This is a genomic window from Dethiosulfovibrio salsuginis, from assembly GCF_900177735.1.
Classification (GTDB): Bacteria; Synergistota; Synergistia; order Synergistales; family Dethiosulfovibrionaceae; genus Dethiosulfovibrio; species Dethiosulfovibrio salsuginis.
In genome coordinates this window covers 1-57,671 of record NZ_FXBB01000012.1, presented here as the reverse complement: position 1 = coordinate 57,671, position 57,671 = coordinate 1, and the positions used below count along the sequence as shown (strand labels likewise).

The 57,671-nt window shown below is 54.7% G+C and carries 53 protein-coding genes, 1 tRNA gene and 1 other RNA gene (1 of these 55 running past the window's edge); 23 read left to right on the top strand and 32 right to left on the bottom strand.

The features are described from left to right. From B9Y55_RS05975 to B9Y55_RS05960, 4 genes are all read left to right on the top strand, one after another. On the top strand, window positions 1-645 hold the 3' portion of the coding sequence (locus B9Y55_RS05975) for an SWIM zinc finger family protein (protein ID WP_085544457.1). The gene continues 15 nt to the left of window position 1, outside the view; only the last 645 of its 660 coding nucleotides appear in the window; its start codon lies beyond the left edge, outside the window; the stop codon is at window positions 643-645. A gap of 100 nt (window positions 646-745) precedes the next feature. Further along, window positions 746-1,105 carry an ImmA/IrrE family metallo-endopeptidase gene (locus tag B9Y55_RS05970; RefSeq protein ID WP_234986152.1) on the top strand — a complete coding sequence of 120 codons (360 nt, stop codon included), beginning with the start codon at window positions 746-748 and terminating at the stop codon, window positions 1,103-1,105. A 47-nt stretch (window positions 1,106-1,152) separates the two neighbouring features. Then, window positions 1,153-1,794, top strand: a complete 642-nt coding sequence (locus tag B9Y55_RS05965; protein WP_085544455.1) for a hypothetical protein — start codon at window positions 1,153-1,155, stop codon at window positions 1,792-1,794. Continuing rightward, the gene (locus tag B9Y55_RS05960; protein ID WP_234986151.1) at window positions 1,769-2,413 is read left to right on the top strand and encodes a hypothetical protein; all 645 of its coding nucleotides are present in this window, start codon (window positions 1,769-1,771) and stop codon (window positions 2,411-2,413) included. Before B9Y55_RS05965 ends, B9Y55_RS05960 begins: the two co-directional genes overlap by 26 nt. A 41-nt stretch (window positions 2,414-2,454) precedes the next feature. On the opposite strand, the gene B9Y55_RS05955 is transcribed toward B9Y55_RS05960, so the two are convergent. From B9Y55_RS05955 to B9Y55_RS05935, 5 genes are all read right to left on the bottom strand, one after another. After that, entirely contained in the window at window positions 2,455-3,600 is a 1,146-nt protein-coding gene (locus B9Y55_RS05955; protein ID WP_085544453.1) for a tyrosine-type recombinase/integrase, read from the bottom strand. Between the two features lie 162 nt (window positions 3,601-3,762). After that, window positions 3,763-4,080: a transfer-messenger RNA gene (gene ssrA, locus B9Y55_RS05950) on the bottom strand. Between the two features lie 3 nt (window positions 4,081-4,083). Continuing rightward, window positions 4,084-4,545: an SsrA-binding protein SmpB gene (smpB, locus tag B9Y55_RS05945; RefSeq protein ID WP_085544452.1), complete on the bottom strand. Its 462-nt coding sequence runs from the start codon at window positions 4,543-4,545 to the stop codon at window positions 4,084-4,086. 150 nt (window positions 4,546-4,695) lie between these two features. Beyond that, window positions 4,696-4,773, bottom strand: a tRNA-Pro gene (locus tag B9Y55_RS05940). A 30-nt stretch (window positions 4,774-4,803) separates the two neighbouring features. Beyond that, window positions 4,804-5,400, bottom strand: coding sequence for a hypothetical protein (locus B9Y55_RS05935; protein ID WP_085544451.1), 597 nt, complete (start codon window positions 5,398-5,400; stop codon window positions 4,804-4,806). A 122-nt stretch (window positions 5,401-5,522) separates the two neighbouring features. Here B9Y55_RS05935 and B9Y55_RS05930 point away from each other — a divergent pair, with 122 nt between their 5' ends. Genes B9Y55_RS05930 through B9Y55_RS05920 form a run of 3 tightly spaced genes read left to right on the top strand, consistent with a single transcriptional unit; the run spans window position 5,523 to window position 8,120 of the window. After that, window positions 5,523-6,074, top strand: a complete 552-nt coding sequence (locus B9Y55_RS05930; protein WP_085544450.1) for an isochorismatase family protein — start codon at window positions 5,523-5,525, stop codon at window positions 6,072-6,074. Then, window positions 6,071-6,871, top strand: coding sequence for an MBL fold metallo-hydrolase (locus tag B9Y55_RS05925; RefSeq protein WP_085544449.1), 801 nt, complete (start codon window positions 6,071-6,073; stop codon window positions 6,869-6,871). The genes B9Y55_RS05930 and B9Y55_RS05925 overlap by 4 nt, the downstream gene beginning before the upstream one ends. A 1-nt stretch (window position 6,872) precedes the next feature. Then, window positions 6,873-8,120, top strand: coding sequence for an NAD(P)-dependent malic enzyme (locus B9Y55_RS05920; RefSeq protein WP_085544448.1), 1,248 nt, complete (start codon window positions 6,873-6,875; stop codon window positions 8,118-8,120). Between the two features lie 32 nt (window positions 8,121-8,152). On the opposite strand, the gene B9Y55_RS05915 is transcribed toward B9Y55_RS05920, so the two are convergent. From B9Y55_RS05915 to B9Y55_RS05905, 3 genes are read right to left on the bottom strand one after another with little or no spacing between them, the layout of a single operon-like run. Next, complete coding sequence (locus B9Y55_RS05915; RefSeq protein WP_085544447.1) at window positions 8,153-8,740, bottom strand: methyltransferase family protein; 588 nt, start codon at window positions 8,738-8,740, stop codon at window positions 8,153-8,155. Further along, on the bottom strand, window positions 8,718-9,779 hold the full coding sequence (locus B9Y55_RS05910; RefSeq protein WP_085544446.1) for a lysylphosphatidylglycerol synthase transmembrane domain-containing protein: 1,062 nt from the start codon (window positions 9,777-9,779) through the stop codon (window positions 8,718-8,720). Before B9Y55_RS05910 ends, B9Y55_RS05915 begins: the two co-directional genes overlap by 23 nt. Window position 9,780: 1 nt before the next feature. Continuing rightward, entirely contained in the window at window positions 9,781-10,305 is a 525-nt protein-coding gene (locus B9Y55_RS05905) for a hypothetical protein (RefSeq protein ID WP_085544445.1), read from the bottom strand. Window positions 10,306-10,523: 218 nt separating this feature from the next. Here B9Y55_RS05905 and fliD point away from each other — a divergent pair, with 218 nt between their 5' ends. After that, window positions 10,524-12,893: a flagellar filament capping protein FliD gene (gene fliD / locus B9Y55_RS05900; RefSeq protein WP_085544444.1), complete on the top strand. Its 2,370-nt coding sequence runs from the start codon at window positions 10,524-10,526 to the stop codon at window positions 12,891-12,893. A 32-nt stretch (window positions 12,894-12,925) separates the two neighbouring features. Here fliD and B9Y55_RS05895 read toward each other — a convergent pair whose 3' ends face one another. Then, complete coding sequence (locus B9Y55_RS05895; RefSeq protein WP_085544443.1) at window positions 12,926-13,591, bottom strand: response regulator; 666 nt, start codon at window positions 13,589-13,591, stop codon at window positions 12,926-12,928. A gap of 86 nt (window positions 13,592-13,677) precedes the next feature. Between B9Y55_RS05895 and B9Y55_RS05890 the strand changes: the two genes are divergently transcribed. Then, entirely contained in the window at window positions 13,678-14,418 is a 741-nt protein-coding gene (locus tag B9Y55_RS05890) for a tRNA 2-thiocytidine biosynthesis TtcA family protein (protein WP_234986150.1), read from the top strand. Here B9Y55_RS05890 and B9Y55_RS05885 read toward each other — a convergent pair. Further along, complete coding sequence (locus B9Y55_RS05885; protein ID WP_234986153.1) at window positions 14,415-15,737, bottom strand: glucose-6-phosphate isomerase; 1,323 nt, start codon at window positions 15,735-15,737, stop codon at window positions 14,415-14,417. The two genes, B9Y55_RS05890 and B9Y55_RS05885, sit on opposite strands and share 4 nt — an antisense overlap. A gap of 267 nt (window positions 15,738-16,004) precedes the next feature. On the opposite strand from B9Y55_RS05885, the gene nuoE reads away from it, so the two are divergent. Genes nuoE through B9Y55_RS05865 form a run of 4 tightly spaced genes read left to right on the top strand, consistent with a single transcriptional unit; the run spans window position 16,005 to window position 22,818 of the window. Next, window positions 16,005-16,496: an NADH-quinone oxidoreductase subunit NuoE gene (nuoE, locus tag B9Y55_RS05880; protein ID WP_085544441.1), complete on the top strand. Its 492-nt coding sequence runs from the start codon at window positions 16,005-16,007 to the stop codon at window positions 16,494-16,496. Between the two features lie 12 nt (window positions 16,497-16,508). Further along, complete coding sequence (locus B9Y55_RS05875; RefSeq protein WP_085544440.1) at window positions 16,509-18,278, top strand: NADH-quinone oxidoreductase subunit NuoF; 1,770 nt, start codon at window positions 16,509-16,511, stop codon at window positions 18,276-18,278. Between the two features lie 13 nt (window positions 18,279-18,291). After that, window positions 18,292-21,522 (top strand): FAD-dependent oxidoreductase, encoded by a 3,231-nt coding sequence (locus tag B9Y55_RS05870; protein ID WP_085544439.1) that lies wholly within the window; start codon window positions 18,292-18,294, stop codon window positions 21,520-21,522. A gap of 60 nt (window positions 21,523-21,582) precedes the next feature. Continuing rightward, entirely contained in the window at window positions 21,583-22,818 is a 1,236-nt protein-coding gene (locus B9Y55_RS05865; protein WP_085544438.1) for a glycerate kinase type-2 family protein, read from the top strand. A 36-nt stretch (window positions 22,819-22,854) separates the two neighbouring features. Here B9Y55_RS05865 and fusA read toward each other — a convergent pair whose 3' ends face one another. The 20 genes from fusA to B9Y55_RS05765 all read right to left on the bottom strand — a co-directional run bounded on the left by fusA (window position 22,855) and on the right by B9Y55_RS05765 (window position 44,502). Then, window positions 22,855-24,933, bottom strand: a complete 2,079-nt coding sequence (gene fusA, locus B9Y55_RS05860) for an elongation factor G (RefSeq protein WP_085544437.1) — start codon at window positions 24,931-24,933, stop codon at window positions 22,855-22,857. 134 nt (window positions 24,934-25,067) lie between these two features. Next, a complete protein-coding gene (gene gatB, locus B9Y55_RS05855; RefSeq protein ID WP_085544436.1) occupies window positions 25,068-26,534 on the bottom strand; it encodes an Asp-tRNA(Asn)/Glu-tRNA(Gln) amidotransferase subunit GatB in 1,467 nt (488 codons plus the stop codon). Then, window positions 26,534-28,003 carry an Asp-tRNA(Asn)/Glu-tRNA(Gln) amidotransferase subunit GatA gene (gene gatA, locus B9Y55_RS05850; protein ID WP_200806635.1) on the bottom strand — a complete coding sequence of 490 codons (1,470 nt, stop codon included), beginning with the start codon at window positions 28,001-28,003 and terminating at the stop codon, window positions 26,534-26,536. Before gatA ends, gatB begins: the two co-directional genes overlap by 1 nt. Beyond that, window positions 28,000-28,293, bottom strand: a complete 294-nt coding sequence (gene gatC, locus B9Y55_RS05845; protein ID WP_085544434.1) for an Asp-tRNA(Asn)/Glu-tRNA(Gln) amidotransferase subunit GatC — start codon at window positions 28,291-28,293, stop codon at window positions 28,000-28,002. The genes gatA and gatC overlap by 4 nt, the downstream gene beginning before the upstream one ends. 260 nt (window positions 28,294-28,553) lie before the next feature. Beyond that, window positions 28,554-30,572, bottom strand: a complete 2,019-nt coding sequence (ligA, locus tag B9Y55_RS05840) for an NAD-dependent DNA ligase LigA (RefSeq protein ID WP_085544479.1) — start codon at window positions 30,570-30,572, stop codon at window positions 28,554-28,556. Between the two features lie 5 nt (window positions 30,573-30,577). Then, entirely contained in the window at window positions 30,578-32,089 is a 1,512-nt protein-coding gene (gene lysS / locus B9Y55_RS05835) for a lysine--tRNA ligase (RefSeq protein WP_085544433.1), read from the bottom strand. After that, window positions 32,025-33,086 carry a tRNA dihydrouridine synthase gene (locus B9Y55_RS05830; RefSeq protein WP_085544432.1) on the bottom strand — a complete coding sequence of 354 codons (1,062 nt, stop codon included), beginning with the start codon at window positions 33,084-33,086 and terminating at the stop codon, window positions 32,025-32,027. Before B9Y55_RS05830 ends, lysS begins: the two co-directional genes overlap by 65 nt. 3 nt (window positions 33,087-33,089) lie before the next feature. After that, entirely contained in the window at window positions 33,090-33,860 is a 771-nt protein-coding gene (locus tag B9Y55_RS05825) for a type III pantothenate kinase (RefSeq protein ID WP_085544431.1), read from the bottom strand. Between the two features lie 19 nt (window positions 33,861-33,879). After that, complete coding sequence (locus tag B9Y55_RS05820; protein WP_085544430.1) at window positions 33,880-35,280, bottom strand: ComEC/Rec2 family competence protein; 1,401 nt, start codon at window positions 35,278-35,280, stop codon at window positions 33,880-33,882. Continuing rightward, the gene (locus B9Y55_RS05815; RefSeq protein ID WP_085544429.1) at window positions 35,281-35,946 is read right to left on the bottom strand and encodes a ComEA family DNA-binding protein; all 666 of its coding nucleotides are present in this window, start codon (window positions 35,944-35,946) and stop codon (window positions 35,281-35,283) included. Window positions 35,947-35,970: 24 nt separating this feature from the next. After that, window positions 35,971-37,293, bottom strand: a complete 1,323-nt coding sequence (gene miaB, locus B9Y55_RS05810; RefSeq protein WP_143340830.1) for a tRNA (N6-isopentenyl adenosine(37)-C2)-methylthiotransferase MiaB — start codon at window positions 37,291-37,293, stop codon at window positions 35,971-35,973. Window positions 37,294-37,655: 362 nt separating this feature from the next. Then, entirely contained in the window at window positions 37,656-38,414 is a 759-nt protein-coding gene (locus tag B9Y55_RS05805) for a transporter substrate-binding domain-containing protein (RefSeq protein WP_085544427.1), read from the bottom strand. Between the two features lie 156 nt (window positions 38,415-38,570). Next, a complete protein-coding gene (gene rd / locus B9Y55_RS05800) occupies window positions 38,571-38,729 on the bottom strand; it encodes a rubredoxin (protein ID WP_085544426.1) in 159 nt (52 codons plus the stop codon). A 342-nt stretch (window positions 38,730-39,071) separates the two neighbouring features. Further along, complete coding sequence (locus tag B9Y55_RS05795) at window positions 39,072-40,184, bottom strand: M24 family metallopeptidase (protein WP_085544478.1); 1,113 nt, start codon at window positions 40,182-40,184, stop codon at window positions 39,072-39,074. Continuing rightward, window positions 40,184-41,173, bottom strand: coding sequence for an AIR synthase-related protein (locus B9Y55_RS05790; RefSeq protein WP_327078431.1), 990 nt, complete (start codon window positions 41,171-41,173; stop codon window positions 40,184-40,186). The genes B9Y55_RS05795 and B9Y55_RS05790 overlap by 1 nt, the downstream gene beginning before the upstream one ends. Next, window positions 41,100-41,717 carry an epoxyqueuosine reductase QueH gene (locus B9Y55_RS05785; RefSeq protein WP_234986149.1) on the bottom strand — a complete coding sequence of 206 codons (618 nt, stop codon included), beginning with the start codon at window positions 41,715-41,717 and terminating at the stop codon, window positions 41,100-41,102. Before B9Y55_RS05785 ends, B9Y55_RS05790 begins: the two co-directional genes overlap by 74 nt. 33 nt (window positions 41,718-41,750) lie before the next feature. Continuing rightward, the gene (locus B9Y55_RS05780) at window positions 41,751-43,652 is read right to left on the bottom strand and encodes a transketolase (protein ID WP_268753285.1); all 1,902 of its coding nucleotides are present in this window, start codon (window positions 43,650-43,652) and stop codon (window positions 41,751-41,753) included. Window positions 43,653-43,678: 26 nt separating this feature from the next. After that, complete coding sequence (locus B9Y55_RS05775; RefSeq protein ID WP_085544423.1) at window positions 43,679-44,074, bottom strand: translation initiation factor; 396 nt, start codon at window positions 44,072-44,074, stop codon at window positions 43,679-43,681. Then, entirely contained in the window at window positions 44,074-44,265 is a 192-nt protein-coding gene (locus B9Y55_RS05770; RefSeq protein WP_085544422.1) for a hypothetical protein, read from the bottom strand. The genes B9Y55_RS05775 and B9Y55_RS05770 overlap by 1 nt, the downstream gene beginning before the upstream one ends. 21 nt (window positions 44,266-44,286) lie before the next feature. Then, window positions 44,287-44,502, bottom strand: coding sequence for a putative Se/S carrier protein (locus B9Y55_RS05765; protein ID WP_085544421.1), 216 nt, complete (start codon window positions 44,500-44,502; stop codon window positions 44,287-44,289). Between the two features lie 206 nt (window positions 44,503-44,708). Between B9Y55_RS05765 and yedE the strand changes: the two genes are divergently transcribed. Together yedE and B9Y55_RS05755 are read left to right on the top strand one after the other, a co-directional pair. Beyond that, window positions 44,709-45,803: a YedE family putative selenium transporter gene (gene yedE / locus B9Y55_RS05760; RefSeq protein ID WP_200806633.1), complete on the top strand. Its 1,095-nt coding sequence runs from the start codon at window positions 44,709-44,711 to the stop codon at window positions 45,801-45,803. Window positions 45,804-45,814: 11 nt separating this feature from the next. Then, window positions 45,815-46,030, top strand: coding sequence for a sulfurtransferase TusA family protein (locus B9Y55_RS05755; protein ID WP_085544419.1), 216 nt, complete (start codon window positions 45,815-45,817; stop codon window positions 46,028-46,030). Between the two features lie 16 nt (window positions 46,031-46,046). Here the strand turns inward: B9Y55_RS05755 and thrC are convergent, their stop codons facing one another. Then, on the bottom strand, window positions 46,047-47,237 hold the full coding sequence (thrC, locus tag B9Y55_RS05750; RefSeq protein WP_085544418.1) for a threonine synthase: 1,191 nt from the start codon (window positions 47,235-47,237) through the stop codon (window positions 46,047-46,049). 110 nt (window positions 47,238-47,347) lie between these two features. On the opposite strand from thrC, the gene B9Y55_RS05745 reads away from it, so the two are divergent. From B9Y55_RS05745 to grdD, 8 genes are all read left to right on the top strand, one after another. Then, complete coding sequence (locus B9Y55_RS05745) at window positions 47,348-48,433, top strand: sensor histidine kinase (protein ID WP_085544417.1); 1,086 nt, start codon at window positions 47,348-47,350, stop codon at window positions 48,431-48,433. Beyond that, window positions 48,430-49,077 carry a response regulator gene (locus B9Y55_RS05740; RefSeq protein WP_085544416.1) on the top strand — a complete coding sequence of 216 codons (648 nt, stop codon included), beginning with the start codon at window positions 48,430-48,432 and terminating at the stop codon, window positions 49,075-49,077. Before B9Y55_RS05745 ends, B9Y55_RS05740 begins: the two co-directional genes overlap by 4 nt. Window positions 49,078-49,490: 413 nt before the next feature. Next, window positions 49,491-49,967: a glycine/sarcosine/betaine reductase complex selenoprotein A gene (gene grdA, locus B9Y55_RS05735; protein ID WP_085544415.1), complete on the top strand. Its 477-nt coding sequence runs from the start codon at window positions 49,491-49,493 to the stop codon at window positions 49,965-49,967. Between the two features lie 24 nt (window positions 49,968-49,991). Then, entirely contained in the window at window positions 49,992-51,305 is a 1,314-nt protein-coding gene (locus B9Y55_RS05730) for a glycine/sarcosine/betaine reductase component B subunit (RefSeq protein ID WP_085544414.1), read from the top strand. Window positions 51,306-51,316: 11 nt separating this feature from the next. Continuing rightward, window positions 51,317-52,633 carry a glycine/betaine/sarcosine/D-proline family reductase selenoprotein B gene (locus tag B9Y55_RS05725; protein ID WP_085544413.1) on the top strand — a complete coding sequence of 439 codons (1,317 nt, stop codon included), beginning with the start codon at window positions 51,317-51,319 and terminating at the stop codon, window positions 52,631-52,633. Window positions 52,634-52,704: 71 nt separating this feature from the next. Continuing rightward, window positions 52,705-54,210 carry a BCCT family transporter gene (locus tag B9Y55_RS05720; protein WP_085544412.1) on the top strand — a complete coding sequence of 502 codons (1,506 nt, stop codon included), beginning with the start codon at window positions 52,705-52,707 and terminating at the stop codon, window positions 54,208-54,210. A 225-nt stretch (window positions 54,211-54,435) separates the two neighbouring features. Beyond that, a complete protein-coding gene (gene grdC, locus B9Y55_RS05715) occupies window positions 54,436-55,965 on the top strand; it encodes a glycine/sarcosine/betaine reductase complex component C subunit beta (protein ID WP_085544411.1) in 1,530 nt (509 codons plus the stop codon). 13 nt (window positions 55,966-55,978) lie between these two features. Then, window positions 55,979-57,127 carry a glycine/sarcosine/betaine reductase complex component C subunit alpha gene (gene grdD / locus B9Y55_RS05710; protein WP_085544410.1) on the top strand — a complete coding sequence of 383 codons (1,149 nt, stop codon included), beginning with the start codon at window positions 55,979-55,981 and terminating at the stop codon, window positions 57,125-57,127. A 188-nt stretch (window positions 57,128-57,315) separates the two neighbouring features. On the opposite strand, the gene B9Y55_RS05700 is transcribed toward grdD, so the two are convergent. Continuing rightward, on the bottom strand, window positions 57,316-57,671 hold a 356-nt coding region (locus B9Y55_RS05700), incomplete at its 5' end, for an IS66 family transposase (protein ID WP_143340828.1).

The following is a 57,671-nucleotide window of genomic DNA, read 5'->3' as shown; positions in this document are numbered from 1 at the left end:
ATGTTAACGTTTTTTGGGTGTAGTTTTTTATTTATACTAGGCTTAATAAAACCTGATTTTTCTCTTTGGTGGAGTCAGAAAAAGACCAGGAAGGTGGCTATCCTTTTTTACGGAGCTGGCGCTTTTACCGGCCTAATGAGCGGAGTTGTTCTTAAAGGAGAGACTTCATGGATTGATTACGCCCTTATCTCTGCATTGTATCTTACATGGATAGCTCAGATCTCAAGGCTAAAGAATAAGCCCCAAGAAGACCTCGCCAAATCAAACACAGCAGGGAACAAGCAAGAGGACACAAAAAAAACTAAAAAAAGCTGGAAACCCAAAAAAGAACTTCCCCAAACGATGGGAGCTGATCCTAAAGCAACATGGGAGAAATGGGCCTCCAATATTCATGATGAAGAGGCCCAACTCACGAGGCAGAAGCGAGCATGGGGATGCTACGTAAAGAAAGTAGATCGCAACCAAGGAATAGCCCAAATGTCAGGTTCTGGCACTTTTTATACAACCACACTAGAAGCTTGCACCTGTCCCGATTTTGCAAAAAGAGACTTGCCTTGCAAGCATATGTATCGATTAGCCATGGAAATGGGGCTAATCGAATTATCTCAATTTTTAGATGGCGATAGCGATTATACGTTATCCTAAAACCAAGAGTATGCGAATTCGAGTGTTAGCCCGAGCACTACTAGATAAATATGACTTAGATCATATATTACCTATTCGTATCGGTGATCTTTGCAGAAAAATGGGAATTGATATCTACCACAGCAAAGCCAGACACATCGACGGCACACTACTCACTCACGGAGACCGAAAGATTATCCTTGTCTCCACCGCCCTTCCTTACGAACGCCGTCGCTTCACAGTGGCCCACGAACTAGGACATTACGTCCTCGGCCACCGAAAGGTCGCCTTCTCCCTCGACAGCCCTGAATCCTGGGTCGTCAGGGAAGAACAGGCCGCCAACGCTTTTGCGGCGGAACTACTCATGCCCAAGACGGCCCTTCAAGCAATCCACTATAAGCACGACACAAAGCAACTGGCCCAGATCTTCGGCGTCAGCCCTCTAGCCATGGAAATCAGGCTGGAGGAGTTTAGGGGATAACACCGCCAGGGGTGGCGGATGGAGAAAATCAATAAGGAGGTATTGTCATGGCCGTTATGCTTTTGGACGAAAGGCTCGTCCTTGTAATGAACCCAATCCCAACGGAGGTAAATGATATCCGCCTTGTCAAACAGGGAATCCTAAAAGAGGAAGAAATTGAATCTGGAAAGAGTATTACTGGGCCTGTCTGTCAAATAAGAAACGACCTAATAGAGTTTGATCAACTTCCAGACCGATTTATATTAAAACTAAAAAAAGATGCAGCGGATGAATATGCCACTAGGACACGCAACATCATAAAAGCTGAGTTTATCATAACAGCAATAGGAATAAATTTTTCATATTTTATAAGCGCAGAACACCCCATAGATAAGCTCAATTCTATTCTCATAAAAGAGGACAACGAGCTAGGTAGTTTTTTTAAAGACAGTTACCAGGCAACTTTTTTCTCAAGAAAGTTGATAAAGGGAGAATACTCTTGTGGAGTAACTGTTGATCAATGGATACAAGATCAGCAAGGGAAAGCGGAGGATGGCATAAAATTCGCTCTAAATTATGACAAAAGAGATTTCACCACGCAAGAAGAAGTGGCACTGTTTGTGGATAAATTTAACTCTCTAAGACTTGAATCCAGAGATTTAATTAATAAAATAGCAAAGGATATTGACCATGCTCGGGACCAATCCTGAGAAGGATAATTTACATTATAGGGCAGGTAAAGATGGCTCGGTAAGTACAGCGCTAACAGCCGATTCTCTTCCTCAGAATATCGACTATCTCCTCACTCTCGGAGAACAAAATGGATTATATAAAGCTGATATATTGGCAGAAATATTTAGGTTTGTGCTTCTTCGTGCTGAACGCCTCCCTCAACACAACCCTGGGGCAGACACAACGTACCCCATCCATGGTAGAATAGGATCATTAGGAGGGGAGGAGAAAGGCATGTCTAACTACGTTTCTACTGATACTTGTGCCGTTCATAAAGAGAGCCTAGAGAAACAAATGTCTTCAATGAAAGAAAATTTGGGGACTAAACTGGACTATATCTCAAAAAACATAGAGACTCTCCTTCAATCTTCAAACGAACAAACAGAAAAAATCAACGATATAAACATAAAAGTGACCCAACACGATGGCAAATTTGATCTCTTGACGGAAAAAATAAATGTAAACGAAAAACACCTTGACCGACAAGACACGACCTCTAAATGGATTTTAGGGCTTAGCGTAACAATAGCCGCTACAATGATAGCTCCTATCGCGATTCCATTAATATCGAGCGTTGTCGAAAAGTTAAAATCTTAGAGGAGCTATAATAGCTCCTCTTTTTTTAGTTTTTACCAAGCCTATCTTTTCTCCTTTTCTTGCTCATCCAGCCAGTCCCCCCACCACTGCAAGAGCTCTCTCCGCTTGTCCAATAGCTCTGCGTGGTTATACGCCGCACGGACGGAGTTCTTGTCCACGTGGGCAAGCTGTAGCTCGATGACGTCCGACGGCCACTGGTGCTCGTTCGCTATCGTTGAAAACATGGCCCTGAAGCCGTGTCCTGTCAATTCGCTCTGGGCATACCCCATACGCCTCAGAGCAGCGTTGACGGTGGCATCGCTGATGGGCCTTGTTTTTGACCTTATGGAGGGGAATATAAACTGGCTATCCCCTGTAAAGGGCCTCAGCTCGTCCAGGACGGCCATGCTTTGCTTCGACAGGGGCACAAGGTGGTTGCGGCGTTTCTTCATCCTCTCAGCCGGTATTTTCCAAAGATCTCCCTCGATCTCCTTCCACTCCCCTTTTCTCATCTCTCCAGGACGAACAGCTGTATAGATCTGAAACAGCATAGCGCAACGGACTATTATCGATCCAGAGAAGGAGTGTATTGCCCTCATCAGCTCGCCGATTTTATCGGGGTCGGTTAGGGTTGGGAAATGTTCGGGCTGGCGGGGGATCAGAGCCCCCCGAAGGTCTGCCGTTATGTCGTGTGGGGCCTGCCCTGTGGCAATGCCGTAGCGCAACACCTGCCCGACTATCTGGGAGACCCTATGGGCCGTTTCGATGTGCCCCTGGTCCTCTATGCGCCTCAGGAGGGCTAAAAGCTCCGGTGCGGTAATATCCCCTGGGTCTTTGTCTCCCAGGGAAGGGAGGATCAGCCTGTCCAGCCTGGACCTTATCGTCCTGGCGTGGCCATCGGTGCGCACCGGGACGACCTGACGCTCAAACCATTCTTCGGCCAGAGCGTTGAAGGTTCCCTTGGATGGGTCCACCGCTTTGCCATGTACAAGGGCAATCCTGATTTCATCCCTTCTGAGCCTGGCCTCTTTAAGGGAGATGTCTGGATAGCGCCCCAGGGTTTTCCTGATGGTCGTCCCGTTGACGGTAAACCTTACCTTCCATGACTTAGTGCCGGAAGGAAGGATCTCCAGATAAAGCCCGTCCGAGTCCTGGACCATATATCGCTTCTCTTTAGCGCTTAACTTCTTAACCGAAGAATCATTCATCGTTTAATCACCCCTTTTGTCTCCAAACTCGTCGGAGACAACATGGAGACAAAAAATCACTCCGTTATAGGCAAAATATACGACGAATACGAAACGGGGTCAACCCACAAACACAGTAGCCGCCTGGATCTGCGACGATCCCGACGGCTACGAAAAGGCTTATGGTGGAGGCGCGGGGAGTTGAACCCCGGTCCTGACATACTGTGTATGAATGGGCGACTACAGGCTTAGTACGTCTCTTTAACTACGGGAGAAGTGCGGTGTGACGGACAAAACACCGAAACTTCCCATCCGATACGGACCCTATACGATGCTCGCGTTGATAGCCCTTCCGGTTCTGCGAGCGCTCCCGACCGGTTGGGCGGCAGCTTAACTAAGCCGCCAGTGCGTAGTTGTTGTCAATTCTTTTGGTGATGGCTTACGCCCATCGCTCGGCCTGCTCCCAGACTTGCAGCATACCAGTCGAAACCGGTCGCCCCCAGATCAATCTCTGAGTCTGTTTTTCATCTCTCTATCTATCGTCCGCTTGGCATCCTTCTCCGCCAGGGCGTCCCTTTTGTCGTAAAGGGCCTTACCTTTGGCGAGACCAAGCTCGACCTTTGCCCACCGCCCATCTTTGATGTATATGGACAGAGGCACCAAGGTAAAACCTCGCTCTTTTACCTTTATGGCTATTTTGAGGATCTCCCGTCGATGCATCAGGAGCTTTCGCCTCTGAGTCGGCTCGTGTTGCCCCCAGCTAGCGTTCTCGTAAGGGGATATATGGACGTTCATGAGCCAGAGCTCCCCTTTTTCTAGCTTGGCGTAACCGTCTTTAAGGTTAACCTTGCCAGATCTGACCGACTTGATCTCCGTTCCAGATAGGACTATTCCGCACTCGTAGGTGTCCAGTATAAAATAGTCGTGTCTTGCCTTGCGGTTCTGGGCAACCCTCTCGAGCGACATAGCCTCACCTCTTCACGTCCTCCGTCGATTTGACAACCCTTGCCTTACGGTTGCATAATAGCACATTCGTTGGAAAAGGCAAGTAAAAACGGCAAAATAGGCTCCACAAAAGAAGGTCCTAGCCTAGGCTAGGACCTAATTCTTTTAGTCTGGTCGGGGTGAGAGGATTCGAACCTCCGACCTCCTCGTCCCGAACGAGGCACGCTAACCAGACTGCGCTACACCCCGAACGATGGGATTATACATTCTGAGAGGAGGTTAGTCAAATCGGTTATTCAGATCCTGGTCGTGATCTCCGGAGGACAGCCCTTTAGCGTAGTCGTTAAACCCCAGATTTCTCCTCGATCTTCCGTCGTCGAAAAGAGGTATCTCCGTCCATCCTCCGGGAGTCACCAGGATAAAGCGGAAGGACACTCCCCTCTCCTCCAGGGCCTTTATATGTCTTCCGTAACGAAACACCTCACCGGGAACCCAGGAATCGCTTATCATCCATATCCTCCTGCATCGCCCGGGGTTAAAGATAGCGGCGTGGTCTATGGCCATTCTGACCGCCTCTTCCTGTATGCCTACGTCGAGGGATATGACCACCGCCTCGGAGGCGAGACCGGCCCTTTCCTCTTCGTCTTCCCCTAAAAAGTCCACATGATCCTTCATCCATTCCAGCTGACCGTAAAGCTTATCGTAGTCAGCCCTAAAATCCTCCTCCGAACGGTCGGAACTGACGAGACACTCTCTCATCCAGTTTCCTACCTGCTCCACCGATCTAAGGATGTATTCAGGATAATGGGGTTTTGACATCGCCTTTAGAACATCCCCTACGGTAAAATTGCGGGAATCATCGCTTTTGTCTTTCATTTAAATCCACCCCCTAGTTTTCGATAACGGTGGTAAGGATAGCATAAAAAACCCTATTACGATACCGACGAGGCACATGATGTGGCATAATATACCTAGAATTTAGACCGGAGGTGGATAAATTGAAACCCTACACTCTAGACCCTAGCAAGACGCTGTTCCTGGCCATAGACCTACAGGAAAAACTTCTTCCCGCCATTCAAGGCTGGGAGGAGGTCTTAAGTAGCTCAAAGAAGCTGATAACCGCCGCACATACTCTGGAGATACCTCTAAAGGTGACCGAGCAGTATCCCAAAGGCCTAGGACCTACAGAGGGACAGATCCTCTCCATGCTCTCGGAGGAGGTTTTTGAAAAGACCGGTTTTGGGTGCTTCGACCAGGAGGGTTTTGAGGAGTTTTTCTCCATTCCCAGAAGGGATCAGGTGGTCCTTTTCGGGATAGAAACCCACATATGCGTCCACACTACCGCCATGCAGCTTTTGACAAAGGGATACGACGTCACGGTGGTCTCCGATGGATGCGGGAGCAGAAAAGAGGAAAACCACCGCATAGGCATGGCCAACATGGGATCTTGCGGTGCCCACGTCCTTCCCCTGGAGTCGGTGATATACCAACTCCTGAGGAGGTCGGGGACCGCCGAATTCAAGGCTCTTCTGCCCCTCTTCAAGGAGTGAACGCCCTGACCGATCTACCGGAAAAAGGTCTTGTATTTTTAGGAACCGCTGGAACCAGGTTTAACGTCATAAACCAAAGAAGGGCTTCCGGCGGGATGATAGCTTCTATAAAGGGAGTTCACATCGCTATCGATCCCGGTCCTGGCGCTCTGGTGGCCATGTGCTCTTTAAGGCCTATGGTCGACCCTAACGTAATCCAGGCCATTTTGCTGACCCACCGTCACATAGATCACAGCGGCGACGCAAATATCTTAGCCGAGGCCATGACCGGAGGAGGGAGGAGGCCTGGTGGGGTCCTGGCCCTTCCCTCCGACGCCATAGACTATGAACCGGTGGTCTACGGCTACCTCCAGAGGAGAATAGAGACCATCCATCGATGGGAAACCGGCCAGCCTATATCCATAGGAGGCACCCAGATTACCCCTTTAAGGCTGAGGCACCACGGAGTAGAGTGCTACGGACTTAGGTTTCACGACCCCGATGACGACGATCAGGACTGGGGAATAATAAGCGACACCGCCTTTATCCCGGAAATAATACCTTTCTTCACAGGGTGTAAAACCATGGTGGTCAACACCACCCTCCTCGAAAAGGTCGACCACATAGAGCATCTCTCAGTTCCCGACGTCGCTAAGCTAATCGAGGAGCTGTCGCCGGAGAGGCTTTTTATGACCCACCTCGGAAGCAGGATATTGGAGGGATCGCCGGAAGACCTGGCGCAGGAGCTATCAAAAGGGGATACGGAGGTAAAAGCCGCCACCGATGGAATGGTGGTCAACCTGAGAGGAGTGAAATAGCTTGACAGTAGATCGCACAGAAGCACTGGAGATGCACCGAAAAGCTCAAGGGAAGATAAAGCTATCGCCAAGCGTAGCGATAAGGACGAAAAGGGATATCTCTCTGGCCTACCTTCAAGGTGGAGCCATAGCAGCGGGGGAGATCTTTAAAGAGAGGGATCTGGCCTACGAATACACCGGCAAAGACAACCGACTTGCCATAGTCTCCAACGGGACCTCCGTTCTAGGGCTCGGAAACTACGGCCCCGAGGCCGCTCTCCCTATGATAGAGGGCAAGTGTCTCCTGTACAAAAAATTCGGCGATATAGACGCTATTCCTCTCTGTATAAACCCGTCGGAGCCGGAGAGAATCATGGATTTCTGCCGGATGCTGTCGCCCACTTTCGGAGCCATAAACGTGGAGGACATAAAAAGCCCTATGGACTTCAACATAGTCAAGACCCTCCGAAAGGAGCTGGATATCCCTATATTTGGGGACGATATGCACTGTTCGTCGGTGGTCATCCTAGGCTCTCTGATAAACGCCCTCAAGGTCGTCGAGAAGGAGCTATCCACCGTTAAGATAGTTATCGTCGGGGCAGGGACATCGGCTATCGCCACGGCGGAGCTGATGCTCTACGGTGGAGCGACCAACATAGTCATGCTCAACAGAAAAGGCATAGTCAGCTCCGACATGGAGGAACTGAGCGGAGTTCAAAGACATATACTGGATCAGCTTAACCCAGAAGGGCTAAGAGGAGGGTTGAAGGAAGCGGTCAAAGGGGCGGATGTCCTCATAGGACTTACCGGCCAGATAGGGGCCTTCGGAGTCGACGAGGTCAGATCGATGAAATCGCGAGCTATAGTGTTTCCCCTCGGCCGTCCAGAGCCGGAGATGGATCCCCTGGAGGCCAAAGAGGCAGGTGCTGAGGTGGTTGGATGCGGAATAGTCGAAGGGATAAACACCATGCCTAACCTAAAGGTTTTTCCGGGGATAACCAGAGGCCTTCTCGACGTCCGAGCCACAGGGCTTAACTTCAACGTGTTGATGAAAGCGGCTAAGGAATACGCCGACAACGTCGATCCACGAAGGCTATCGGCGGACCATATAACCCCTCACATGTTCTCCGACGAACTAACCCCGAGAATAGCCGAGGCGGTGGCCCAGTCCTGTATATCCGAGGGACTTGCCAGGCTTACACCGGCACCTCACGAGGTACTGGAGAGAACCTGGAACAGGCTCTTTGGAGGATATTCGGCCAGATACTAAAAAAAGAGCGGTCCCTTAAGGGACCGCTCTTTCTACCACCAAAGACGGGACCAGATCAGAACGGTCCCTAATAGGGTGACTATGACGCTATGGACCTCGCTCCTCCATATGACCGATGAATCAAAAGGTCCAGAGCGTACTTTAGGAGGCCATTTCAGAGGATAGAAAGGGCCTACCGATCGGCAATAGGACAGATAACTTTTGCCGAATTTTTTACGCAAAAAACCCTCTTCCCATGGAACGATCAAGATCCCGTAGAGCCCTACAAAGATGACGGCAAAGAGAAGTAGCCCCCAAAAACCGGACATTAATCCCCAACCGAGACCGATAAGTCCGTTTGCGACATAAAGGGGGTTCCTAGCGAGAGAGTAAGGACCCCAGGTTACCAGCCTGTCGGCCTTCACCTTTTCCCCTCGATAAAGGACGATACAGCCTACCGCCCAAAATCTAAGGGCCTGGCCCAAAAGAACGGGAAAGAGGCCTATAAGAATTCTCCCAGGGGAGGGGGAGCTAACGAAAAGTATCGCCAGGAAAAGCGCTGTCCACACTCCACCTCTAAGGCGAAAAGCCTTGCGCTGTAGTTCATCGAACCTCAACTTAACCATCCCCTTCCAGATCATCGCATTTGGAGCCTCTGTTTTGGATTATCATCTCCGCCGTGCCCCATCCTATGATCCTTATGGCCACCACCGCCCCCATGAATATAGCTAGATACTCGGTGAAGAATCGCCACGCTATAGCCATGACCCCCGCCATATTCCAGGGAACTAAAAGTCCGAAGATAGCCGCTCCACCGCCCTCGGCCACTCCACTGGCTCCAGGAGTGGGGACAAAGTAAAGCATAAACATAAACACCGCCTGTGCCAGAAGGGACTCCATATAATGGACCTCTAACCCGACGGACCAGATCAAGCAGGGCAATACGGAGAACAGAAACAGCAGGTGGCCTACCGACAGAAGAAAAGCCAGCAGGAACCACAAAAAGCCCTGGGAGAACAGTTGCTTAAGGTTTTTGGAGTAGCCATCCACCTCGGAATTTATCCTCTTTATCGTACACAGGATCCTGCCGCTACCGAGGATTTTGAACCTCTTCAGCCAAAGCACCAAGACGGAACCTATTTTTTTTATCAGGTCTGGCCTGAAAATACTGAGGGAAAAGGCCAACCAGATGATCACCGAGAATATCAGCACATAAATAAATATCCCTGTGATAAAGGCATGGCCCTCTAGAAGCCTGGGGTCGAGAAAAAAGGCAGCAGGGGCGACGACACTCAGCAGAAAAGTGGTCAAAAGTGTCCTGATAAGGGTTATCGCTATACCTTTACCTATAGGGACACCGGACCGGTAAAGCACGTAAACCTGAAATGGACCTCCCCCTACCTGCATAGGGGTAACGGCACAGCCAAAGTAATGGAGCCATGTTAAGACTATACCCTCGGAGAAAGGCACTTTCTGAGACATAGCCTTGGATAGACAGCAAAATCTCAAGGCATCGCAACTCCAGGCGGCAAAAACCAGCCCTAAGGCGATAAACAAAGGGCCTTTTCTGGCGGATAGAATGGTCCTCCAGGTTCCACCGTCGACGCTGAACAGGAGAACCGTTCCGCTAACGCAAAAAGACAGAAACACAAAAATGGCCAGTCCTTTTCGGAGAGTCACTTTAGCATTCGTCTCCCTTCTCTTCTGGACTAATCCCATTGGAATCGGACGGGCTAAAGGCCTCATCATCTTTCAAAAAACGGGTTTTAAGGTGCTCTAAAAGGGAACGCATTACCCTGGGATCGTCGGAGCTATTTTCTATGCTCTGGGATATAGAGGCAAGATCAAGATCCTCCACAAAGGGATCGAGCTCGTTAAGGGCTTTACAGATCCACTCTATTTGGTCGCTCCATGCTTCGTCCTCGTCTTTGTCCATCTGCGATAGAGCCAGGGCCGCAGATTCGCCTATTTCGGCCATAACCTCGTCCAGAATATCGGACCTATCGCCGGAGATAAAATCCACATCGACCTCGTCGAAGATAGACAAAAAGGCCTCTTCGCTCATTGCCTCGCCGTGACAGACTATCTCCTTTAGGACCTGCCCCCTCGCCATCAGCTCTTCCATAACCACCTCAAGTATTTCTTCTTTGGAAAAGCACTCCCCATGTCTCACGTGGAAAGGAATGCCGTCTATAAAAAGATCCATAGGTCACCTCTCAATTCTCCTGTAAAAAAGACTGTACGACGGAGCTATTTCGGAGTATTTTAGCATGTAGAGAGGTATCTGGCTGGACGCTCAACAAAATAAAGCTATTATCCGATAATACAATATAGGGAGCAGGATCTTTAGGAGCATAGAAAACCCGATGTCCAAAAAAACAACGGCGAAAAACCCGTTCGCCTTAGAGAAAGCAGGTGTCTTATATGGCAATCGACTCTTCGTCTCCTCTTTTTCAGATGACAGGACTATCCTCCGGCATGGACTGGGGAGCCATGATAGATAAGCAGATGGCCCAATCGAGAAAGGTCCAGACAAAGTGGGAGGATCAGATCCAGACGTTGGAGGACAAGATATACCTCTACAACGAGTTCTCCTCCAACCTAAAAACCTTGCGGAGCTCTCTTACCTCTATGAAGCTACAGTCAACCTACACCGCAAAACAGGCGGAATACTCGGTGTTGGCCGCTCCTGCGGGAAGCTCGGTGTTGCCTCAGCCTCAGTCTATCCTCACCGCCGACGTCACCCCTGACGCCGACATCGGTCGTTGGGATATCGAGGTCACCAACGTAGGTGTAGCGGAGAGGAGAATGTCCAACAGGCAGGACAGCTCCACGGAAAAACTATCCGCTTTAGGATACTCGGGTAGCGGATCTTTCTCCATAAGGTCTGGGGTTCACGCCGCCATAGTGGAGTACGACACAGCCACCGACTCACTTAACGACATAGCCCAGAAGATAAACGATACCGGCGTAGGGGTAGCCGCAAAGGTTATAGACAACAGACTTGTAATGGAGAGCGTAGATACAGGATTTAACGTCCAGACCACCACAGATACCATAACCAGACAGAAGGCCACCGACCCCGGTTACGATCCCGCCTACGACGACCTAGCGGGGATAAACATAACCGACGCATCCTCCATAACCACCATAAAGGACAGCAAGAACATAACCTACACCGCTGGCACCGACTTCGAGGTGGTTCAGGGGAGCAACGGCTGGCAGATACACTGGCTGGCCTCCGGCACCCGTCCCGCGGACAGCACCGACACCGAGGACATAACCTACGACGTAGAATACAGCTACGAGGCCAATCCATTCCAGGTTTACGGTCTGGACGACAAGGTCGACCTGGTCAAAAGGGAGGACGAGGGCGGCACCACCGCCGATTACGACGTTCTCAGTGCCTCCGCTGCGTCAGCATCAGGAACCATACAGACCATAGTCGGCCAGGACAACACGACCTACTATCTGGGAACCGACTTCGAGATAGCCAACGATCCCTTGACGGGAGATCCATCTATACACTGGCTGTCCGGCGGAGACGCAAAAAGGCCGACCTCGGGAACGACCTATTCGGTTCAGTACAGAGACACAGCACAAAACAACATCCTGAGGGAAATAGGCTTTTTCAACGAGACATCCAGCCAGCACGTTAAGCCCGAGGACACGACCCTCACCTTAAACGGTATCGAGGTAACCAGATCTACCAACGAGATAGACGATCTGATCGACGGGGTTACCTTGGACATAATAGGAGAGGGCAAGATAAGGGTCGACGTAACTCAAGACGCTGAAAACGCGGTCACCGCAATCCAAGAGTTCGTCACAGCCTATAACAACGCAATAGACTGGATCAATATCAAATCGGAGGAAAAACCTTTCAACTACTCGGACACCAACAAAAACAGAGACCTGACGGAGGCAACCCCTACCACCGACATAGAGCGACGAAGAGGGCTCTTAAGAGGGGATTCAAACCTCCGCCAGACAAAAGGCACCTTGAGAGGATTGAGCTCCAACCCTATGCCTCTCATCTATAACACGACGACAGGCAGTAGGGCATCTGGCACCATGGCGGAGAGAGGCCTGACGGACGCCAGCGGAGACTACAACCTTTACATAACTATCGACGGAATCAGAGGGGAGATCCCGATAACGTCGACGGACACAATCCAGGACGTATCCGCAAAGATAAACGCCTACGAGCCCTTTTTAAAGGACAGCACAGGGAAGGCTTACAGCCCTCCTCTGATAATAGCTAGTTCATCGGACAGCAAGCTAAGCCTTAAGGCTCCTACAGGAAAGACCTTTCAGATAGGAGGAGACAGCGAGGTCCTCTCTGCGACAGGACTTAAAAACGACTTCTCCCTTCTCTCCGAGATAGGCCTATCCACCGAAGCCCTTGACTTCGGCAAAAGCGGCAAGCTTGAGTTCGACACGGAAAAGTTCATGGAGGCCATTCAGGAAAACTCGGAAGATCTAGGCAACATAATGGTCAGCTTCGCCAACCGAATGGACAGCGAGATAAACGACATGGTCAGCAGCATCCAGACCGAGGTCGGTGGAACAGTAGCAATAAAGGGCGGTCTTCCCAGCCAGCAGAAGGCCTGGCAGAGCCAGATAGACGCCCTGAATAAAAGGATAACCGATCACGAGAGAAGATTGACTATGAGACAACAGTCCCTTTACCAACAGTACGCCAGGATGGAGCAGTACATGAGCAACATGAGCTCTCAGTCCTCTTGGCTCGCCAGCGTAAGCGGTAACCTTTCCGCTATGTCAGAAGAATAGTATCGGACACAGAAAAGAGGAGGAGAACGAGGCTAAGCCTCGCTTCCCTCCTCTTTTTCTCTAGCTATACCCATCCGCCAAGCCAGAATAGCCGCCTGGGTCCTATCCCTCAAATCGAGTTTTTTCAATATGTGACTCACGTGATTTTTGATGGTTTTCTCCGAAAGGACCATCTTCTCCGATATCTCAAGGTTGCTCAACCCCTGGGCCAGCCAGAACAGGACCTCTCTCTCCCTCTCTGTTAGGTCGGAGAGCATGACGTCTTCGTCCTTTTTTTTATGCAAAGCCCCCAGCAAAAGACCTGCTACCTTGGGATCCACGTAGCACTGTCCTCTGGATACGGATCTCACGGCGGAGAGAAGCTCCAGTCGACCGGAGGACTTTATCACAAAACCGTCGACCCCTGCTGCGGAAAGCTCCGAAAGCCTGGCCTCGTCCTGATAGGCGGTTATAGCTACGTATTTTATCCCTGAGGTCGTCCTGTTCAGCTCCTGGACGAGCTGAATTCCGTCCATACCAGGCATACCAACGTCAAAGAGGACGATATCGGGCCTGATTTTCCTGACCATATCGATACCCTCGATGCCGTCGGAGGCCTCACCCTCTATTACCATATCGGGCTCCATCTCCAAAAGCTTTCTGATCCCATCGCGAAAAAGCTTATGGTCGTCCACCAAAACCAGCCTAATCTTCCTCAACAAAATCCCTCCTGCCTGAAATCCGATCGTATGGTATCATAAACCACCCTTTATATGGGAATACTTGCGCATGGAGGGGCAAATCCTTGACCACAGCCAAAATACACCGGAAAATTAGGGGCAAAATAGGCAAAGCTATTTTTAACTATAAAATGATATCTAAGGACGATCATATCGTCGTCGGCCTATCGGGAGGCAAAGACAGCGTGTTCCTCCTGATAGCACTGGACGAGATCCGGAGATGGAGTCCCGTACCTTTCTCCCTGTCCGCCTGTAGCGTCGATATTACCGGAGGGAGCTGGGACACCTCCGCCATGGAAGATCTCTGTGCAGACAGGGAAATTCCCTATAGAGTCGTCCCTCATCCTGTGGAGGAAATCATCAGGATAAGGGACGAAAGGTCACCCTGTAGCTTCTGCGCCAACATGCGAAGGGGAATCCTCAACAGCACGGTAAAAGAAACGGGAGGAACTACCTTGGCTCTGGGACATAACCTTGACGATGCAGTGGAGACCGCCTTGATGAACCTTCTCAGGACAGGCAGGTTCCGCTCCTTCCAGCCAACCGCATGGCAGTCGAACAGCCAGGTGCGGCTAATTAGGCCTATGGTATATCTGTCGGAAAAGGCCATATTGACGGAGGTAGAGAGATTGAACCTGCCTCTTTTAAAGTACACCTGCCCCTTCTCACTGGAGACCGAGAGAACCAGGGCGAAGGGCCTGGTTAAGGAGCTTTCAAAAAAATTTCCCGACGTGAAACAGAACATACTCCACGCCCTTAAGTGCATCGACACAAAGGACAGATGGGGTGAGGAGGGGTCACCCTAGAACAGGATATCCAAAGTCCTGTGTCTCTCCTCTACCTCCTCCACTAAAGAGGCGTAGGACAGGTCTTCACCTCGACCGGCCAGGCCGTTGGCGTATTTTTTACCAAGCTCCACCCCTGGCTGGTCGAAAGGCTGTATCCTCATGAGCCTTCCGGTGAGGGCGGTGACGTACTCCAAAAAGAATATAAGCCCACCTACAGATCGGCAGTTAAGGCTATTCAGGGAGAAGGAAAAAACCGGCTTCCCCTCTCCCGCCAGGACAGCGACTACAGCTCTCCTTTCGTGGTCCAATATCTCCTCTTGAGACAGTCCGTTCAGATAGGATAGCTCCGCAAGGGAGGCCTCCGAACCTATGGAGAGAGGTTCTCCTGCGTGAGAGTCGGTGCCTAGAACTATATAGCACTTATCGTCAGGCCCCTGGGAGTATAGCTGGAGCTGAGAGTGCTGATCTATGGCGCCTAAAGCCCTCTGGGGAGTGAAGCCCATTCCCTCTTTGCCCAAACTCTCCGCCCAGAGCTGACAGAACCACTCGGAGAGCCTTTCCATTCGGTCGCCGTAGGGCATAAACACCGTGTTTGTCCTATGGAAGTCAAGCTGACGGAACATATTCCACGCCATCACCCAGGCGGGGTTAAGCGACTCCTCCACGTCGGTGGAAATTCGATACTTCATATCCCTTGCACCGGCTAGAATTTCCTGAACGTCGATCCCTAAAGTGGCGGCAGACAGGAGCCCGACGGAGGACAACACGGAGAACCGCCCCCCTACGTCGCCGGGAAGGCTCAGGCTTCTACAGCCTGTATCCTTGGCGAACCTACGGAGAACCCCCTGATCCGAATCGGTTATCACCAAGACCCTGGATGCCGCTGCCTCTCCCAGTCTTTCTTTCAACTTCTCCCAGAAAAAGGAAAAGTTAGCCATAGTCTCAAGGGTAAGGCCCGACTTGCTGACGACGATAAAACCGGTTTTCTCCGGATCTACAAGCTCCCATATGGCCTGATTCTCCTCCCCATCCAGGTTATCGGCCATGTAGAACCTAGGGGCACCTCTATCGGCTCTCTCGTTAAAATAGGGAGGCAAAAGAGCCTGATGGAGCATGAGATTGCCTAAAGAGGATCCTCCGATACCGACCTGAACCACCGATTCAAAATCCCTAAGCCATTTTGATGCCTCCAGCATCGACGATATATCCTCGTCAGGGAGCCTCATCCACCCAAACCCCGATAATCTCTCGTCCGCCCCTGTATCGATCCAGGCTGCTGCGGAACTGAGAGCCTGACAATCGACCTCTGAGAGCTTGGCTACGTTAAAACAAGACATTTTCAACAAAACAAAAACCTCCTCTCGTTCTTCTCGTATAGCGCGGAAAAGACTAAAGTCCGTACCATAACTATACTTCATTGACTCTCTATATTCCACATAAAACTAAAGTCCACCATAATCCCAAGAGCCGATATCTCAAAAACAACAAAATTTGCCCTCGGAAGACAAAGAAAAGTTACTTATCACGTAGCAATTCATTCCTGATAGAGTATAATGGACGCATTTGCAACATCTGTGATCGCATTGCTTAGGAGGAGGAATTATATGTCATCCATAACCGCAGTCGAATCCAACGAACTGTCTCAGAGGCTTGACCCTATAGTCGATTCTTACAGGGGCAAGAAGGGGATCACCATCCCTCTGCTGGCGGACGTACAGAAGGAGTTCGGCTATGTCGCACAGGAAGCGGTGGAATATGTCTCAAAGAGGCTGGATATATCTGCCTCTGAGATGTTCGGAGTAGCCACCTTCTACGCCATGTTCCGGCTACAGCCTGAGGGAAAATACGTGATACGCATATGCAGGGGAACTGCCTGTCACGTTCAGGGATCAGCCGGGGTGGCGGAGGAGATCTCCAGACATCTGGGGATAAAGGAGGGCGAGACCACCGAGGACGGTATGTTCACCATACAGCACGTGGCCTGCCTGGGCTGCTGTAGCCTCGCCCCGGTCATAATGGTCGGAGAGGACGTTCACGGCCTTCTTACTCCGCCCAAATCGGTAGAGGTCATAGACCAGTACAGGTCTAAGGGCTAAGGGGGATCTGCCATGTCTAAGACTATCGTAAAAATAGGTATGGGCAGCTGCGGTATAGCTGCCGGTGCCAAACCAGTAGAGGCTAAATTGAGGGCCCTCCTAGAGGGCAGAGACGACGTGGAGCTCAAGAAGGTCGGCTGTATCGGCCTCTGTTTCCAGGAGCCCCTCGTGGAGGTGGAGAGAGACGGAGATTCCACCCTCTACGGACACGTGACCGAATCCTTCGTCGAGGAGATAGTCAGGGAACACGTTTTTGAGGGCAAAAAGCTCTCCAAAAACATCGTCCTTGCCCAGGACGGATCGGGCGAGGAAAACCCCAGGATGGACAAGCAGGTTCGTATCGTCCTCAGAAACTGCGGAGTTATAGACCCTGAAAACATCGACGAGTACATCGCCAACGAGGGATACGACGCACTGAAGAAGGTCGTCTCATCCATGACCCCAGAGGGGGTCTACACCGAGGTACTGGAGAGCGGTCTCAGAGGGAGAGGCGGAGCTGGCTTTCCAACAGGGCTCAAGTGGAAGTTCGCGAACCTTGCCAAAGGCGACGATAAGTACGTCGTATGCAACGCCGACGAGGGAGATCCGGGCGCCTTCATGGACAGATCGGTCCTTGAGGGAGACCCCCACTCCATCATAGAGGGAATGGCCATCTGCGGCTTCGCCATAGGAGCGAGCCACGGCATAATCTACTGTAGAGCCGAGTACCCCCTCGCGATAAAGAACCTCAACACCGCCATCAAGCAGGCCAAGGACAGGGGCTTCCTAGGTGAGAACATCCTAGGTAGCGGTTTTTCCTTCGACCTCAAGATCAAAGAGGGAGCGGGAGCCTTCGTGTGCGGCGAGGAGACAGCCCTTATAGCGTCCATAGAGGGCAAAAGAGGCATGCCAAGACCTAGACCTCCGTTCCCAGCTCAGAGCGGCGTATTCGGCAAGCCCACCAATATCAACAACGTCGAGACCTTCGCCAACGTAGCCTGGATAATCCGAAACGGGGCCAAGGAGTTCTCCAAGTACGGCATAGGTAAGAGCAGGGGCACAAAGGTCTTCGCCCTTGCGGGAAAGATCGCCAAGGGCGGTCTCGTCGAGGTACCCATGGGGATGCCCATAAGAGAGGTCATCTTCGACATAGGTGGAGGTATCCCCGACGGCAAGAAGTACAAGGCAGTCCAGATGGGAGGCCCTTCCGGAGGCTGTATCCCTGAGTCGCTTCTCGACACCCCTGTGGATTACGAGTCCATAAACGCCACCGGAGCCATTATGGGCTCAGGCGGTATGGTCGTAATGGACGAGGCCACCTGCATGATAGACGTGGCGAGGTTTTTCCTGTCCTTCGTCCAGAACGAGTCCTGCGGTAAATGCCCCTTCTGCCGCATAGGGACCAAGAGAATGCTTGAGATACTGGACCGTATAACCAAGGGAGAGGGCAAGGAGAGCGACGTCGACCTCCTCCAGGAGCTGTGTCTCCAGATCAGGGACGGATCCCTCTGTGGGCTTGGACAGACCGCACCCAACCCGGTCCTGACGACCATAAAGTACTTCAAGGACGAGTACATGGCCCACATAGTGGACCACAAGTGTCCGGCCAAGGTGTGTCCGGCTTTGATCCACTACGTCATAGACCCTAAAAAGTGCATCGGATGCACCAAGTGCGCCAGAAGCTGTCCGGTCAAAGCTATATCCGGCGAGGTCAAGAAACCTCACGTCATAGACGATGCCGTCTGCATCCGCTGTGGCAAATGTAAGGTGAGCTGCCCTGTGGCCGCCATCTCTGTGGAGTAGGAGGCTTTTAACCATGGAAAGAACCGTTAGAGTGTTGCTTAACGGCAAGGAGGTCCACGGTTACCCGGGGCAGAAAATCCTTGACCTTTGCGCCGAGTGTGGGGTTGAGATACCCACTCTCTGTTATAACGAGCACCTGTCCATACACGGAGGATGTTCACTCTGTTTGGTGGAGATAGAGGGAGCCAAGGCCCTGGTCAGAGCCTGCGCATCAACCATAGCTCCCGATATGGTGATAAGGACCGACACAAAACGGGCCAACGACGCAAGGAGGCTCGCTCTGGAGTTGCTCCTTTCGGACCACGTTGGAGACTGTCGTCCTCCCTGTACCCTGGCATGCCCCGCTCAGGCCAACGTTCAGGGCTACATAAACACCGCCGCCCAGGGCAAGTTCTCCGAGGCCCTGGGCATACTTCACAAAAACATAGTCCTCCCCAGTTCAATAGGGCGGGTATGCCCCGCTCCCTGCCAGGAGAAGTGCAGGAGAAACTTCGTCGACGAGGAGCCAGTGTCCATCAGAAACATAAAGAGGTTTATAGGCGACCACGGCTTGGCCCAGGATAGCCTGGGACACGTTCCCGCCATAGCGGACAACGGCAAAACCGTAGCCATAGTCGGCGGTGGCCCCGCCGGTATGAGCGCGGCCTACTACCTCAGGCTAAAGGGCTACGACGTCACGGTCATAGAGAAAGAGGCCGCCCTCGGCGGAATGATGAGGTACGGCATACCAGACTACCGTCTCCCCCAGGAAGTGCTTCAGAAAGAGTGCGACTGGCTGGTTTCCCACGGCATAGAGCTCCGTATGAATACATGCCTGGGCAAGGACGTAACCCTTGACCAGCTCAGGGACGACTACGACGCTGTCCTTCTGGCCATGGGATGTTGGAAGTCGTCGTCCATGAGGACCCCTGGGGAGGATCTCCCTGGAGTGCTCGGCGGTATCGACTTCCTCTACACCGTAAACCTTCACGATCCGATCAAGATCGGCGACAAAGTGGCCGTGGTCGGAGGTGGAAACACCGCCATGGACGCCTGCCGCTGCGCTAAGAGGCTGGGAGCGGAGAAGGTCTATATAGTCTACCGCCGCACCGAGGCGGAGATGCCGGCCGAGGAGATAGAGATCAAAGAGGCCAAGGAAGAGGGAGTCGAGTTCCTGTTCCTGGCGGCCCCCACCGCCATAGAGGGCAACGGCAAGGTAGAGAGACTGGTATGCGAGAAGATGGAGCTTGGTGAGGCCGACGCCTCTGGCCGTCGCCGTCCTGTGCCTACCGGCGAGACCTTCGCCCTTGAGGTGGACAACGTTATAGCGGCCATAGGCCAGGGAATCGACTTTAAGGGCCTGCCCAAGTCGATCCACGACAACCGCTCCATGGCGGTCAATGAGCATTACGAGACCCCGCTTCCTGGAGTCTTCGTGTGTGGAGACCAGCAGACCGGACCTAAGATCGCCGTAGAGGCCCTTGGTACGGGGCACTGGGCGGCTGAGAGCATCCACTCCTACCTGACAACCGGCAAGGCAAAGAAGCCCTTCGTCTACGACGTGGTAAGGAACGATCTCGGCCCCGACGACTTCGCCGACAGGGAAAAACAGCCCCGGGAACACACGGCCCACGTGGATCCATCCGTAAGGCTCAGCAAACCTTTCGAGGAATACGACACAGGTCTCACCGAGGAGCAGGTACTGAGAGACGCCTCCCGTTGCATGGAGTGTGGCTGCGCCGACGTGTTCGAGTGCAAGCTTCGTCGCTACGCCATAGACTACGAGGTCAACCCAGATCGCATAGCGGGAGAGCACGCAAAGGGCATAGAGGAAGCTAACCAGTACTACGTGAGGAACATGGACAAGTGCATCCTCTGCGGGCAGTGCGTCAGGACCTGCGACGAGATCGCCGGCTTTCACGCCATCGACTTCGCGAACAGAGGCTTCGCTGCCACTATATCCCCCGAGTACTTCAAGGGTATAGACGCGTCGGACTGCACCTTCTGTGGCCTCTGCGTCCAAAACTGCCCTGTCGGAGCACTGATGGAGAAGAGGGCCGAGCGTTGGCCTCATCAGGAGAAGCCTACTCTGGTGAGCACCACCTGCTCCAAGTGTCCGGTGGGATGCGAGATAGACCTCAACCTGGACGCATCCTGCGATAGAATCGTCAGGGTGACCAGCGATTTCAACAAAATCGACAGTCCATCGTTCGGCATGACCTGTGTCAAGGGACGTTATCAGTTCGACGACGTAGCGGAGAACAGGCTTATGTCCCCCATGGCTAAGGGAGCGGAGATCGGCTGGGCTGACGCCGCGGAGAAAGCCTCAGCCATGATAAAGAACGCCTCCAAGATGGCATTCGCCCTCGGAGCGGACCTGACAAACGAGGAGATGAGCTCCGTATCGGACTTCATCTCCAAGACCGGGGTTAAGGCTGACGTGGCGGTCGAAGGTGTGTCCTGCTTTGCTCACCTTACCGAGGCGATGGAGAAAGCCTGGGGCAGAAGATCCGCCGGGATCGGCTACGACGCTTTAATAGATTCCGACTGCGTACTCCTCCTGGACGATAACCTCTCTGACGATCAGCCCGTTATGTCCTCATGGATCAGGAGAGCCATGAGGAAAAACGGCGCGACCATGGTTTACGCCGGGAATCACAGCGATAAGTTCGACATGGGAGAGGCCATAGTGATCGGCTGCGACGTTGCGTCGGTCGCCGAGGCGATCCTCAACCCCATCAAGGGAGAGGAAAAGAGTTGCTGCTCTGAGGCAGGAAGAGCCGCTGCCGCCCTCTTAAAGGCAAAAAAACCGGCCATAATCGTCGGCAAAGGAGCGGCCCGGTCCACATCGGCAGAGGCGGTCATAGCACTGGCGGACCACCTCAAGACCAAGGCCGTGTATCCCCTCTACACCGGAGCCAACGTGCAGGGCGCGATAGACGGAAACGTCTCCACCATGTCCATAAAGGACCTGAGGGACAGTTCCAGCACCTACGACCTGATAGTCTCGGTCGGGAGGGTGGAGATGCCCCGCTCGTCCTTAGCCATCGTGGTCAGGGCAAACGATTTCGACGGATCTGGCAAGGTGGATCTGGCCCTTCCTCAGCTCGCCTGGGCTGAGAAGAGGGGAACCGTGACCAACATGACCGGCAGGACCTTGAACGTCAAATCCGGCCCTGTAGCACCGGAAAACGCGAAGGATCTCTCTTGGATCCTGTCGGCAGTGGCCCGCAGGATGGAAGTGGAGATTCCAGCGGTAAGATAGGATAATGGAGAAGGACGAGGGCTTCCTCGTCCTTCTCTTACTTTTTAGGGGGGCTGATTTATGGCGAGTGATCTGAGATCGGACTGTCTGGAAATAGCCACTTACAGCATAGGCGAGAACATGCCGCAAAAAGCCACCTTGGAGGCTTTGGGGAAACTGGATATTGGAGACAGGATCACATGTCTGGCGGTCGGAAAAGCCGCCTGGCACATGGCGAAAGCCGCCGACACCGCTCTGGGAGACAGGATAGCTCGTGGGATCATAATAACGAAAACAGGACACCTCAAGGAGGATATCCCGGGTTTTTTCGCCATGGAGGCAGGACACCCAATCCCGGACGACAGAAGCCTTAAAGCTGGAGCCCTCGCTTTGAGCTTGGCCTCGTCTTTGGACGAGCAGGACCACCTCATGGTGCTCCTGTCCGGCGGGGGGTCGTCGTTGATGGAATCCCTGATGCCAGGCATAAATCTGGAAGACCTCATATCGATCAATCGGACCCTGTTGGAATCAGGGGCCCCGATAGAGGACATAAACGTCGTCAGAAAACGTCTGTCCATGGTCAAGGCCGGTAGACTGGCCCTGGCAGCGTCCCCTGCTAGGGTCACGACGCTGATACTCTCCGACATCGTTGGCAACGATCTGGAGGCTGTGGCATCGGGCCCGACCATGCCGGACAGGGCCACAAGAGAACAGGCCTATATGATCGCAGATAAGGATCGACTTTACCTGACCCGGGCGATGAAAGAGGCCATGGACATGGAGACCCCCAAGACGCTTACACTCTCCGAGACTATCTCGGTCGGAGACGTGACGAAGCTTTGCTCCGCTGCAAGCGAGAGGGCGATGGCTCTCGGATATGAGACGACGGTGCTGACCGCCAGCCTCAGGTGTGAGGCTAAAGAGGCTGGGTCTTTTCTAGCGTCTATAGGGCGATATCACGCTGGTAAAGGACCAAAGGCCTTCATCTTGGGAGGGGAAACGGTCGTCCACGTCAGAGGAGACGGCCTAGGCGGCCGAAACCAGGAGCTGGCCTTGGCCGGGGCAATAGACATCAGAGGTATAGAGGGGATAGCCCTAGCGTCCATCGGGTCGGACGGGACCGACGGACCGACCGACAGCGCTGGGGGTATCGTTGATGGACAAAGCTTCTTCCGAATGGTCGAAGCCGGTATAGATCCCAAAAAAGCCCTGGAGGAAAACGACAGCAACCGAGCTTTGATGGCATCGGGAGACCTGGTGGACACGGGGCCGACAGGGACAAACGTAAACGACCTTGTGGTGATGTTATGCACATAAAGGGGCGGTCGAGAAAGTCGACCGCCCCCTATTACGCTACTCCTCTTCCAGGCTGGACTGTCTCCTGGCTATGACTTTTTTGGATATATCCTCCGGGACTGGATCGTAGTGGGAGAACTCCATGGTGAAGTTACCCCTACCGGAGGTCATAGAACGAAGCTGTATGGAATACTGGAACATCTCGGACATGGGGACCTGAGCCTTTACCACCTGAAGACGGCCTATAGAGTCTATACCCATGATACGGCCTCTCCTGGTGTTCATGTCGCCCATAACGTCGCCTAGGTAGTCGTCGGCCACCGTGACTTCTACGTCCATCACCGGCTCGAGAAGCACAGGAGACGCCTCGGCGATGCCTTTTTTGAAAGCCAGGTGAGCGGCGGTCTTAAAGGCCATCTCCGAGCTATCTACGTCGTGATAGGAGCCGAACACCAAGGTGGCCTTGAAATCCACCGTACGGAACCCAGCGAGGACCCCTTTGTTCAGGGCCTCTTTGAGCCCCTTCTCGACGGCGGGAATGTACTGTCTAGGCACCGCACCGCCCACTATTTTGTCCTCGAAGACGAATCCCTCTCCCGTCGGAAGCGGAGAGAACTCGATGTGGACGTCGCCGTACTGACCGTGTCCACCGGTCTGTTTTTTGTGTTTACCCTGAGCCTTGGAGGTCTTTCGGATGGTCTCCCTGTAGGGGACCTCCGGTGTCCTTACGTCGAGATCGACACCGTAACGCTCTTTAACCCTGGCTAGGACTATATCGAGATGAAGGTTTCCCATGCCCGACAGGACGTTATCGCCAGTCTCGGGGTTCTTCTCAAAACGGAGGATAGGATCCTCTTCCATCATCCTGTGCATAGAGGTGGAGAGCTTGTCCTCGTCGGCTCTGCTCTTGGCGTCGACCGCCACGCTGTAGACCGGATGGGGAAATTTTATAGGCGGGAACACCGCAGTGGCTCCCTTTACGGAAAGGGTATCGCCGACCCTGGTGCTCTGGAGCTTAGGTATGGCCACTATCATCCCGGTAACCAGCTCCTTGACGTCCTTGCCTTCCTTGCCCTGCATGACCTTGAAGCCGCTTATACGTTCCTCTTCCTGGCGGTTTACGTTGTAGATGTTCTGATCGGAGGTCAAGGTCCCCGAGTTAACCCTTATAAAGCTCAGCTTGCCTACGTAGGGATCCACCATAACCTTGAAGCACAGGGACGAAAACTGCGCGGAAGGATCGGGGGACACGACAGTCGCCTCGTCTCCGTCCACCGCTGGCCTTGGTCGGCTCTCCAGAGGCGAGGGAAGCTCATTGGCTATGACGTCAAGAAGCTGGGGAACACCGACATTGGCAGTAGCGGAACCAGGAAGGATAGGGAATATCTTCCTGGCGACTATGGCTTTTCTGAGATAAGGCCACATTTCCTCAAGAGGGATCTCCTCGCCGTCCAGATAACGCATCATCATCTCGTCGTCCTCTTCGACGATGCTCTCGACAAGCTGGCCCCTCTTGACGTTCATGGCGTCCTTCATATCCCCGGGAACGGCGACTTCCTCAAATTCCTTGGAGCCGTCGCCTTTGTAGATATAGGCTTTCTCCCTAAGGACGTCCACTAGGCCTTTGAAGTTGGACTCGCTACCTATAGGGAGGTAGAAACTCTGGGCCTTGCCGGACATCTGCTCCTTTATGTCCTCTACGGTGCGAGCGTAGTCGGCGTGGTCTCTGTCCATCTTGTTGACGAAAAACACCACCGGAACACCGAAGTCCTCGGCGAACTCCCAGGCCTTTCCGGTCTGGACCTCCACACCGTCCACAGCACTTACCACTACCACCGCCGAGTCGGCCACCCTCAGGGAAGACCTCATCTCCCCTAAAAAGTCGGCGTACCCTGGAACGTCCATGAGAAACACCGATTTGCCTTCGTGCTCCAGGTTCGCCAATGCGGTGCTGATGGATATCTTACGCTTTTGCTCTTCAGTTCCGAAGTCGGTCACGGTGTTGCCGTTATCCACGGTCCCAAGCCTGCTGGTTACGCCGGCGTCAAAGAGCATCGCCTCGGTCAGAGAGGTCTTGCCTGCTCCTCCGTGGGCGACAATAGCGATCGATCGAATGTCCTCTGGCTTATACCCCATCTTCGTACCTCCTTGAGAGTGAGCGTTTATTTCGTTCTGTATGGTACTCCGCTTCCAAGATAGCCCTGACGAAAAAGAGGCCCCTCGATGAAGCTTTCACTACCTCACTATTGTACCAGAAAGGCAGGTCTAAATCATAGGGACAGTTCAGAATCGAGAATTTCCGACACTTCCCTGGGATCCGCCTGACCTCTGGCCTCCCTCATTATCTGACCTTGAAGAAACTTTTTCTTCTTGTCCTTTTTGTCCTGACCGGCTCTGATAACCTCGACCACGTCCTGATTGCCCTCGATAATCGATCGAACGACCTGAAGCAAAGCATCCCCTGTGAGGGCCCCTGCGGTTACCCCACAGCTCTCTATGGCCTTCTCCAGCTCCATACCGGATACCATCCCATCGAAGACCTCTTTGGCCGCGGTGGTGGAGATTTTTTTATCCTCGACCAACCTAAGCAACCCTGCGAGGGATTTGGGGGAAATGGGGAAGCTGGAGATATGGCCACCACCTTCGTTTATCACCCTTAACACCTCGGTCCTCACCCAGTTGGAGGCCCTTGAGGGAGAGGCCCCGTGGGATACGCAGTCCTCGAAGAAATGGGCCAGATCGACCTGCTCGGTCAGCACCCCTATATCGTCGGAGGGAAGGGCGTACTCCTCCTCGTATCTGGCCTTTTTCTCCCAGGGCAGTTCGGGCAGGGACCGGGCTATACCGTCTATAAACTCCTGAGACAGCACCAGAGGGGGAAGGTCTGGCTCGGTGAAGTAGCGGTAGTCGTTGGACTCCTCCTTGCTCCTTGAGGAGCTGGTCACACCGGCACTGTCATCCCAGTTTCTCGTCTCCTGTTTTATCCTTCCACCATCGGAGAGAATGGCCCTCTGTCTCTCTATCTCGTATTCCAGTGCCCTCTCAAGTGCCCTCAGGGAGTTCATGTTTTTTATCTCAACCCTGTCGCCCCATCGTCCGTCGGAGACCTTTTGGGATATGTTGGCGTCGACCCTCATGGACCCCTTCTCCATGTCTCCGTCAGACACCCCGAGATACCTGACCATCTGTCTGACCGTGGAGACGTAGTCTTTGGCCATTCTGGGGGACGTGATATCCGGGTCGGACACTATCTCAGCCAACGGTACGCTGGAGCGGTTGTAGTCGACGAAGGATTGGGTCGACCCCACGATCCTGCCGTCGGATGCCCCGTGGACCAGCTTTCCTGCGTCCTCCTCCAGATGAAGCCTGGTTATGCCGACCTTGTGAGGCTCTCCATCGTCCCCAACCAGGGTGAGGGATCCCTTCTCGGCTATGGGAACGTAGAACTCGGAGATCTGGTAAGCCTTAGGAAGGTCGGGGTAGAAATAGTTCTTTCTGTCGAAACGGGTTACTTTGTTTATGCGACACCCTAACGCCAGTCCCGCCCTGATTCCAAGCTCCACGGCCCTCTCGTTGAGGACCGGGAGGGTTCCAGGCTGTCCGGTGCAGAGGGGACAGATATTCGAGTTAGGAACGGCACCGATATAGTCGGTGGAGCAGCCGCAGAACAGTTTTGTCTTCGTAGCGAGCTGGACGTGGATCTCCAGCCCTATGACCGTCGTAAAGGTAAGAGACATCACACAACCTCCCGGGCAATCTTGGCCTTGCCGAACCGCCGCTCCATGACCGCGGCGGTCCCGATAAGCTCTTCCTCTCCCCATCTAGGGCCTATGAACTGGACCCCTAGAGGGAGCCCCTCCTTGGAGAAACCTACGTTCATCGAAAGCCCTGGAAGCCCTGCCATGTTGACCGGAATGGTGAAGACGTCGGCCATGTACATTGCCATAGGATCGTCCACCAGCTCCCCTATTTTAAAGGCAGGGGTCGGAGAGGCGGGCAGGACTATGGAGTCCACCTGCTCGAAGGCCCTGGCGAACTCCTCTTTAATGGCCTTTCTGACCTTCTGGGCCTTCAGGTAGTAGGCATCGTAAAACCCGGCGCTGAGGACGTAGGTTCCGGTGAGGATACGACGTTTGACCTCATCGCCGAACCCCTCTCGGCGGGTCTTGAGGTAAAGGTCCACCACCGAATCGGCCTCTTTAGAGGAATGGCCGTATCTAACGCCGTCGTAACGGGCCAAGTTGGAGCTCGCCTCCGCAGGAGCCAGGATGTAATAGCTGGCCATGCCGTACTCTATAGCCGCCTTGAGGGATATAGAGACTATCTCCGCCCCTTCGTCTCTACATGCCTGGACCGTCTCTTTCAGGGCGTTTTTCACCCTGGGATCGTAGTCGTAACTCTCTATTTCCTCTATAACACCGATTTTCTTGCCTTTAAGGTCCGATCTTCTCAGGGCGGAGGAAAAGTCGAATCTCGCCACGTCCTGGCTGGTGGAGTCCTTATGGTCCGGTACACCTATTACCTCCATTATTCGTGCGAGATCCTCCACTGTCCTGGCGAAAGGACCTATCTGATCCAAAGATGAAGCGAATGCCACCAGACCATAACGGCTGACCCTTCCGTAGGTGGGCTTAAGGCCGTAAATGCCGCAGAAAGAGGCAGGCTGCCTTATGGAGCCACCGGTATCGCTGCCCAAAGAGATAGGCACGTATCCCGCCGCAACGGCGGCGGCGCTTCCGCCAGAGCTGCCACCTGGGACCCTCTCCAGATCCCAGGGGTTAGCGGTCACGCCAAAAGCCGAGTTCTCCGTGGAGCCACCCATAGCGAACTCGTCCAGATTGGCCTTCCCTAAAACGATCGCACCGCCGTCGTTGAGTAGCTCGACCACCGTGGCGTCGTAAGGAGGCATCCAGCCCTTCAGGATCCTACTGGCACAGGTGGTCGGCTGGCCGGAGGTACACATATTGTCCTTGAGGATTATGGGAACCCCTCCCATAGGTCCTATGTCCTCGCCGGAAGCCAGCCTTGAATCTAGTTCCTTGGCCCTGGCGATGGCCTGATCCCGCCAGGTGGATATCATGGCGTGTACATCGGGCTCCACCTCGTCTATCCTGCCGAGACAGGACTCCACTACCTCCAGACAGGAGAACTGCCCCTCTTTTATACCCTTTGCGATCTCGCAGGCTGAAAGACGGTAAAGCATCAGCTATCCCCTCCTATTCTGGGAACCCTTATGAAGTTGCCCTCTCTGGAGGGAGACTGATCCAGTATGGAATCTCGATCCTCCCAGGAGACCACCTCGTCTTTCCTGAGCTTAAGGGGCTGAGAGTCCTCCAACGTAAAGGGATCTACGCCGGAGAGATCCAACTGGTCCAGCTTTCCAAAATAGTCCAGTATGGAGTTGAAGTGTTCCGTGAGAGGGGCCACTTCATCCTCGCCGACCTCAAGCCGAGCGAGAACCCCCACCTTTTTAAGGTCCTCAGAGGTTATTTTCACGTCTACTCCTCCTTCTTAGTTATATTCGACGATCTCCAAAAACTCTGTTCCTCGGAGAGATCGTTCCGACGAAGCCCATTTGAGCCCCTATACTCGACATGCCGTCGTGTAGTCGAATGGGGCGACAGGACGTCGCCCCAAGCCGAGGGGGCACAGGACGTTCCCTCCGAGGCGGTTCGTACGAAACAGGCAGGTCGAGTATACGATTGGGCCAGGGCGCAGGCGGAGCGGTCTCTCCGAGGAAACTACAACGTGAGTTTTTAGAGATCCCCTTTTTTCCGTTCGTCCAGGAGGGAATAAAAGCCCTCCTCGTCCAGGACCGAGACCCCTAAGGACAGGGCCTTCTCCAGCTTGCTGCCGGAGGATGCCCCAGCTACGACGTAGTCGGTTTTCTTGCTCACCGACGACGTGACCTTACCGCCAAGGGACTTGACCAGGTTCTGGGCCTCGGCCCTGCTGGACCTCTCCAGCTCGCCGGTAAAGACGAAGGTCAGCCCCTCAAGGGAGTTCCCCTTTGAGGCCCTCTCTTCCGATTCCAGCTTTACCCCCAGATCTTTAAGCCTATTGAGGGTCTCTTTATTTTTTGGATCGGAGAAAAACGCCGCCACCGAGGCACCTATCACCGGGCCTATGCCGTCAACCTGAGAAAGCTCCTCCGCAGAAGCCTCTCCCAGTGCATCCATAGACCGATATCTCTCCGCAAGCACATCGGCGACGCCCTTTCCTACGTGACGGATCCCAAGGCCTGCTATCAAGGCGGCCAGAGGACGGTCCCTGGAGGCCCTGATAGCCAGCACCAGGTTTGAGGCCGATTTAGGCCCCATCCTGTCCAAAGAGGCAAGCTGCTCCTCTCTAAGCTCGTATATATCCGCAAGATCCTTGACCAGCCCCGACTCCACCAGCTGGGCGGCGACCCTCTCTCCCAGACCACGGATATCCATACAGCCTCTTGAGGCAAAATGGCGGATCTCCTCGTTCATCTGGGCGGGGCATGACCGATTTGGACAGCGCAAAGCCGCCTCATCAGGTAGCCTGACCGCCTTCGATCCGCACACAGGACAGAACTGGGGCATCTCGAAAGGCTCCTCCGATCCGGTACGACGAGAGGTATCCACCGAGACGATCTCCGGTATTATCTCCCCCGCCTTTCGGACCACCACTGCGTCGCCTATCCTGACGTCTTTGGCACTTATCTCATCCTGGTTGTGAAGGCTGGCCCTTCTGACCACCGAGCCAGCCAGGTTAACGGGATCCAGTATGGCCACAGGGGTCAGGGCTCCGGTACGGCCCACGGAGATCTCTATATCTATCAGTCGGGTCATCCTCTCCTCGGGTGGATACTTGTAGGCCACCGCCCATCTGGGGGCCCTGGCGGTCCTGCCGAGCCTCTCCCACTGGGAAAGGGGATCGGCTTTGGCGACCACTCCGTCGGTGACGTAAGGGAGGGAGAAACGGTCCTCCTGCCACAGGGAGATAAAATCCTTAACCTGCTCCAGATCATAACAGACCTTCCAGGCCCTCTGGACGGGGAAACCTCTCTCCTCAAGCCAACGGAGGACCTCCCCTTGAGACTCAAGCCCCAGGGAGAGGGGATCGACGACGTAGTAGACGAAAAGGTCCAGCCCTCTGGAGGCGGCGATTTTAGGATCCAACTGCCTGAGCCCACCGGCGGCGGCGTTTCTGGGGTTGGCGAAGAGAGGCTCTCCCAGCTCCTCCCTCTCCTCGTTGAGACGGGCGAACCGCCTCTTGGACAGATAGACCTCTCCTCTGACCTCCAGGACATGGGGGACCGGCCCTTTTAGCTTTAGGGGAAGTGACTTGACCGTGAGGAGGTTGGACGTTACGTCTTCCCCTACCGTTCCGTCCCCTCTGGTGGCCCCCTTGACGAAGACCCCTTCTACGTAGGTAAGGGAAACCGCCAAACCGTCTATCTTGAGCTCACAGGTCCATGGGAACGGCTCTATCGAGCCCTGAGCCCTCCTCAGATAGCCCTCCAGCTCCTGGAGGTCGAACACATCGTCAAGGCTCAGCATAGGCTGGGAGTGGCGGACTTTCTCGAACTTATCCAGAGGCTTTCCTCCGACCCTCCTGGAGGGGGAGTCAGGGGATATTAAAGACGGTTGCTCCGCCTCAAGGCGGAGCAACTCCCTCATCAGAGCGTCGTAACCGTCGTCGTCTATCTCAGGCCTGTCCAGAACGTAGTAGAGATAATCGTGACCGGCGATGGCCTCCTTTAGGTCCTGATATCGCTTAAGGACCTCCGAGGGAATACTGTCCATAGGTATCACGCCTTGGGCTTCATCGTCGGGAACAGTATGACGTCCCTTATAGACCGGCTGTCGGTCAAAAACATTATCAGCCTGTCTATGCCGATACCGAGCCCTCCCGTCGGCGGAAGTCCCTGCTCTATGGCGTTGATAAAGTCCTCGTCGAAGGGATGGCTCTCGTCGTCACCCTCGGCTTTCAGCCTGGCCTGGTCCTCGAACCTGGCCCTCTGGTCGATCGGGTCGTTAAGCTCGCTGAATCCGTTGGCCACCTCGCTGCCACAGACAAACAGCTCAAACCTGTGGGTGTAGTCGGGCTTTTCCGGATCTCTCTTGGACAGAGGGGAGATCTCCGTAGGATGGCCCATGACGAAAGTGGGCTGGACCAGTTTCTTCTCCACGAACTCCTCTATCATCATCAGAAGGACCTTGAACTTGCTCTCGTTGCCCTCGACCGCCAATCCCTCGCCCTCGGCGATAGACCTGGCCTGAGCGTCGGTCTCTATGGCGTCGAAGTCCACTCCACAGTGCTCTTTGACCAGATCCACCATGGAGATCCTCCTGAAAGGCTTGGCAAGATCCAGCTCGGTCCCTTGCCAGTTCACGGTGGTGCTTCCTGTGGCGTCCACGGCGGCCTTTCTTATTATCTCCTCGGTGAGGTCCATCATGTCGTTGTAGTCGCAGTAGGGCCAATAGACCTCCATGGCGGTGAACTCGGGGTTGTGCATGGCGTCCATTCCCTCGTTGCGGAAGTTCTTCCCCATCTCGTAGACCCGGCCCATCATGCCGACGACCAGCCTCTTGAGGTGAAGCTCTGTGGCTATCCTGAGGTACATATCCAGGTCCAGGGCGTTGTGGTGGGTGACGAAGGGGCGGGCGTTAGCCCCTCCGGCCAGATAGGAGAGAATAGGAGTATCCACCTCTAAAGTGCCGTGATCCTCCAGTGTTTTCCTGACCGAGGAGATAATCTTGGCCCTCTGGCGAAACACGTCTCTGACCTCCGGGTTTGCTATGAGATCGACGTACCTTTTTCTGTAACGGACCTCCATGTCGGTGAGACCGTGCCACTTCTCCGGCAGAGGCCTGATAGCCTTACAGAGCAGGACACAGCGGGTCACCGCTATGGTAAGCTCTCCCCTCTTTGTCCTGAAGGGATGGCCCTCTATACCGACTATGTCACCAGCGTCGATCCATTTTTTGAAGAACCTGTAGCCTTCCTCCCCCATGGCGTCCAGCTGGAAGTAGAGCTGCATACTGCCCGTCTCGTCCTGGACGTTGGCGAAGGACGCCTTTCCCTGCTTACGGACGGTCATGAGCCTTCCGGCCACCGACAGAGGGACATCCTTCTTATGCTGGTCTACCTCTATATCGTCGTGTTCAGCCCTGATCTGGTTGAGCGACTGTTTGACGTCCCAGGTCTCGTGGACGTAGGGGTCGTATCCTTCCTCTTCCCTCAGTCTTCCTAGCTTATCGAGCCTCTGCCTGAGGATCTCCTCCTCGGGCGTCACCGTGTTCCGTTCCATATCGCTCATTCCATATTCCCCTTTCAAAATATCGCCTCCAGTCCAGAACCAGGTCCATCGCCTGAGGCCAGTCCGAGACGGAAGCTATAGATCTTTTGTAAGGTCCGCATCCGGGGACACCCCGAAAGAGACCGGACATAAAGCGTTTTAACATGACGAGGGCCACCCTCTCCCCGTGAAGGGACAACAGATCCTCGGCGAGGGAGGCGAAAAGCCCCGCCCTCTCCTCCAGAGTCGGCTCCTGGGGGAAAGGGCAATTCCCGATATTATAGCCCATTTTAGACCGAATTCGGGGAATGACGAAGGGATCGGATATAGCCCCTCTGGCCATAAACACCGAGACACAGCCCCCATCCATCATGTGCGATATCGACTCGAAATCGGTCATATCCCCCGAGGCGGATATCATACCGGGGAACCTCCGAGCCACCTTGAGAACCTCCTCGGGATCGGACCTCCCCTCGTACCTCTGAGGAGCGGTCCGACCGTGGATCCCTACGTTATCCGCCCCGGCATCTATAAGGGCAGAGGCGAACCTCAATGTGTCCGGTCCGTCTCCGTCGGGGACGATCTTTCGGATCTTCGGCCAGACCGGGAGCCCCAGGGATTTAAGCTCCCTGACCATATCCACCGCCACGTCCATTCTGTCTAAAAGCCTGGCTCCAGCCCCTTTTTTAAGCACCTTAGGCATAGGACAGGCCATGTTTATCCCTATGGCTTGAAAGTGATTTCCCAAAGAGAGAGCCACCTCTGCACCACCGACTAAAGTCTTCACGTCGCCGGCGAAAAGTTGAAGGACTAAAGGCCCTTCGTCAGGAGCACGATGAAGCATCCTCTCGGTCTTGCCGTTGTCCCTTATGAGCCCCGCACAGCTCACCATCTCGGTGTGAGCGAGGCCCACGCCCAGTCGCCAAAAAAGCCGCCTAACAGCCGGGATGGTGATACCAGCCAGAGGAGATAGCATCAGGGGATTTTCTATGGAGATACGTCCTACTGTTATCGCCATACCCTAAACCGCTCCTCCAAGCCTGGAGTATATCAGCCTCAGCCCCTCCAGGGTAAGCCAGTGATCCACGTAGGCGATGGTGCTGGACACCTTTGCCACCGTAGCGGCGTGGCCTCCTGTTGCGACGACGGGGCTCGTAACCCCAAGTTCGTCCCATATACGCCTCACCAACGCGTCCACCGCTCCTGCGGTTCCGTAGACCACCCCGGACTGGATGGCCGACATGGTGCTATCGCCTATGACCCTCTTCGGCGCCTCCAGTGCTACCTGAGGGAGCTTGGAGGTCTTTCCGAACAGGGCGTCCATGCTGGTGACAAGGCCCGGGGAGATAGTTCCGCCGAGATAAGCCCCCTCCGGCGATATTACGTCCAATGTTATGGCGGTTCCGAAGTCCACTACCACCAGAGGAGAGCCATAACGATGTACCCCTGCCACCGAGTTGACCAGCCTGTCCGCCCCTACCTCCCAGCGATTTCTATAGGCTACCTCTATTCCTAGATCCAGATCGGAGGACACCTTCAGGCAGGGAACGGACAGATAGTTCTCGATCGCCTCGGAGATAATACCGTCCAGGGAAGGGACGACGCTGGACAGGGCAGCTCCCTTTATCTCCGAAGGGGAAATAGAGGACAGTGTTAGCAGGTTTAAAAGCAGTATGCCCACCTCGTCGGAGGTCTTTCTCTCCGAGACCAGACGCCAGTGCCGGACCAGATCTTCGCCTCTGAAAAGCCCCACAACCGTCGTGGTGTTTCCTACGTCTACGGTTAAAATCATAAAGAAACGAGCTCCTCTCTCAATTGTAAAAATAAGCCACAAACAAAGCTAGGATCAGGGCTAAAACCCCTGCCCTCACCGGAGACACTCGAAACCGGATCGACAGTATCGCCCCGAGGGAGACACAGGAAAGGGTAACCATCCACGGAGACCATCGGAGGACCGGAAGACCTTCGACCATGGAGGCCCCGTATCCCCACAGGGCAAAGGCCCCCTCCGGGACTACAGCGACTAGACCCCCTCCTGGGAGGCCCATCAAAGAGGGAAGGGAGAACAGCACTGCCAGAGGCAAAAGCACGGAAAAAGCGGGCAAGGCCACCGTATTCAGCACCGCCCCAGCCAGAGGCACCGTCTTAAAGGCCCCGGATATCATCGGTGCGGTCACCGTCCAAAGGAGAGGACTGGCGCATAGAACGGTTATCCACCTACGTTTGACTTTTACGGTCATCAGAGCGGAAATAGCCAAAGCGGAAACCACCGATAGCCGCCATCCCAGATCCCAGAACCACCAGGGCCTGTACATAAGGAGCGCCAAAGAGGCAACCGCGACCGAGTTGACCACCGACGAGCGCCTGCCAAAGGCCAGGCCCCAAAGGGCCACCTGAACCATCAGCGCAGCCCTCAGGGCGCTTGCGGCAGCTCCGGCTAGAAGCACGTACATCCACATAAAGGCGGACACGATGATCCACTTCCATCGTCCCCTCCAGGGAAAGGCCCAGGCCAGGAGGGCGACCAGCCCCACGTGAAAGCCCGAGACCGCCAGGAGATGGGCGGTCCCCCATCGGCTATGGGGCTCGACCAACTCTGGATCCCTGTCGCCTAAAAGGGCCGCCAGAAGATATCCTCTCGTCAGAGGGGGCAAGGAGGATTGAATCCTTTCCCGAAGGACCGACCTCAGATAATGTATCCCTCCGCCGTCCCCTCGATATACCATCTCCTTTGGCACTAGAACCCCTGTCACCCCCCGGGCCAGCCAATATAACCTCTCGTCGAAAGGGTTTCCATCCCTGGGCTCCATCAGCGGCTCGATCCTGCCTGTCCATTCTAACTTCGTCCCCTCCAGAAAGGACCTCTCAGGTGAGACCTTGGCAACCACCGCTCCTTGGTCCCCTTTTATGACCATAGCCACTCTCTTTCCCCAGGATCTCTCGAGAACGACCTCGCCGGAGGCCATGCCAAGAGGAGGGGAGACCATGCCCATCCGAGCGGAGCACCACCAGGAGATGGAGAGGGATAGCAAGGCCACGGAGAGGGCGACGACCAACCTCCCTCTGTCCCACTTAGCACAGACCACCGACGATATTCCCAAGGAGATCAATCCAGCCACCGCCCCGGAGAGTATCGACGAGCCCCAGAGCACCGCGGAGATACAGGTCGCCGCCAGGATAACCAGAGAGGGAGCTTCCGCTAGAAGATCCAACTACCTCACCGTTACCATAGAACGGATGGAGTCCAGCTTTTTGGTCCCTATACCTTTGACTTTGATAAGGTCGTCCACCGACTTAAAGGGCCCTACGTCCTCCCGGTAGGAAACTATAGCCTGAGCGGTCTTAGGGCCTATCCCTGGAAGGGTCTGGAGATCATGAAGGGACCCTCTGTTAAGGTCTACCGTACCGCTCCTCCCGGTCCCGCTCCCTGAAGGAGGGGGCAAGGTGGACACCTTATATCCCCCTTGAGGTTGACCTGAAGGCAGCTGTGCCGTATCCCTCACCAAGCTCGGTCGAAGGGGAACGTGGACGTGCTCGCCGTCGACCAGAGGGGCGGCCATATTTATCCCCGTCTCGTCGGCATCGGAGGCAAGGCCCCCGGCGGAGTCCACCAGATGGAAGACCCTGCTGTCCGGCGGAAGACGGTATACCCCCGGCGATTTGACTCCACCGGTGACGTAAAGCACCCAGATCTCCGGTTCCTCCACTTTAAGCTCGGTGTTTTTAGGGGAGGAAAGGGCGGGCCCTGCGACGGCGGTGGGACCGTCGTCGTCGACCCATCGACCGGAGAAGGTCTTTATCACAATCCCCGCCACGCCAAAACAGACCAGACCGAACAGTATCAGACCTACCTGAAGAGCCTTACTTCTGCCTTTCAACTTAGAGACCTCCTGACAAGATTATTAATTTTCGACCTCCAAAATATCGCCATGAAGAGACCAGTTGTTCGCTCTCTTGATCTCCACCGACACGAAACTGCCGATGAGGGAGGGATCCCCGGGGAAGAGGACGACTTTGTCGGTCTTAGTCCTTCCCTGCAACAGCCCCTCCCCCTTTTGGGCCCTGTCGTCCACCAACACCCTGTAGGTCCTCCCTACCAAAGCGGAGTTTATCTCCCTGGCTATCTCAGCCTGTAGGGCGTTTACCTCCTGTAGCCTTCTCGATTTTTCCGCCCTGTCTATCTGATTGTCCATCTTGGCCGCAGGGGTTCCCTCCCTCGGAGAGTATGCTGCTGTGTGGACCTGATCGAACCGATATTTTCTCAGGGCAGCCAGGGAATCCTGAAAATCCTCCTCCGTCTCTCCGGGAAATCCCACGATCAGGTCGGAGGTGAGGCCCACCTCCGGTAGACCTTCCCTAATGGCCCTCACAGTCTCGTCGTACTCCTCCAGGGTATAGTGACGGTTCATCTTTCTCAGGATCCTGTCGCTTCCCGACTGGATCGGTAGGTTTATGCCGGTACAGATAGCCGGATTTTCCCCTATAACCGAGACCACGTCTTTGGTGAAGTCACTGGGGTAGGAGGTCATAAACCTCACCAGGTCCACCCCTTTGACCTGGGCCACGTCGCTCAGCAGATCGGAAAAACGATAGGGCCGATCGAAATCCGCCCCGTAGGTGTCGACGTTCTGCCCTAACAGGGTGATCTCTCTGACTCCGTCGTCCACAAGCTCTCTGACCTCTCTCAGGATATCACCGGATTTCCTGGACATAAACCGACCTCTTACGTAGGGAACTATACAGTAGGTGCAGAAATTATCGCATCCATGGGCTATGGTGACGTAGGCTTTCCATCGGTTTACCCGGTGAACCGGGGTTACGTCGAGATCCATAAAGGCCCGGGGATCCTGGTCCAGAAGGTTTACCTTCTCACCTTCCATAACCCTCACGAGACCGTCGGGAACCAGACCTAGGCTCCTAGGACCGGCGATAAGCCTGAGCCATGGGAAGCGGCGAAACATCTGCTCCCCTACGTTTTGGGCCATGCAACCCACCAGACACACCTTAGGGCTACCGGCCTCCTCCCATCTGCCCCTGTAAAGCCCTATCTCGCTCCAGACCTTATGTTCCGCCTTCTGTCTTATGCTGCACCCGACGTAGATAACCACGTCCGCTTTATCCTCCAGGACCTCTTCCCACCCTCTGTCGATCAGGGAGGTCCTTATCTTATCCCCATCGTAGACGTTCATCTGACAACCGTAAATCTTTATGGCGAAGCTACTCACAAAAAACATCCTCCTGTTCTGACCCCGATATCCTGCCGCCTATATTAACCTAAAAGAGGACACGAAAAAAGGAGGCCCTAGGCCTCCTTTTGACGATCTCCTTTTAGCTTTAGGGAACCTCTAAAAACTCACCTTTGAGTCCCCTCGGAGAGATCGTTCCGCCTACGCCCTGTTTCGCCCAATCGTATATTCGACCTGCCTGTTTCGTACGAACCGCCTCGGAGGGCACGTCCTGTGCCCCCTCGGCTTGGGGCGACGTCCTGTCGCCCCATTCGACTACACGACGGCATGTCGAGTATACGGGCTCAAATGGACTCCGTCGGAACGATCTCTCCGAGGATTAGAGTTTTTAGAGGTGCCCTTTAGTCGATATTCCACTTATCCTTCAGTTTTTGGTATTCCTCTCCCGCCAGTATCTCCGCTAGAACTCCGTCGACCTTCTGGAGCAGCAGGGGATCTTTCAGGCTCATAGCCAGTGCCATACCGTTATCGGAGGTAGGGTGGAAAAAGGCTATCTTCAGCTTTCCTGTGTAATCTTTGTTGGAGGCCAGGTTGTCCTTGGTAACCGTGCCGTCCACACAGGCCACGTCCGCCCGACCGAGAAGGACCTCCCTGAAGGCATCGTCGGTCTTCTGGTATCTCTTGACCTCCACACCGTCCATCTTGGAGAGAAAAGCGTCCTGGATGGTCCCTAGCTGAACCGCTGCCACCTTTCCCTTTAAATCCTCAATAGAGGAGATGTCCTCTCTGTCGGCCTTGACGGTAAATCCATCGGGAGTGCGGTAATAGACCTTAGAGAAGGCCACCCTTTTGGCCCTTTCAGGGGTAGCGCTCATTCCGGCGGCGATGATATCGATCTTACCGGTGAGAAGGGAGGGAATAAGGGCGTCGAAGGCCATATCCACCACCTCCACCTTCTTTCCCAGTTTTTCGGCGATGATGGATATCATATCCATATCGAAACCTACTATTTCGTTGGCCTCGTTTCTAAACTCAAAGGGCTTGAAGGTGGACTCGGTCCCCACCAGCAACACCTCTTTATCCATCGCCGAACCATCGGCCCAAGCCGCACCGAAAGACAACACAGACGCCAATACCACGGTAAAAATCGACTTTTTCAAAAAGACACCTCCTATAAAAACTGAAAAACTGAGGTAATTATAGGGCAAAAGGAATTTTTGTCAATAAGAAGGTTCCAGAATAAACATCCGTTCAAAGGGGGTGACAACACAAAAGGGAGGGGATATCCCCTCCCTTTTGATTGATCACGAAAAAGCCTACGCTTCCTCGAATAGATCTTTGCCTACTCCGCACTCAGGACAGACCCAATCGTCAGGGATATCCTCAAAGGCCGTTCCTGGAGCTATGCCACTGTCGGGGTCTCCTAACGCCGGATCGTACTCCCAGCCGCAGACGGTGCATACGTATTTCTTCATGTGATGTATCCCCCTTCGTTAAATTGACTCACTCTATCTGGAGTGATCCTATAAGGATTATACACCACCTGGTGAAAAGGGCAAAAGGCTAAAAGGGATCTCTAGAAACTCTGATCCTCGGAGAGATCGTTCCGACTTAGCCCATTTGAGCCCGTATACTCGACATGCCGTCGTGTAATACGAATGGGGCGACAGGACGTCGCCCCAAGCCGAGGGGGCACAGGACGTGCCCTCCGAGGCGGTTCGTACGAAACAGGCAGGTCGAGTATACGTTTGGGCGAGACAGGGCGTAGGCGGGACGGTCTCTCCGAGGGGACTCAAATGTGAGTTTTTAGAGGTGCTTTAAAGGTCGAGAACCACAAAATCCTGAGAAAGTCCCTCGGAGAGCCTACGGCTTCCTTCGCAAGTCACCAGATAATCGTCCTCAAGTCGAAGGCCTCCTCTGTTGGGGAGGTATATCCCCGGCTCTACTGTGACCACATCACCGACCTCAAGAACATCCAGCGAACGAGGAGATAGCCTAGGGGCCTCGTGTATCTCCACTCCAAGGCCATGGCCCAGACCGTGACCGAAGAACTCTCCGTAGCCAGCTCCTTCTATGACCGATCTAGCTACCCTGTCTATATCCTTGCCGATCTTTCCCGGAGCGATTGCCTCCGCCCCACATCGATGGGCCTGCTGAAGTATTTCGTGTATACGTATAAACTCGGGATCCGAGACCTCCCCGAGGGAGAAGTTTCTGGTGAGGTCGGACATATATCCCCCGTAGGATGCCCCAAAGTCGACGGTGACCCACTCGCCTCTCTCCATCCTCTTAGTGGAGGCGGTCCCATGAGGAAGGGAGCTTCTCACCCCTGAGGCGACGATGAAGGAGCTGTTAGGCCAGCCTCCCTCTCCTCCCATTGAGACGATATGGCCCTCAAGGCACTGGGCGAACTCCAGTTCGGTCATCCCTGGAGCTACGTCCTGCAGGGCCCTTTCGTAGGCATTAGAGGCTATTCTCGAAGCCTCGACGATAATAGAGACCTCCAGTTCGTCCTTTTTCCTCCTGAGAGCGGGGACCATACCCTCCAGATCGACCCAATCCACCGGAAAATCCCTCAGACTCCGGTAGGTATTGTAGGTTATGGTCTCTCCCTCAAAGCCGCAGGACTTGACTCCATGTCGGCGCAACATCTCCTCCGCCATATCCAGAAGAGTCTGGTTTTTGCTCTGGACCAGAAGCCTAAAGGGGGTCTGCTCCGATGCCTGAGCGACGTATCTGCCGTCGGTAGCCATAACAGCGTCGTCGTCGGTTATGAGAACCGCGGCGGAACTGCCTCTGAAACCGGAGAGATAGAAAACGTTCTCCCACCCGAAACGCTCCATATCCAGAAGGAGAACGGCATCCAGATTGCTCTCCTTCATCGCTTTCCTTAGCCTGTCAACCCTGTTCCAGAGGTGTTCAAAAGCCATCACAAAATCTCCCTTCTGGGCATATCAAGAAGTCGCCAAAGCTCCTCCTCCGTGGAGACCTCCAGGTTTCCAGGACCTTCGACTATCCTGCCCACCACCGAACCATCTATGCCTCCCTGAGCCAGTACGGTCAGGGCCTCCTCTACTTCTGCCTCCCGAACCACCGCCAGCAGGACCCCGGAGGATATTAATTTAAGAGGATCAAACCCTAGCTCACGGGAAAACCTCACGGTCATAGGGTCGAGAGGAAGGGAGGAAAAATCGACCTCCACTCCGATTCGACCTAGACGGGAAAGCTCCGAAAGGCCGCCGAGAAAGCCGCCCTCTGTGGGGTCGTGCATGAACTTGGACAGGTGCCTTATGGCGGTGGCCTCAGGGAGGACCGATATATCCTCCAACCATCGACACATGGCCTCCAGCTCTTCCTTAGAGGCGGATTGAAGCAGGTCGGGCCTGTCGTGGGCCAGTATGGCCATACCCTCCAGTCCTATATGCTTTGTCGCCAAGAGGACGTCTCCTGGGGCGAGACTCTCGGACCTGTATCGATACTGGGTGGTCCCTATCATGGTGCCCATGACCACAGGGTTTTCGTAGCGGTCGGTTATCTCGGTATGACCTCCTACGACTGCCACGCCGATCTTTCGGCACTCCTGATCTATCTCCGCCATGGTCCTCTCGGCGAAACCTTTTCCCATAGAAAGAGGGACTATCAGGGTAACCACCATGTAGGCCGGGTCCCCTCCCTTGCAGGCTATGTCGTTTGCGTTTACGTGGACCAGATAACGGCCAGCCCCTTCTTTCGCTCCGACGATAGGGTCCGACGATACGGTCAGGAGCTTGCCGTCGGGCCACTCTATAATGGCGGCATCCTCGCCTATTCCCGGACCGACCAGAACCTCCGGTCGAATTGCCCCTCTATATCTCAGTATCTGAGACTCCAGCTCCGCAGGAGGGAGCTTTCCCAACTGAACACGGTTTTCCAACGACATCATCTCGATTCGTTAAACTGTAGATACAGCCACAGTAATTCTGACGATACAGCCCCAGACGGCCACACTCTTCCAGAGACCGCTTAAAACCGTTTTTCTTTCTCCAAACCCTGTCAATCCAGATCCGCCCCCTGCTTTCAGCGACCTCTCGACCTATGGAGTTTATCTCCTCCGGATCTTTGTGAGGGCTTATGGTCAAGGTGGTGGTCATCAGGCCGATCCCCTCCGCCTCGGCGACGGCAGCGGCGGCCTCCAGCTGGATACGAAAACACAGAGAGCACCGCCTTTCTCCCTCGGGCTCCTCCGAAAGGTGGCCCGCCAGGGCGAACCAGGGATCAGGGGCGTAGGGAGGGACGATAAGTCGCCCTCCCCACTCCTCCGCCACCGATTTTACCGCATCTAGCCTGAGGTAATACTCAGATCGAGGATGGATATTGCCGCCGTAAAAATAGCCTGTGACGTCGAATCCCTCCCCCTGAAGGTCCGGCCAGGGAACGGTACCGTCGGGACCACAGCATATATGGAGAAGAACCCTATTTCCCACAGAAAATGGCATTTTTATCGGGAAAACCCCGACTTAGGGGAGTAGCTTCTTTATCCTGTCGGCCACCGCCAAAGGCGAGAGCCCCATGGCATCGTAGACCTGGTCGCTTGGCCCTGAATCGCCGTAACGATGGACTCCCATAAAGCTCCACTTTGCACACAGTCCTGCCTCCGCCGCCGCCCTGGCCCACAGAGAGCCCATTCCTGTCCTGTAGCAGTGGTCCTCCAGGGTAACTACGTAACCTGTGGACACCGCCTCATCCAGGGCTTCCATGTCGACCTCAAGGGGACAGGAGACGGCGTATACCTTGACCTTTTTGCCCTCTCTCTCCAGGATCGCCCTGGCCTCCAGGGCCGCCGAGGTCATGGCACCCATGGCCAGTATGGTGCAGTCCTCCCCCTCCCCTACCTTATGGGCCTTGCCGTAGGTGAAAGGCAGAGAGGCAAAAAGAGGCTCTCCGTCCTGTCCTGAAAGGGGATACATAGTGCTTCTTCCCATAGCGAGACAGATGTTGCCCGGCTCTTTTAAGGCCCATCTGGTGACCCTGTCGGTCTGGTTGGGATCCACCGGGACGATCAGTTTCCAGCCAAAGCTATTGGACAGCAAGGACACGTAATCTATACACTGGTGGGTCATGCCGTCCTCCCCTACGTCCAGCCCCACGTGGGTGAGAACGAGCTTCAGGTTTGAACCGTTTATATCGTTCAGCCTCTGCTGGTTGTAGGCCTCCGCCAGGCCGAAGACTCCGAAGTCCGCCCACACCGGCACCACCGAACAGCAGCCCGCCGCCCCTGCCACCGTAGCGGTGCTGTGCTCCTGTATGCCGCACTGGACGAACCATCCCGGGCACTCTTTGGCGAACTGGGCGGTCTTGACCGAACCAGCCAGGTCGCAGTCGAAAACCAGCACAGGTGTCTTTCCTGCCACACCGAGGTTCAACGACCCGACGTCCGCCAAGGCGTTTCCGAACCCCGACCGATTATCGGTCTTCTTATCCACCGGATATGTCTTAGGGATACCGAGCTCCAGATTCGCCCTCTCGACGGATACGTGCCTTCCGGTGTGTGGGGCTCTGTCGCCGAGCTTGGCCGCCGCTTCCAGCCAATCAGGCTGACCTAGTTCATCCATAGCCTGTTTGTACAGGTCCCCTGTAGCTGCCTTACCGTGATAGTCGGGCTTATCCTCCATAAAGGACACCCCTTTACCCATAACGGTGTGGCACAGGAGGACGACGGGAACGTCCATGGCCCGAGCCTTGGCCATTCCGTCGTAGATAGAGGCGAAATCGTGTCCGTCGGCCTCAAGGACAGCCCAACCGTCGGCCTCCCACAGGGCTTTTATGTTCACCGGAAGGATCCTCTCCACCCTGCCGGATATCTGGATATGGTTGTAGTCGACCATAACGGTGATATTCTTAAGTCCCTGGGATAGGGCGATCCTCCGGGCCTCCGCCACCTGTCCTTTAGGCTGCTCGCCGTCTCCCATAAGGACGTAGACCTGACGGTCCAGCCCCCTCTTTTTGAGTGCCAGGGCGTAACCTACGGCGGCGGAAAGCCCCTGTCCCAGGTTTCCGCTTCCCCAGTCTATTCCGGGGATCGCCCTCTCAACGTGGCCCTGGAATGCACTGCCACAGCGACGAAAGTCGGCTATAGCCTCCATAGGGTCAACAAAACCGTAGTAAGCCAGAGCGGCGTAGGCCCCAGGGGATGTATGGCCGTGGCTTATGACCACGTAGTCCCTATCGGTCTGATCGCAGTTTTTAGGTGTTATATCCGCCACATCGTAGGCGGCCAGATAAAGCCACATACTGGACAGGGAGCCTGCGGGATGGCCGCTGTTTGCTCGGGCCACCATGGAGACAGCCCAGCTAGAACAGCGCTTTACCGCCTCCTCTAGCTCCATTTTTTTCTTGTCGGTCAAAATTAAATCCTTCACCTGTAAAAACCTCCTCGACCGTTAGGTCAAAAGTTGACCCTGACCCCTTTTGAACGAAGCCAGGATCCTATTCTCTCTCTGTTATCCCCCTGTAGGACCACCGAGGGCCCCTCCACCGAAGAGCCACAGCCTATGGCCTTTCGGAGCTCCTTTGCCAGTCTGTTCAGATCGTCTTCCTTCAGTTTGAGCCCATCTACGACTGTGACGGTCTTGCCCTTCCTGCCTTTTCTCTCTATCCTCAGCCCTACGGTTTGGCCGGAGAGGCAGGGCTTTGAGCCGTCTTTAACCTCTTCGGCAAGCCGATCCTCCCGCTCTGGAGCCGTCGGAGAGAAGCCCAGGGAAAGGGCGGCCTGTGCGAAAGGCCCCTGATCGTCACGGAGGGGCTCATGGGAGGATAGATCTAACTTTTTGCCTTTAGCCATCAGATTATGTCGTATCCCTCGGAGGTGCAGGTGATGGAAAAATCCTCCCCAGGCTCAAACTGGACGGTCATCGACTGGCCGTTTGCCATATCCAGCATCTTTCTGTATATGGAGGCCGCTGCCTTCGCCCCGTCTAGATCGCTTTTGCTGGCTGTATGGAACATCTCCTCTATCAACCTTCTATCTATCATATCGTCTTCCGTCCTTCCAGATCAAAGATTATGCCACTCAACCACGTCGATCTCCCTATCCTCGCATATAGCCTTGATCTTAGCCTCGTCCTCGCAGGGATACTCACAGGCCAGTCCACAGCTCGACGAAAGACTCCTGGGAACGGGAACTACCTTGACCTTCAGCCCGTCTTTTCGACAGACCCTCTCGAACATTATGGCCATGCTTGTGACGTCAAAAGTCGCCAGACAACCCATAGGCCCACCTCCATTCTACTGGTTTGAACATGATAACGCCATGTAGACGGTCAGGCAAGATAGGTTGAATAAAGAACGACAAGGGGCTATACTTTTGAGGAATAAAATCGATAAAGAAAGCAGGTGATAATATCGACGACAGCGGAGAGAATAAAAGGGCCACAGTCTAGCAGCACAGGGATTTAAAACCGACAAAAAGAGGTGTAATGATGAAAGGATTGGATAAGATACTTCTGTCCAGGATGGGACCGATAATAGCGGGAATCGCAGTAGGAATTTTAGCTCCCCTGCTGGTCCATCTGGGAAACCCGGGCAACATGGGAATATGCGTGGCCTGCTTCGAGAGGGACATCGCGGGAGCCCTGGGCTTTCACCGAGCCGCGGTGGTCCAGTACCTCCGACCGGAGATAATGGGAATACTTTTAGGCGCCTTTATATCCGCCATGATCTTCGGCGAGTATCGCCCCAGGTCGGGGTCCTCGCCGGTGGTTCGGTTCCTCCTTGGGGTGTTCGCCATGATAGGAGCCCTCATATTCCTGGGATGCCCCTGGAGGGGATACCTCCGACTGGCAGGAGGGGACTGGAACGCACTCTACGGTCTGGCGGGACTCTTCGTCGGGATAGGTATAGGCATATTCTTCCTATGGAGGGGCTTCAGCCTGGGCAGGGCCCACGTAGGCGAAAAAGGATCGGGCCTTATGATGCCCTTTTTGGCGATCGTCCTGCTGGCCCTTCTCGTTATGGCCCCTAAGTTCGGCGCCGAAGGAACAGGCCCTATATTCTTCTCAGAAGGTGGCCCCGGCTCCATGAAAGCACCGTGGATAATAGCCCTCATCGTAGGGGGACTTATAGGCTGGATGGCTCAGAGGAGCCGCTTCTGCACAGTAGGGTCGGTTAGAGACCTTTTCATGCTGAAAGACGGTCACCTGTTTAACGGCATTATAGCCCTTCTGGTTGCCGCCTTAGCGACTAACTTCGTTCTGGGGCTCTTCAAGCCCGGATTCGTCGGACAGCCTGTCGCCCACACCGACTCTCTCTGGAACTTCCTGGGAATGGTCATGGCAGGGCTGGCCTTCACCTTAGCTGGAGGATGTCCGGGAAGACAGATCATAATGAGCGGCGAGGGAGACGGAGACGCCGCGGTTTTCGTCCTAGGCATGATAGTGGGAGCTGGAGTGGCCCACAACTTCAGCCTGGCCAGCTCCCCTAAAGGCATAACCCCCTTCGCCCCGGCAGCATGGGCCCTGGGAATGGCCTTCTGCCTGGCGGTGGGCTTCTTCATGGCCCGTAAGATAGACTAGGAGGACTTGAGATGAGCGATTTTACCGTAGACGCCAGAGGGCTCTCCTGCCCTCAGCCGGTTATGGAGACAAAAAAGGCCCTTGATAAAACCCCGAAGGGCAAGGTAACCGTCCTGGTGGACACCGAGACAGCCAGAAACAACGTCGATCGATTCGGGAAGAGCAAAGGATGGGACAGCACCTGCGAATCGACCTCCGACGGGTACAAAATAACCTTCTCCCGGTGACCAAAGGCCCTGAGGACTATCTCAGGGCCTTTTCCAGTTTATCCAGCGAACACTGGGTCCAGCTGAGATCGTGCTGACCGAAGACGGCGGTGTACTTCAGACCGGCACCGGTGAGGATCAGTGCGGCAGACTGGCCCTGCTCGACGGTACCGTCGGCCATGGCCTTCTTGAGCCCTGCGAGGGCAACCGCCGAAGCGGGCTGGACGAAAAGTCCGTTGAAAGCGAGAGCTCTCTGTGCCTCTATTATCGAATCCTCCGATACCGCTTTGCAACTCCAGCCGTTAGCTCTGACCAGCCTCAAAACCTGGTTTCCGCTGGGAGGAAAGGGGTTCTCTATAGCGTGAGCGACGGTGTGGGGAGAGTCGAATCGCCGGACTTTTTCCGCTCCCTCCTCAAAGGCCTTTACGATCGGAGAACAGCCCTCCGCCTGAACCACCAAAAACCTGGGTAGACGGTTCAAAAGTCCCATAGACACCAAGTCGACGAAGCCCTGAACTATGCCCCTCAGATTGCCTCCTGCGCTCACCGGCACCACCACCCAGTCCGGCACCGACCGATTTAGCTGCTCCCAAATCTCGTAGGATATGGTTTTAGATCCTATCACCCTGAAAGGAGCGTCGGAGTTTATGAAGTATATCCCTAGCTTTTTCCCGATCCTCAGACTCTCGTGATAGAGCCTTCCGTAGTCTCCGTCCACCTTTATCAGCCTCGGTCCGTACATGGCGATAGGCCCCAGCTTCTCCCGAGGGAGCCCTTTGTTGACCAGGACGACCGTCTCTATCCCCGCCCTGGCTCCGTAGGCCGCCACCGACGCCGCCATGTTCCCGGTGGACACTGTGCCGATGCGGTCGTATCCCATCTCCATGGCGTGTATGACCCCCGTCAAGGTGCCCCTGTCTTTAAAGGACCAGGTAGGGTTGGCCCCCTCGTTTTTCGCCCACAGGGAGGAAAGTCCAAAAGACCGCCCCAGGGCCTCCATGTCCACAAGAGGGGTGAATCCCTCTCCTAAAGACAGATCGGATCTAGGATCGGCGAAGGGGAAAAAATCCCTGAACCTTTCCATCAGAGTCTCTTTCGGTTTCACAGGGGGAAAGGAACTCGGCAGGTCCGCCTCCACGTCCATCGGCTCGTCGCAGAGAGGGCATCTCAGGGCCTCCTCTTCCGTAGCTTTTCCACAGCTGGTACAGGTAAACCTGAAAAAAACCATACAAACATCTCCCTAATAGTGAGGTTTTCTAATGGGATATAATAGCCTATGATCGTAGAGTAAGCCAAGGTCAGCGAACAAACCTCAGGACAGGAAAGGATTTGACAGATATGACCACCGAGGACAGAGGTCTAAACGACCTGTCGTACAGGATATTCTTCGAACGGACCTTCGACCCTATCTCCCTTTACAAAGTGGAAGAAGACGGAACGGTTCGTTTTCTCGACATAAACCCCGCCTACGAGAGGGTCATGGGGGTAGAGAAGAAAAACGTCGTAGGGAAAACCTTCTTCGAGGTCTGGCCCGACGTTGAGTCATGCTGGCACGAAATTATCAAAGAATGCGTCACGTCCCAGGGATCGGTCCACTGCGAAAGCCACTGCGAGGACGTAAAAAAGTATCTGGAGGCTATAGCCTTTCCCATCCTTCCCGACAGGGCTTCGGTTATCTTTCTCGACCGCACCAGGTGGAAAAAATCGGAGGAAAAGCTACGGGAAAAGCAGAAAAAGCTGCTGGAGTACCGAGAGGAACTCAGAAGCCTGGCGGCGAGGCTTACCTTATCGGAAGAGGAGACCAGGAGATCTATAGCGGGACAGATACACGACTCTATAGGATATTCACTGGTATCCCTCCTCCATAGCCTGCAACACCTGAAGAAAACGGGCTGCACAGTGGAACAGCTTGACCATGCCATCGATTCGGTGGAGTCCATCATAGGCCAAAGCCGCGAGCTTATATTCCAGGTGAGCCCTCCGACCCTCTACGACCTAGGCCTTAACCCGGCCCTGGAGTCCCTGGCGGAACACCTTCTATCCCCTAAAGGCATAAGCTACGATTTTCAGGGAGGAAACCTGGTTCATCAGGCGGACGACCAGATATGCGTACTCCTCTATCAGATGACCAGAGAGCTGCTTATAAACGTCATAAAGCACTCCCGTGCCACTCACGTATCGATCAGGGTACACAGAGGCCCCAGCAAAATCCAGGTGGTGGTGGAGGACAACGGTATAGGCTTTCCCAAGCCCTTCACCTTGAAGTGGGGACGACTCAAGGGCTTCGGCCTGTTCAGCATAAGGGAGAGACTACACCCTATAGGTGGATCGGTACAGGTCATATCGGAACCGGGAAAAGGAGCGACTATAGCCATGACAGCTCCTCTTAAAATGCCTTTAGAGGAAGGGGCGAACCCGTCGTGATCACCTTGGTTCTCGCCGACGACCACGAGCTATTCCTAGAGGGGCTAAAGGACATTCTAACCAAAGAAGAGGACCTGAAGATAGTGGGGCTAGCAAGAAACGGCAAGGAGGCGTTGGAGATGGTCCTTAAACACCATCCAGACGTGGTCGTCATGGACCTCACCATGCCGGAGATGAACGGCGTCGAGGCCACCAGACGGATAAGGTCCACCATGGAGGACGTCAAGGTCCTGGCCCTTTCGATGCACGCCGACAAAAGATTTTTGGCGGAGATATTGAAAGCCGGGGCGACGGGCTACGCCCTCAAGGAGGGAAGCTCCGCCGAGTTCATCCAGGCCATAAGGACGGTCTCCGACGGGGATATCTATCTCACCCCTAAGATAACCTCCATACTGGTGAAAGACTACCTCAGGCTTTTGGACGTAGCTATACCGTCGCCGGTTTCCAGGCTCTCGGACAGAGAGAAAGAGGTATTAGCCATGCTGGTCAAGGGAGAGAGCTCCAGGATAATCGCCTCGGACCTCCACATCAGCAAAAACACCGTGGACACCCACAGGAGAAAGATAATGGAGAAGATGGAGTGCGGCTCTATAGCGGAGCTGACCAGGCTGGCCATCAGAGAGGGCCTGGTGGACCTCACGTAAGAGAGCCTCTAGAAACTTACGCTCGGACTCCCTCGGAGAGATCGTTCCGACTACGCCCTGTTTCGCCCGAGCGTATACTCGACCTGCCTGTTCCGTACGAACCGCCTCGGAGGGCACGTCCTGTGCCCCCTCGGCTTGGGGCGACGTCCTGTCGCCCCATTCGACTACACGACGGCATGTCGAATATACGGGCTCTGGGCTACGTCGGAACGATCTCTCCGAGGAGCAGGATTTTTAGAGATGCCCCAAAAGACCCCCCGGACGCATATTGCGTTACCGGGGGGTCACGTTTTTTACTACTCCAAGATCACGGATGTCCCAATAGATATACTTTGAAGATTCCTCCATAATTATAACCATAGCGATCACAGATTTGTTACTATCATAACTATCCGTAAGAAGGAGGAATCGCCGTGGGCAAGTTAGCGGGCAAGAAGGTCCTGCTCCTTGGCGAAAGAGACGGAGTTCCGGCACCGGCAATGGAGGAGGCCCTCAAAAACTCTGGGGCCGAGGTAGTCTTCGCCGCAACCGAATGCTTCGTCTGAACCGCCGCAGGAGCCATGGATCTGCAGAATCAGCAGAGGATCAAAGACAGCATCGACAAGTTCGGCGCTGAGAACCTGGTGGTCATACTCGGAAGTTCCGACCCTGAAGGGGCGGAGATCTACGCCGAGACGGTGACCGCAGGAGATCCCACCTACGCAGGTCCTTTGGCAGGAGTCCAGGCTGGACTCTCGGTTTATCACGTGCTTGAGAACGATATCAAAGAGGAAGCTGACCCCCAGCTTTGGGAGGAGCAGATCGGCATGATGGAGATGGTGCTTGAGGTCGAGGCTATATGCCAGGCCGTCAGCGGGATCCGGGCGGAACACGGCAAATACGCCCTTTAGAGGAAGAAAAGGGGAATTATATCTATGAGACTTGAAATGGGTAACTTTCACGTCAAGGATATCGTCTTCGGAGATACCCTGTCCTACTCCAACGGCGTTTTGACGGTCAACAAAGAGGAGCTCCTTAACTTCGTCAAGGAGGAAGAGCCGGGAATCACCACCGCAGACCTCAGGATAGTCCGCCCGGGAGACAAAGTCAGGCTCTGCCCGGTAAAAGAGGCCATCGAGATGAGATGCAAAGTCTCTGGCAAAAGCACCGGAATCTTCCCTGGGGTGACCTCTCCTATGGCCCAAGCGGGGAACGGCAGAACCCACGCCCTCAAAGGCTGTAGCCTTATCGTCGTAGGCGAGCACATGGGTGGCTTCCAGGACGGAGTCATCGACATGGCGGGCAAGTACCAGGACAACACCATTTTCGGTAACATGGTCAACCTGGTATTCGTAGCTGACACCAACGAGGACTTCGAGAGGTTCGAGCAGCAGAAGAAAAACAAATCCCTTCGCTGGGGCGGCATGAAGCTAGCGGAGTACATAGGCCAGTGCGTCAAGGACCTGGAGCCCGAGGACATGGAGGTCTTCGACCTTCCCCCTGTCACAGAGAGATCCGCCGAGGTCAACGGCCTTCCCGGAGTGGTCTACGTTCTTCAGCCTCAGACTCAGATGGAGACTATGGGTTACAACACCCTTATCTACGGATGGGACGGCAACCACATGCTCCCCACCTTCATGCACCCCAACGAGCTTCTCGACGGTTGCATGGTGTCCGGCAGTTTCATGCCCACATCGTCCAAAATATCCACCTACGAGTTCTCCGTAAACCCCATGGTCAAAAAGCTCATGGAGCAGCACGGCAAAACCATAAACTTCCTGGGCGTTATAATGTCCAACCTTAACGTCAAGATGAACGAAAAGGACCGTTGTGCCAAGATGCTCGCCCAGATGGCCTCCAACCTCGGTGCCGTAGGCGCGGTAGTCGCCGAGGAAGGCTACGGCAACCCCGACGTGGACTACACCGCCGCCCTGGTGGAACTGGAGAAAATCGGAATTAAGACCGTAGGCATCTCCGACGAGGCTACCGGACGGGACGGAGGATCTCAGCCTCTGGTCTCCATGAACCCCATGACCGACGCCCTGGTATCCACCGGCAACGTCTCCCAGCTCTACGAACTGGAGGCCATGGAGGTCATAGGCGAGCTTGAGGCCCTGGCTAGAGACGGAAACTCCGGCGGATGGGAAGGCTCTATCCACGAGGACGGAACGGTCTCCATGGAGAACAACGGTGTGTTCTGTTGCAACCACATCAGCGGCTTTTCTAAGAAGACCTGTGCTGACTTTTAGGGGTGAAAGACATGACTAAAAAAGCGATTCACTACATCAACCAGTTTTTCGGTCAGGTAGGAGGAGAGGAAGCGGCAGACTCTAAGCCGATATTCCACTCCGAGCTAGTGGGCTGCTCCAACATGCTCAACCAGATGATGCCAGACGTTGAGGTCACCCACACCATAGTCTGCGGCGACAACTACGTCACAAACCACACCGATGCCGCCCTGGAGGAGATCCTGGGCTGGCTGGAGAAGCAGGAGTTCGACGTGTTCTTCGCAGGCCCCGCCTTCATGGCAGGCCGCTACGGTGTAGGCTGCGGCCTGGTCTGCAAAGCGGTAAAAGAGCGTTTTGACGTACCGGTTATAACCTCCATGAACGAGGAAAACCCAGGAGTCGAGCAGTTCAAGACCGAGGCCTACGTCTTCCAGGGGGGCAGAAAAGCCACCTTCATGAAAGACGACATGGGTAAAATGGCCGCCTTCGCCCAGAAGATCGTCAAAGGCGAGGAGCTGAAGCCCGCCGCTGAGGAAGGGTATTTCCCAAGAGGCGTTCGCTTCGAGATCCCCCATCCTGAGGGAACCATGGCAGCCGACCGAGTCATCGACATGCTGGTGAAAAAGCTCAAGGGCGAGAGTTTCCAGTCCGAGCTGGTCATACCCAAGATGGACAAGATCCCTCCCGCTCCGGCGGTCAAGGACCTGAGCAAGATGAAGATAGCTCTGGTATCCTCCAGCGGAGTGGTGCCGGTGGAGAACCCCGACAGAATCCAGTCCGCCTCCGCCACCAAGTGGGGCAAGTACAACATATCCGAACTGGACAAACTTCCTGAGGGCGTCTTCAAGACGATCCACGCCGGCTTCGACCCGGCGGCCATGTGCGCCGTCCCGGACAGAGGGATTCCCGTGGACGCCATGAGGTTCTGGGAGAAAGAGGGCAAGTTCGGCAAGCTTCACGATTACTTCTACGTCACGGTCGGAACCGGAACCACCCAGGCCTACGCCGCCAAGTTCGGCAAAGAGATCGCCGCGGACCTCAAAGAGGCGGGAGTGGACGCTGTCGTCCTCACCTCCACCTGAGGAACCTGCACTCGTTGCGGTGCAACGATGGGAAAAGAGATAGAGAGAGCCGGATTCCCTGTGGTGGTTATGTGTAACCTTATAGACGTCGCCAAGACCGTCGGATCCAACAGAATGGTCCAAACCGTTTCGGTCCCCTACCCTCTGGGAGATCCTGACATGAGCCCCGAAGACGACTGGGCACTCAGGAAACACCGTGTAGAGGTCGCCCTAAACTCTCTGGCCACCGAGGTCGAAGAGCCAACGGTCTTCCCGACGAAGATCTAGGGATTTCAGGGAGGGGCTTACGCCCCTCCTTTTTTTAAGTTATACATTCCAAAACAGGAGGAGTGGAGAGAATGAGCTCAAAGAAAAGCAACTCGGTCTTCATAATATCCATGGGGATAACCTTGGCGGTGGTCCTCTGGGGTCTGGTCGCCCCGAACAGCTTCGGTGCATTCGCCGGATCGATGTTCACCGTCCTCACCGACAAGTTCGGATGGGGCTATCTCCTTTCGATGAACATCTTCGTCGTATTCTGCTTGTTTATAGCATCCAGCCGCTTCGGCAAGGTAAAGTTAGGTCCTAACGACTCGAAACCGGAGTTCAGCACCGTATCCTGGTTCGCCATGCTCTTTTCCGCCGGCATGGGTGTAGGACTGGTGTTCTACGGAGCAGCGGAGCCTATCTATCACTTCGGCTCGCCCCCTTTCGGCGCGGACCCCGGATCGGTCCAGGCAGCCAGAGACGCCATGAGGATATCCTTCTTTCACTGGGGGCTTCACCCCTGGGCGGGATACTCGGTTATAGCTCTGGCGTTGGCTTTCTTCCAGTTCCGTAAAAACTCTCCAGGGCTTATAAGCAGCGTCTTTCTGCCTCTGGTAGGCGAGAAAGGCATAAACGGCCCCTTCGGAAAGACCGTGGACATCCTGGCGATCTTCGCGACCTTAGCGGGCATAACCACCTCCCTGGGACTGGGGACTTTACAGCTTAACAGCGGCCTGAACTACGTCTTCGGACTTCCTAAAACCCTGTTCATACAGATATCCATAATCGCTGTGCTGGCGGTTCTCTACACCGGCTCGGCGGTTCTGGGAATCGAGAAGGGAATCAAAAAAGTCGCCGACTTCAACCTGCTCATCTGCGGCATACTGATGCTAGGGCTTTTCCTGGTAGGACCGACCCTCACTATAGTGGAATCCCTGATGACCGGAATAGGCGACTACCTATCCAACGTAGTATCCCAGAGCTTCACCATGGCACCTTACGGCGGCGAGTACAAAGGATTCCTGGCCAGCTGGTCGCTTTACTACTGGGCATGGTGGATTGCGTGGGCTCCTTTCGTAGGATCCTTCGTGGCCCGTATATCCAGAGGCAGAACCATCCGTGAGTTCGTCGCTGGAGTCCTGGTGGTTCCCTCACTGGGCAGCTTCACCTGGTTCGCCATCTTTGGAACCTCCGCGCTGGACCTTGAGATCAACAAAGGCATCGAGATATCCCAGAAAATCCTGGCCGATATGTCCACAGGGGTCTTCGAGATGTACTCCAACTACGCCATGGGAACGGTTATGTCGGTGTTGATGGTGGTCCTGATAACCACCTTCTTCGTCACCTCCGCCAACTCGGGAACCTTCGTCCTCTCCATGTACTCGACCCAGGGCGACCTTAACCCTCCCAAAAACAAGATGGCCATATGGGGATTTCTCATGGCGACTTTGGCTGTGGTCCTTCTGGCCACCGGTGGGCTCCAGAACCTACAGACCATATCCCTGGCTGCGGCTCCTCCTTTCTCCATAATAATGGTGCTGGCCTGCTACTGTCTCTACAAAGGGTTGCTCGCCGAAGAAGCAGAGGGAAAACTTTAGTTAAAAGGTGACATTTGCCCCATATTGGTGTAAAATCCACCTATATTGAGGCCTAAGACTTTTAGTCATGAAAAAACCTCTACGGTAGGCTAAAAGTTATGGGTTTGATCACCCTTTTTCCAAGATCTATACTATAATGTGTATTGTAAGCGAGGGGGGTTGGGTAAAACCTGGCCCCTCTCGTCGTGGGATATAAAAGACATCTCAAGGAGGTCGTTTTCTGTCATGTCAAGAGTCGCGATTAAAGGTTATTCCTACTGTCTCCAGCACACCCCTGAGCTGGGGCTCCACTACGGTAACACCCCTCACTGCGAGCACCTAGCCCTCGGTGAGACAGAGTTTCTGAAGAAGCTCCCTGAGCACATTCAGACTTTCGACGAAGCCAAAGACTACGCCCCTAACATGGCCTACATCGGCGCCCTTACCCTGGAGGATCTGGAGAAACAGGCTACCCCTATGTACTCCAACCGCCTTGCGGGAGCCGACCGCTTCGGAAAATACGGCGAGATAACCCCGGAGGACGAGTTCCTCGGCCTAATGGACATCTGCGACGTATTCGACTTAGTGTGGCTCGAGAAGGGCTTTGCCTCCTCTGTCCGTGAGAAACTTGCCAACCACAAGCTCGTCACCGAAGCTATGCTCGGCAAGCTCGAGGAAGGCAGAGACCTGGCTGACATAGAGAAAGAGTGCGACGAGAAGCACGGTGGACTTCCCTTCTACTTCGGCGGTAAGCTGGTAGGCTGCGTCAGGAGAGGCCACGAGACCGACGTTAACCTGGGCGCCCATACCCTGCTGGAGAACCTCGCCAACAAGGCAAGCGCGGTGCTTTCCATGATGCACCTCCTGAACAACACCGGCCTTAAGCCGGAAGAGGTGGATTTCGTCATAGAGTGCTCCGAAGAGGCCGCCGGAGACATGTCCCAGAGGGGCGGCGGTAACTTCGCCAAGGCCATCGCCGAAGTAGTAGGCTGTGTCAACGCCAGCGGGTGCGACGTAAGGGGCTTCTGCGCAGGACCGGTCAACGCCATGATCGCCGGAGCCTCCCAGGTAGTCGCCGGTACCAGGTCCAACGTCATAGCCATAGCTGGAGGAGCTGTACCCAAGCTCTACATGAACAGCAAAGACCACGTCAAGAAGGACATGCCAGCCCTTGAGGACTGTATGGGCAGCTTTGCCGTGCTCATCACCCCCAGCGACGGCAGCACCCCTGAGATGAGACTGGACGCCATAGGCAAGCACACCGTCGGTGCTGGTGCATCACCTCAGGCGGTAACCCAGGCCCTCACCCTCGATCCTCTGGTGAAAGTCGGTCTCTCCCTGGCGGACGTGGATAAGTTTGGCCCTGAGCTCCACATCCCGGAGATAACCCTCCCCGCCGGAGCTGGCGACGTGCCTCTGGCCAACATCAAGATGATAGCCGCCCTTGCGGTCATGAAAAAGGCCATCGAGAAGGCGGACATGATGAACTTCGTCAAGGAGAAAGGCCTTCCGGGCTTCGCCCACACCCAGGGACACATCCCTGCGGGAGTTCCCTTCATAGGCCACGCCTGCGACTGGATCAAAGAGGGCAAGATAAAGAGAGCCATGATAATAGGCAAAGGAAGCCTATTCCTCGCTCGGCTCACCAACCTGGCCGACGGAGCCTCTTTCCTTATCGAGCCCGCCGCTCCTGCACAGGCAACGGTCAACAAAGACGACGTAAAGAGCGTCCTCATGGAGGCCCTCTCGGAGCTCGCCGCCTCCTTGACGAAATAACGGAGGTATAACTATGTCTGACGTCAAGAAACTAATAGGAGACGCCCTGGCCGAGCTGGTTGACGCCGCCAAAAACGGCGGTCCCAGCGTAAAGGTCGGACTGATGGCCTCGGGCAGTGAACACGGCCCCGAGGAGCTTGCCAAAAGCGGCAGACTGGCACAGCAGCAGAACCAGGGAGTAAAGGTCGTCATGATAGGCCCTAAAGTCGAGGGATACGACGACCTTCAGTGGATAGAGACAGACCCCTGCGATGCCGATATAGCCAAGGCCATGGAGACGGCCCTTTCCGACGGAACCATATCGGGAGCGGTGGCTCTCCACTACCCCTTCCCTATGGGCGTCACCACCATAGGCAGGGTCGTCACCCCAGCAAAGGGGAAAGACATGATAGTGGCGTCCTCTACCGGCACCTCCGCCATCAACAGGGTGGAAGCCATGATCAGAAACGCCATCTACGGAATCGCCGTAGCCAAAGCCATGGGCAAGGTCAACCCCACCGTGGGAATCCTGAACGTAGAGGGAGCCCAGCTGGTGTTTAAGGCCCTCACTAAGCTTAAGGACAAAGGCTACGACATCACCTTCGGAGAGAGCCTTAGAGCCGACGGCGGCTCGGTCCTGAGGGGCAACGACATACTGGCCGGAGCGGTGGACGTCTGCGTATGCGACACCCTCACCGGCAACGTCCTGATGAAGATGTTCTCTTCCTTCAACACCGGAGGATCCTACGAGGCCCTGGGCTGGGGCTACGGTCCCGCCACAGGAGAGGGCTGGGACAAGGTCATCTCCATCATATCCAGAGCCTCTGGAGCCCCTGTCGTGGCGAACGCCGTGGCCTACACCGCGTCCGTCGCCAAAGGCGATCTGCCTCAGGTAGTGGCCTCGGAGATAGCCTCCGCTAAAAAAGCGGGCCTCGACGAGGTAATCCAGGGTGTCCTTTCTAAGCCCGAGTGCTCTCAGGAGGTAACCGCTCCTCCTGCGGAGCCCACCGACGAGGAGATCCACGGCATAGACGTCCTTTCCATAGAGGATGCCGTGAGAGAACTCTGGAAAAACGGAATCTACGCCGAGTCCTCCATGGGATGCACCGGACCGGTGGTCAAGCTCCCGGGCAAGCACGTGCCAAAGGCCAAGGAACTTCTGGCCGCCGCAGGATACCTGTAAACCAAAGCTAAATATCGACACTAAAAGAGGGGCCTAAGGCCCCTCTTTTTTTATATCGACGTAACTATTCAGTCGCCCCATCCAAGAAGAGAATCTGACCATCGAGAACCATAGACATGGCCTCGAGGAACGACATTATTTTGGCATAGTCATTAGCCCCTTCCGAGGTTCGGAAGCAGCCCGATATTTTAAGCTTCGCCTTGAAGTATCCCGGAGGCGACCATCCCGTCGTAGCCTCGCTGCTTTTCGACGGATATGTAGGCGTAGTGACGGTTACAGGCAACATGAGCCCAGCGGAGTCCTTTATCTACTCGGACACCTGTTTCGTCGAAATGGGCCAAGGAGAGAGCTTTGACCTTCTCCTTTATGACCTCCACAGACGGGGCTACGGAGAGAACCGCTTTTTTGACCATGTTGTAGATCGTTCCCGTGGATATAGGAAGTCTACAGGCTCCATGGAGTATGTCGTGAATGCGGTCTATGGATACGGCCCCTATGGTGTTTAGGACGGAGACCAAAGCGATAGTCTCAGGACCATACTGGA

Excerpts from the sequence above, each read along its gene's own strand:
- B9Y55_RS05970 (WP_234986152.1), top strand. The coding sequence starts at position 746 with ATGGGAATTGATATCTACCACAGCAAAGCCAGACACATCGACGGCACA.
- B9Y55_RS05965 (WP_085544455.1), top strand. The coding sequence starts at position 1,153 with ATGGCCGTTATGCTTTTGGACGAAAGGCTCGTCCTTGTAATGAACCCA.
- B9Y55_RS05955 (WP_085544453.1), bottom strand. The coding sequence starts at position 3,600 with ATGAATGATTCTTCGGTTAAGAAGTTAAGCGCTAAAGAGAAGCGATAT.
- smpB (WP_085544452.1), bottom strand. The coding sequence starts at position 4,545 with ATGTCGCTCGAGAGGGTTGCCCAGAACCGCAAGGCAAGACACGACTAT.
- B9Y55_RS05935 (WP_085544451.1), bottom strand. The coding sequence starts at position 5,400 with ATGAAAGACAAAAGCGATGATTCCCGCAATTTTACCGTAGGGGATGTT.
- B9Y55_RS05915 (WP_085544447.1), bottom strand. The coding sequence starts at position 8,740 with ATGATCTGGAAGGGGATGGTTAAGTTGAGGTTCGATGAACTACAGCGC.
- B9Y55_RS05905 (WP_085544445.1), bottom strand. The coding sequence starts at position 10,305 with ATGGATCTTTTTATAGACGGCATTCCTTTCCACGTGAGACATGGGGAG.
- fliD (WP_085544444.1), top strand. The coding sequence starts at position 10,524 with ATGGCAATCGACTCTTCGTCTCCTCTTTTTCAGATGACAGGACTATCC.
- B9Y55_RS05885 (WP_234986153.1), bottom strand. The coding sequence starts at position 15,737 with ATGTCTTGTTTTAACGTAGCCAAGCTCTCAGAGGTCGATTGTCAGGCT.
- nuoE (WP_085544441.1), top strand. The coding sequence starts at position 16,005 with ATGTCATCCATAACCGCAGTCGAATCCAACGAACTGTCTCAGAGGCTT.
- B9Y55_RS05875 (WP_085544440.1), top strand. The coding sequence starts at position 16,509 with ATGTCTAAGACTATCGTAAAAATAGGTATGGGCAGCTGCGGTATAGCT.
- B9Y55_RS05870 (WP_085544439.1), top strand. The coding sequence starts at position 18,292 with ATGGAAAGAACCGTTAGAGTGTTGCTTAACGGCAAGGAGGTCCACGGT.
- B9Y55_RS05865 (WP_085544438.1), top strand. The coding sequence starts at position 21,583 with ATGGCGAGTGATCTGAGATCGGACTGTCTGGAAATAGCCACTTACAGC.
- fusA (WP_085544437.1), bottom strand. The coding sequence starts at position 24,933 with ATGGGGTATAAGCCAGAGGACATTCGATCGATCGCTATTGTCGCCCAC.
- gatB (WP_085544436.1), bottom strand. The coding sequence starts at position 26,534 with ATGTCTCTTACCTTTACGACGGTCATAGGGCTGGAGATCCACGTCCAG.
- ligA (WP_085544479.1), bottom strand. The coding sequence starts at position 30,572 with ATGGACAGTATTCCCTCGGAGGTCCTTAAGCGATATCAGGACCTAAAG.
- lysS (WP_085544433.1), bottom strand. The coding sequence starts at position 32,089 with ATGAGCGATATGGAACGGAACACGGTGACGCCCGAGGAGGAGATCCTC.
- B9Y55_RS05830 (WP_085544432.1), bottom strand. The coding sequence starts at position 33,086 with ATGGCGATAACAGTAGGACGTATCTCCATAGAAAATCCCCTGATGCTA.
- B9Y55_RS05825 (WP_085544431.1), bottom strand. The coding sequence starts at position 33,860 with ATGATTTTAACCGTAGACGTAGGAAACACCACGACGGTTGTGGGGCTT.
- rd (WP_085544426.1), bottom strand. The coding sequence starts at position 38,729 with ATGAAGAAATACGTATGCACCGTCTGCGGCTGGGAGTACGATCCGGCG.
- B9Y55_RS05795 (WP_085544478.1), bottom strand. The coding sequence starts at position 40,184 with ATGGCTTTTGAACACCTCTGGAACAGGGTTGACAGGCTAAGGAAAGCG.
- B9Y55_RS05790 (WP_327078431.1), bottom strand. The coding sequence starts at position 41,173 with ATGTCGTTGGAAAACCGTGTTCAGTTGGGAAAGCTCCCTCCTGCGGAG.
- B9Y55_RS05775 (WP_085544423.1), bottom strand. The coding sequence starts at position 44,074 with ATGGCTAAAGGCAAAAAGTTAGATCTATCCTCCCATGAGCCCCTCCGT.
- B9Y55_RS05770 (WP_085544422.1), bottom strand. The coding sequence starts at position 44,265 with ATGATAGATAGAAGGTTGATAGAGGAGATGTTCCATACAGCCAGCAAA.
- B9Y55_RS05765 (WP_085544421.1), bottom strand. The coding sequence starts at position 44,502 with ATGGGTTGTCTGGCGACTTTTGACGTCACAAGCATGGCCATAATGTTC.
- yedE (WP_200806633.1), top strand. The coding sequence starts at position 44,709 with ATGATGAAAGGATTGGATAAGATACTTCTGTCCAGGATGGGACCGATA.
- B9Y55_RS05755 (WP_085544419.1), top strand. The coding sequence starts at position 45,815 with ATGAGCGATTTTACCGTAGACGCCAGAGGGCTCTCCTGCCCTCAGCCG.
- thrC (WP_085544418.1), bottom strand. The coding sequence starts at position 47,237 with ATGGTTTTTTTCAGGTTTACCTGTACCAGCTGTGGAAAAGCTACGGAA.
- B9Y55_RS05745 (WP_085544417.1), top strand. The coding sequence starts at position 47,348 with ATGACCACCGAGGACAGAGGTCTAAACGACCTGTCGTACAGGATATTC.
- B9Y55_RS05730 (WP_085544414.1), top strand. The coding sequence starts at position 49,992 with ATGAGACTTGAAATGGGTAACTTTCACGTCAAGGATATCGTCTTCGGA.
- B9Y55_RS05720 (WP_085544412.1), top strand. The coding sequence starts at position 52,705 with ATGAGCTCAAAGAAAAGCAACTCGGTCTTCATAATATCCATGGGGATA.
- grdC (WP_085544411.1), top strand. The coding sequence starts at position 54,436 with ATGTCAAGAGTCGCGATTAAAGGTTATTCCTACTGTCTCCAGCACACC.
- grdD (WP_085544410.1), top strand. The coding sequence starts at position 55,979 with ATGTCTGACGTCAAGAAACTAATAGGAGACGCCCTGGCCGAGCTGGTT.